This is a genomic window from Bacillus sp. AY18-3, assembly GCF_008042305.1.
In the GTDB taxonomy this organism is placed as follows: domain Bacteria; phylum Bacillota; class Bacilli; order Bacillales; family Bacillaceae_G; genus Bacillus_A; species Bacillus_A wiedmannii.
In genome coordinates this window covers 57,290-114,270 of sequence record NZ_QKQR01000008.1, presented here as the reverse complement: position 1 = coordinate 114,270, position 56,981 = coordinate 57,290, and the positions used below count along the sequence as shown (strand labels likewise).

The following is a 56,981-nucleotide window of genomic DNA, read 5'->3' as shown; positions in this document are numbered from 1 at the left end:
GATTTAAAAATAATTGACAGTCATTTAAATTTAATGTTAACTTTATTTATAAATTAGTTAACATTAGGGGTGACAATTGTGACTGTTAATAGTAATACGACTGAAAAATCGTCTTATACATATGAAGAATTATCGGAGAAAAATAAAGCTTATGTATGGCATCCGTTTACACAAATGAAAGATTATTTAGAAGAAGACCCTGTCATTATTGAACGTGGAGAGGGAAGAAAGCTATACGATGTAAATGGAAATGAATATTGGGATGGTGTTTCATCTATTTGGTTAAATGTTCACGGACATCAAGTACCAGAATTAGATGAAGCAATTCGTGAGCAATTAAATAAAATTGCCCATTCTACTATGTTAGGACTTGCTAACGTTCCATCTATTTTATTAGCAGAAAAAATAATTGAAGTTGTGCCAGAAGGTTTGAAGAAAGTATTCTATTCAGACTCCGGTTCTAGCGCCGTTGAAATTGCAATTAAGATGGCCTTTCAATATTGGCAGCATAAAGGAAAACCGAAGAAACAAAGATTTGTTACATTAAAAGAAGCGTATCACGGTGATACAATTGGAGCTGTTTCAGTAGGAGCGATAGACTTGTTTCACCAAGTGTATAGTTCACTTTTATTTGAGGCAATTAAAATGCCGTATCCATATACATATCGTTCTCCTTATGGAAATAATAAGGAGGAAATTGTGAAAAAACATTTAGAAGAAATGGAAGAGCTGCTGAAAGAAAAGCATGAAGAAATTGCGGCGATTATTGTAGAGCCTTTAATGCAAGGTGCTGGCGGTATGATTACAATGCCAAAAGGATACTTAAGAGGGCTCCGTAATTTATGTACAAAATATAATGTTTTATTTATTACAGATGAGGTAGCGACTGGATTTGGGCGTACCGGGAAAATGTTTGCATGTGAACATGAAAATGTAACGCCGGACATTTTAACAGCCGGAAAAGGTTTAACAGGTGGATATTTACCAGTTGCAATCACCGTAACGACAGATGAAATTTATAATGCCTTTTTAGGAGACTATGAAGAACAAAAAACATTTTTCCACGGTCATAGTTATACAGGGAATCCGTTAGGGTGTGCGGTAGCCATTGCGAATCTAGAGCTATACGAGAAAACAAATTTAATAGAAGAAGTGGCAAGTAAGACAGAATATGTAGCGACGCAATTAGAATCGCTCTTTGCGTATAAACATGTAGGGGATATTCGTCAGTGCGGGTTAATGGTTGGAATTGAACTTGTGAAGAATAAAGTAACGAAAGAAGCGTTTGAATGGACAGAGAGAGTCGGTGTTCAAGTATGTAAACGTTCAAGAGAGCTGGGCATGATTTTGCGACCACTCGGTAATACGATTGTATTTATGCCTCCTCTTGCTTCTACAATTGATGAGATTGATGATATGTTACGTATTTTGTATAAAGCAATCTCGGATGTTACGGAGGGAGAATAATGGGCGGTTTTTTTGTTACAGCAACGGATACTGAAGTGGGGAAAACTGTAGTTGCGGGTGCATTAGCAGGTGTATTTAGAGAATTGGGATATAACATCGGGGTATATAAACCGTTGCAAAGTGGACATGTTGCATCAAATCCAGAGGGAGATGCAGCAAGGTTAAAAGCATTATCGGGTGTACCAACAAAAGAAGATGAAATTTGCCCTTATTCTATTGAAGAACCTCTTGCTCCGAGACTTGCCATGAAAAGAGCTGGAAGAGTAGTACATTTAAAAGACATTATGGATCATTATAATGAACGATTGAAAGAGTTTAATAGCCTATTTGTAGAAGGAGCAGGTGGACTGGCTGTTCCATATACAGAAGACGCTTTAGTAATTGATTTCGCAAAGGAATTACAGCTTCCTCTTATTATAGTCGCACGCCCTACATTAGGAACAGTAAATCATACAGTTTTAACAATTGCTTATGCAAAGGCACAGGGCTTAACAGTAGCAGGTGTAATTTTATCCGGCTGCAAAGAATGTGAAATGGAAAGAGTACAAGAAAATAAAGAAATGATTGAAGAGCTAAGTGGGGTACCGGTTTTAGGTTTATTACCATTCTTTGAAGGTGCGTTTACAAAAGAAGAAGTCTTGGAATCTGCAAAAGAGTATATAATGATTTCAAAATTAGAGGAGTTCATCCGAAATGAATCAAACGTGGCGCACACATTTTCAATCTAAATTGCAACAATTAAATGAACAAGGACAGTATCGCAATTTGCATGTAACAGAACAAGCAGAAGAGACATGGCTTATTCGAGATGAAAAAAGGATGCTAAATTTAGCGTCAAATAATTATTTAGGGTTAGCTGGAGATGAGAGGTTAAAAGAAGCTGCTATTGCATGCACAAGAAAATATGGAACTGGAGCGACAGCATCAAGGCTCGTTGTAGGAAATTATTCACTGTATGAAGAGGTTGAGAGAAGTATATGCGAATGGAAAGGCACTGAAAAAGCCTTAGTTGTAAATAGTGGATATACCGCAAATGTTGGAGTGATTTCTTCATTAGCCTGTCGTCACGATATTGTGTTTAGTGACAAATTAAATCACGCAAGCATCGTTGATGGGATTATATTAAGCGGAGCAGAGCATAAAAGGTATCGTCATAATGATTTAGATCATTTAGAGAAGCTGTTGCAAGCAGCGCCGCCCAAAAAGAAGAAATTAATCGTAACGGATACTGTTTTTAGTATGGATGGTGATACTGCGTATTTGAGAGAGTTAGTGGAGCTGAAAGAGAAATACGGGACAATCATTATAGTCGATGAAGCACATGCGAGTGGAATATATGGAATTGATGGAGCAGGGTTGTCTCATATAGAAAAAGATATTGCTCAAAAAATTGATATACATATGGGGACGTTTAGCAAAGCTCTAGGGTGTTATGGCGCGTATTTGACAGGTGATGCAATGTATATAGAGTATTTACAAAATATGATGAGAAGCTTTATTTTTACAACAGCTTTACCACCAGGAACGTTAGGAGCAGTGCAAAAAGCAATTGAAATTGTGAAAGAAGATAATGAAAGAAGAGAGAGGCTTATAGAGAATGGAGCATATTTTAGGACACATTTGCAAGAAGCTGGTTTTGATATTGGGAATAGCTCAACTCATATTGTACCAATTGTAGTCGGTTCAAATGAAGCAGCTTTACGGTTTAGTAGAAGGCTGCAAGAGGTAGGTATTGCAGCAATTGCAATTCGTCCACCAACGGTTCCAGTTAATAGTTCACGGGTCCGTTTTGCAGTTACGTCCCAACATACAATAGCTGATTTGAAATGGGCTATTCAGCATATTATACGCATTGGTAAAGAAGAGGGGTTTTTCGTATGAAAGAGCTAAAGGTTATTTTTATTCCTGGATGGGGAATGGAAGAAGGTGTTTGGACTTTAGTTCTGCCGTATTTTAAAGGATATTCTGTTCAATGTATCAATTGGCGTAATGTGAAAGAACAAAGTGAATTTGCGGGGCGAATAATAGATGTAGCAAAAGATGAAAATGTAATTTTAGTTGGATGGTCACTAGGAGCGTTAGCAGCAGTTCAAGCTCATAAAAAGGTTAAGGCAAAAGGTATCGTACTAATTGGTGGTACTGCCAAATTTACAAATACGAGCGATTATACGAGTGGATGGAATACTCTGCATGTAGAACGGCTGAAAAAGAATTTAGCGAGAAAGAAAGAAGATACGCTCAAGCGGTTTTATGAAAATATGTTTACAAAAGATGAGCTGAAAGAGAATAAAAGGTTTGAAGATATGATAAAACGCTTTAAAGGTGATTCTATTCAGTCTTTGCAATTAGGTTTGGAGTATTTAATAGAAGCAGATATGAGAGAAGAACTGAAAGAAATTAAAGTCCCTATACTACTTATTCACGGAGAGCAGGATGTAATTTGTCCATTGTCTGCAGCGCGTAGTATGGCTGAGAATGAGACTGCCACGCTCAAGGTAGTAAGTGAGGCTGGACACGCATTATGCGTAACGAATTTCGAATATTGCGGAAATGAGATAATTCAATTTGTAGAGGGGATACGACATGATCAACAAAACGTTACTTCAAAAACGGTTTAACGCGGCATCTGTATCCTACGATCAATATGCAAATGTACAAAAAAAGATGGCACATTCATTACTTTCTACATTGAATCGGCGATATAGTGCAAATTCATCGATACGTATTTTAGAACTTGGATGCGGAACAGGATATGTTACAGAGCAATTATCAAACTTATTTCCGAAAGCGCATATTACAGCCATTGATTTTGCTGAAAGTATGATTGCAGTTGCGAAAACTAGACAAAATGTGAAAAATGTAACGTTTTACTGTGAGGATATCGAAAGATTACGACTAGAAGAAACATATGATGTCATTATTTCAAATGCCACATTTCAATGGCTAAATGATTTAAAACAAGTGATAAGAAATTTATTTCATCATTTGTCTATAGATGGGATATTACTCTTTTCAACGTTTGGACATGAAACATTTCAAGAATTGCATGCTTCGTTCCAGCGGGCGAAAGAAGAAAAAAATATACAAAATGAAACATCGATTGGGCAACTTTTTTATTCGAAAAATCAGTTGCGCCATATGTGTGAAATAGAAACAGGGGATGTGCATGTTTCTGAAACATGTTACATAGAGAGATTTACAGAAGTTAGGGAGTTTCTACACTCTATTCGAAAAGTAGGAGCGACCAATAGTAATGAAGAATCATATTGTCAAAGTCCCTCACTCTTTCGTGCGATGCTTCGCATATACGAAAGAGACTTCACGGAAAATGAAGGGATAATGGCGACGTATCATGCTTTATTTATGCATATAACAAAAGAGGGGAAGAGATGAAATGAAACAAGTACAAACAAAAAGGGATTGGAAAAAACTTGCACATGACGTAGTAGAAGAGAAAATGATTACGAAAGAGGATGCAATTGCAATATTAGAAGCTGATGATACAGAAGTGTTAGAAATTATGAATGCAGCTTACATCATTCGCCATCATCACTTTGGTAAGAAAGTAAAATTGAATATGATTATTAATACGAAATCTGGATTATGTCCTGAAGATTGCGGATATTGTTCACAGTCTATTATTTCAGAGGCGCCGATTGATAAATATGCATGGCTAACGCAGGAAAAGATTGTAGAAGGAGCACACGAAGCAATTCGCCGTAAAGCGGGTACATATTGTATTGTAGCATCTGGTCGTCGCCCGACGGATAAAGAGGTGAATCACGTAATTGGAGCAGTTAAGGAGATTCGTGAAACGACAGATTTGAAGATTTGTTGTTGTTTAGGTTTCTTAAACGAAGATCAAGCAGGACGTTTAGCAGAAGCGGGTGTACATCGTTATAACCACAACTTAAATACACATGCAAATAATTACGAAAGTATTTGCTCCACTCATACGTATGACGATCGTGTTGATACAGTTCAAAAAGCGAAACAAGCAGGCATTTCACCATGCTCTGGGGCAATTTTTGGAATGGGGGAGACAATAGAAGAACGTGCTGAAATTGCATTTGAATTACAACGTATAGATGCAGATTCAATTCCATGTAATTTCCTTGTTGCTGTAAAGGGTACGCCGCTTGAAGGACAAAAAGAATTAACGCCGATAGAATGTTTAAAAGTACTGGCGATGATGCGTTTTGTAAACCCAACGAAAGAAATTCGTATTTCAGGAGGACGTGAAATCAATTTACGCTCTGTGCAGCCAATCGGTTTATTTGCAGCAAATTCTATTTTTGTTGGAGATTACTTAACGACAGCTGGACAAGAACCGACTGCAGACTGGGGTATGATTGAAGATTTAGGGTTTGAGATTGAAGAATGTGCATTATAAGATAGATAAAAAGCAAACTTGTAAAAGAGTTTGCTTTTTTTGTAAATAAAATGTAATAAATAGTTGTGAAAGCTTGATACTATTGGTTTTTGAGCGGAAAAAAGAATTTTGGTGGACGAATTTTCCAAGCCCCAATTGTACATAGTAAATATGTAATTTATATTGGGTTGGAGGATTTTACATGCACAAATATATATTAGCGATTATGACTTGTCTAATTTTACTAAAAGCAATAAGTGCTGATCCAGTTAAGGCTGCCGAAAATCCTGAACAAAAAGAAATGCAACAACGAATTGAACAACATTTTCGAACGAAAGCTGAACATTTTGGATTGAAAACAGAAGGGAAAGATTTAAAGGAAGTGCGAAAAGAAATTACTATTATAGAAGAAGCGAAGAAAAGAGAGAATGTATGGAGAACAGCACAAACGCTTCGTATACAAACAGAAGGAAAAACAATGGATGAATTAATAAAAGATGTACGGAAAAAAGTAAAAAAATAAAAAAGAGGCCGCAGCCTCTTTTTTATTTTTTATGCCCATTGTTTTGATAAATGAGCCATTTCAATCGCAGCAACGGCGGATTCATAGCCTTTATTACCTGCTTTCGTGCCCGCGCGTTCAATCGCTTGCTCGATCGTTTCAGTCGTTAATACACCGAAAATAACTGGGATGTCTGTTTGTAGTGATAAAGATGCAACTCCTTTTGCTACTTCATTACAAACGTAATCGTAATGTGTTGTAGCACCACGAATTACAGTACCTAACGTAATTACAGCATCATACTTTCCGCTATTAGCCATCTTTTTAGCGATTAAAGGAATTTCGAATGCGCCAGGAACCCAAGCAACATCGATATCAGTTTCTTCTACACCGTGACGCTTTAATCCATCTAAAGCTCCGCCGAGTAACTTACTTGTAATAAATTCATTAAAACGTCCAACAACAACCCCAACTTTTAATCCTGTACCAACTAAATGACCTTCGAATACCATAATAAACCTCTCCCTTAATTATAAGTTTAGTAAATGTCCTAATTTGTTTACTTTCGTTTGTAAATACGTTTTATTCTCTTCTTTTGTTGGCATTTGCAATGGTACACGCTCGATTACTTCTAAATCGTAACCTTGTAAGCCAGCAATTTTTCGTGGATTATTCGTTAATAATCGTAAATGTTGTAAACCTAAATCTTTTAAAATTTGAGCGCCAATACCGTAATCACGCAAATCAGCTGGGAACCCAAGTTTTTCGTTTGCTTCTACAGTATCGAATCCTTCTTCTTGTAACTTATAAGCGCGAAGCTTATTAAGAAGGCCAATGCCTCGTCCTTCTTGTCTCATATAGAGAAGAACGCCTTTTCCTTCACGCTCAATTTGAGCAAGTGCAGCATGGAGTTGTGGTCCGCAATCACAGCGGCACGAGCCAAATACATCTCCTGTTAAGCACTCTGAATGAACGCGTACAAGTACAGGCTTTCCTGTTGAAATATCACCTTTTACGAGTGCGATATGTTCTTTCGTATCTAATGAATTAGAATAGCCAATTGCATGGAAAGTACCGAAATCTGTAGGTAATGTAATTTCCACTTCTCGCGTCACTAGTGTTTCATGGTGGCGGCGGTAAGCAATTAAATCTTCTATTGTAATCATTTTTATATCAAATTGTTTTGCACACTGTAGTAAATCAGGTACGCGTGCCATCGTACCGTCCTCATTAATAATCTCGCAAATGACTCCAGCTGGTTCTGCTCCGCAAAGTCTGGCTAAATCGACAGCAGCTTCTGTATGACCAGCTCGGCGTAGGACACCGCCTTCTTTCGCGATTAATGGAAAGATATGTCCAGGACGATTGAAATCAGTACCTTTTGATGCAGGGTTTAATAATTCTTGTATCGTAGTTGCCCGTTCGTGAGCGCTAATCCCTGTTGTTGTAGAAACATGATCAATACTCACTGTAAATGCAGTATGATGCGAATCTGTATTATGAGCTACCATTGGTTCTAATTGTAGACGTTCTGCGTATTCTTCCGTAATCGGTACACAAACGAGACCACGCCCATGTGTAATCATAAAGTTAATCGTTTCTGGCGTAATATACTCTGCTAAAGCGATAAAGTCGCCTTCATTTTCACGGTTTTCATCATCGCATACGATAACGACTTTTCCTTGTTTTAAATCTTCTAGAGCTTCTTCAATACGATGAAACATAATGCTTCCCCCTTATAGAAATCCGTTGTCTTGTAAAAAGCTTTCGCTCATTGAACCTGTTCGTTTTACAGGTTTAGAAATAAAGCGTTCGATATATTTACCGATCATGTCACACTCAATGTTTACGATGTCACCGGCATTCTTTGCTCCGATAACAGATTCACTTACTGTGTGCGGGATGAGTGAGATTGTGATGGAAGATTTGTCTATATCAAATATTGTTAAACTCGTTCCATCAACAGCAACGGATCCTTTATGCAAACAATAGCGCAGCAATTCATCAGCAATAGCTATTTTGTAATAGACGGCATTATAGTGTTGTTTTTTGTTTAATATCGTTCCGATGCCATCAATATGTCCTGAAACGAAATGTCCACCGAATCGTCCGTTTGCAGCTATCGCCCGCTCTAAATTTACTTTAGAGTGTTGTGTAAGCATGCGAAGTGATGTTGATTGCATCGTTTCAGGCATTGCGTCCACTGTGAATGAAGTTGTTGTGAAACTCGTTACAGTTAAGCAAATACCGTTAACCGCGATACTATCACCTAAGTGAACATCTGATAAAATATTATTTGCATGGATCGTTAACTTCATCGCTTCTCCGCTTTGTTGCATGTTTGCAATCGTTCCTAATTCTTCTACAATTCCTGTAAACATTCCGTCACCTCACTTCGGGCATTCGCAACGATTTTTATATCATCACCAACTTGTTTCATCTCTTGAATTTCCAAGGAAAGTGCATCATGTAATGCTGCGAAACCATTTCCACCAAATAAAGTAGGGGCATCTTTCCCGCCAATTAATTTGGGGCTTATATAAGTTACAATTTCATTGAGATGCTTTGTTTGTAAGAAGCTTGCGTGAACTGTTTGACCACCTTCAACGAATAGAGAAAGAATTTGCTTCTCTCCAAGAAAGAAAAGGAGGTCCTTGATTTCTATATGTTTTGTTTTCATTTGGAATATAGCTATATTTTCAGATTCATAAGAAGCTATTTTCTCTTTATTTACATCCTTACCGACAATAATCCATGTCGGTGCTAAACCATCTGTTATGACATGAGAAGATGGTGGCGTTCGTAAATGGGTATCTAAAATAACACGAATAGGATTTTTACCCCCGTTAGGAATTCTTGTCGTTAAATGCGGATTATCAGCTATAACTGTATTCACTCCAACGAGAATCGCATCATGTGTATGACGATATTGGTGAACATCAGCTCGTGCTTCTTCACCTGTAATCCACTTACTTTCACCCGTGACAGTTGCTGTTTTTCCATCTAAGCTCATCGCTGTTTTTATTGTTACAAATGGACGCTTCGTTTTCATGTAGTGAAAAAAGAAACGATTTAATAAGGTGGCTTCTGTTTCAAGAACACCGGTAGCTACTTTGATGCCAGCTTCTTCTAATCTCCTTTTTCCAGTACCAGAAACGAGAGGATTGCAATCAAGAGTAGCAATTACAACCCGTTTGACTCCTTTTTTGATGAGCAATTCACAGCAAGGTGGTGTTTTTCCAAAATGGTTACACGGTTCAAGTGTTACATAAACGGTAGCTCCTTTTGCTTTTTCACCAGCCATATGAAGCGCGTGAACTTCTGCGTGTTCTTCACCAGCACGTAAATGAGCGCCAATACCGACGATGTTTCCTTCTTTTACAACAACAGCACCAACCATAGGGTTTGGACTTGTTTGTCCAGATGTCCCTTCGGCTAACTGTAGGGCAATCCTCATATATTCTTGATCTGTCATTCTCTTCACCTCTCCTGAAAAAATCAAAAAACCCCAAGGATTTTATATCCTTGGGGTTTGGGAGACGTGATTTCTAGAAATATAGTTCGAATACGAAAGTACAGGAAAGAAACCTAACGATGATTGGTATTTTTGCATAAGGAAAAAACCTAGCAAAAATATCGAATTTTTCAAACGCTAGTCGTATCTTTTTATTTCAGTATAGAAACATAAGTATACAAAATAAAACATATATAAAGATTCAAAGCGAAACTTTAAAAATATGCATACTGAAATAAAAGTGTATTCGCTATATAAAATTACTAGAAAACATATCCTTCTCCCATCCAGACTATACTGTCGGCCCTAGAGTTTCACTAGATCCACCGTTTTCGAGTTGAAAACGGGTCACGGACTTAGAAGTTTGCACTTCATCACCGCCGGTTGGGAATTTCACCCGACCCCGAAGGATGTTGTTTGCTCAAATTATAGCACAAAAAAAATAAAAGGCTAGAAAAAAATATTCGAATGTGAAGAATTGTGTGAAAATATATGTAAGTTGGAATGAGGACAAAAGTACGAGGAATGTTGTAAGGAAAAGGGGGACGAGAGTTAATGAAAAGAAAAAACATGCACAAAAAAATGTGCATGTCACATGTAAAATTATTCTGCCTCTGGTGCTCTAACGACAGACTCGAATTTCCCTTTATGCGAAGCATCGCAATAAGGCATATTTTTTGATAAACCACAACGGCATAAAGAAAATGCCGGTTTTGCTGGGAATACATTCCCTTGTGAATCGACTAATTCCACGTCCCCTGTAACGCGAAAAGAGCCATTATCATTTACTTTAATTTGTACTTTCGCCAACGCTATCCCTCCTTCCCAAACGCTTAATTTCATCATATAATTAAGAGAAGTACTTGACAATATAAAATGAGCACTTTCTTTGGGAGAGAAGAGAGTGTTATAATGTTTTTTATAACTGACTAGAGTAAGGTGACGAGAGATGGATAAACAATTACATACATTACGAAACATTGCAAATGAGCGCACGTGGGCATCATTTTTGAATGATAATCATCCATATAGTTTGTTACATTGGTCCATTGCAGGTGTAGGGCAAGAGGCAAAGGATGTTTGGTTACTTCAAGATGAAGTAACATTTCAAACGACAGAATTTCCAACGTTAGATGATGCAATGCAATGGATTTCTGTAAATATGGAACAAGTTACAGACGTTTTAGCGCAATAAAAAAACAGGCTTATGCAAGCCTGTTTTTTGTTTCTTTTACATATGAGTTTAAAAATTGATCAACGGCTGCTTCATACTCTTCTTTATTTTCGTTATAAGAGCAAGCGTGTGCACCGCGTTCTGCAATATAAAGTTGTTTATTGTTTTCTTTTGCTTCATATAGTGATTTCGTCATATCAGCTAAAATATAATCATCATCTTTACTATGAATAAAGAGGACGGGATTATTAATATTTTTTATACAATCGATTGGTGAAACTTCGCGAATCGTATAACCGTCACGTACTTTTAAAAAAGCATTTGCTAAAGGTAATAAAGGCCATTTAGGTAAATGGAATTCAACCTTTAAACGGTGTTGTAATTGCCCGTAGAAATCAGAAAAAGGACAATCTGCAATATAGAAATCAGCACCATCTTCTACAAGTCCTGCGTATTGAAGAAGTGTTGCAGCTCCCATAGATTCACCATGAATACCGAGTGTTATATTTGTTCCAAAGCGACTTTTTAGCCAGTCAACTACAGATTTTAAATCATGTTTTTCATAGTATCCATAGCTTGTTGTTTTTCCGCCAGTTTTACCATGACGACGATGATCATAAATAACGACATTATACCCTCTGTTTAAAAATAACCTTGCATATTTTACAGAGTTCATTTTATTTACAGTTACGCCGTGACAAAAAATCATAAACTTATTGGAATGACCAGCAGGAATGTAATATCCGTGAAGATCATATCCGAATTGCGAAGGAATATGAATTTCTTCTTTATGAAGAGCATCAAAATCCTCTAAACGAAAATGTTTTTTCGTTTCTCTTTCGAGTACTTCTTCCTCTGTTTTTTTCTTTAAGTACATCACTTTATTTGTAAAGAAAATCCCAAGGGCAGTTATCGCACCTAGTATAGTAAACAATGCTGCAAAAAAACGTTTCATACTTTACCTCATCCTCCAAATACCGTTACATGTGATACACTTACATTGTATCACAATGATAGAAAAGGGGAGAAATAGGAAATGGTGTATATACAAAAAATTACGCCAGCGATGAAAGAAACAATCCGAATGTTCATGTGTGAGAACTGGGGAAGTTCATTGATGGTTTCACGTGGTAAGGGGCATCAGTTAGAAGAGTTGCCAGGATTTGTTGCGCTCTTGGATGACAGAATAATCGGAATTATAACGTATGAAGTGACCGGAAATATGTGTGAAATTGTATCGTTAGACAGCTTTGAAGAAAGAAAAGGAATAGGGACGAAACTTGTAGATTGTGTATTACAATTTGCAGAAGAAGAACGGTGCGGGCGGGTTTGGCTCATAACAACAAATGATAATATGAATGCGTTACGTTTTTACCAAAAACGTAATTTTATGATGACTAATTTATATGTGAATGCAGTGGAAGAGGCACGAAAAATAAAGAAAGAAATTCCGCGTATCGGATATGATAACATCCCAATTTTACATGAAATACAGTTGGAGTATCGTTTAATAAATTGATGTAACAATTTTCAGAAATATAAGTTATTAATCTTGACGAATATTGTAATTTAGGTTACCGTAAAATTGTAATCTATTACCATATTAAGGGGTGACGATGTGGCAACTATACGTGATGTTGCAAAATTGGCAGGTGTTTCAGTCGCAACCGTTTCACGAGTTATTAATGAAAAAGGATACGTTCATGAGGACACAGTAAAACAAGTAAAGGAAGCAATTGAGGAATTACATTATAGGCCGAATAGTACAGCAAAGCCATTGTTTAAAGAGAATTCAACGATAATTGCATTACTTGTAGATAATTTATATAACCCATCAAACATCACTTTGCTACATTGTATTGAGGAAATAGCATATAAAGAAGGATATCAAATCATTGTTTGTAATATAGAGAATAAAGATAGATACATACATATGTTGAAGGAAAATAACGTTGCAGGTGTTATTTTGACAAAATCAGTTTTTAAAAGTATAGGAGAAATTCCACTTCCGTTTGTTGTGATTGATGAAAAAAAATCACATGCAAATGATTATGAAAGTGGACAAAGAGCGGTTTCTTTATTAAAAGAGAAGGGTTGTCACTTTCTTGCTTATTTCGATGAGGGAGAAGATAGTGAAGAAATGGAAGAGCACATATCAGGATTTTTAGACGCTGCTTGGGAGGAAAGCATCTCTTATCGAGAAGTATGTGTACAAGGGTATACGAATAAACAGTTTATTACATTCTTGCAAACTTACCCGTATATAGATGGAATTGTAACTTCAAGTGAAAAGGTTACTTTTGAGTTAATTCAAGCAGCGAAAAATTTAAATATCAGTATACCGGATAAGTTGAAAATTATTGGACCGAACGGGAGCATAGACAGCGAATGGATAGGCCCGTCACTCATGAAAATTGAAAGTTGTGCCGAAGAAAATGGGAAAATAGCTTTGCAACAATTAAAAGGAAAAATAAAAAAGTAAAAGGTGCGTATAAAACGCACCTTTTATAATGTAATTGCGGCAATAAAGCCGAATATAAGTAACGGTATATTATAATGCAGAAAAGTTGGTACACATGTATCCCATATATGATGGTGTTGACCATCAGCATTTAAACCGGATGTTGGTCCAAGTGTACTATCTGATGCAGGAGATCCTGCATCGCCTAGCGCTCCGGCTGTACCGATAATTGCAATTGTAGCCATTGGACTAAATCCAAGCTGCATGCAAAGAGGTACAAAAATTGTTGTTAAAATAGGGATGGTTGAAAAGGATGAACCAATTCCCATCGTAACGAGAAGTCCAATAACAAGCATAAGAAATGCAGCGAGTGGTTTGTTATTTCCAATTATATGTGCACTCGTTTGCACAAGAGATTCAACATGTCCTGTTTTTCGAAGAACGGCGCCAAATCCAGCGGCAGCGATCATAACAAAACCAATAAAGGACATCATGCGCATTCCGCTGGTTAATATCGCATCTGCTTCTTTAAGAGGTAGACTACCACTTACTGATAAGACGATAATCCCTGCTAAAGCACCGAAAATCATTGATTCTGTTGCTAATTGAACAGTTAATGTAGCTAGGATAGATAATAATCCGAAAGTAATGCTCCGTTTTGTATAGGGAACGATTTCATTTGCGGTAGTATGAACTTGTTCTGTTTCATACGTACGAGGTTTCCGGTACGTAATGAATACTGCTACACATAATCCAATAATCATACCGATTGCTGGAATAGTCATTGCTTTTGGAATAAGTGCGACATCAAATGTAAGACCGCTTTGCGCGGCATTTGTTTGCAGTACGTCATGATAAATTTTTCCGAACCCTGCTGGAATCCACATATAAGGAGTAATCAATCCGAATGTAATAATACATGTAATAAGTCTGCGATCCACTTTCAGCTCATTTAATACTTTTAAAAGTGCTGGAATTAAGATGGGGATGAAAGCGATATGAACAGGAATCACATTTTGTGAGAAACAAGCCATCGTTAAAATGATGAATAAAATAAGTATTTTAGAATAAACTTGTTTTTTCGTGTCTTGTTCATTGCCAATCCATTTTAATGCAGTTTGAATCATGGCATCTGGAAGTCCTGTTTTGGAAAGGGAAATAGCGAAACCACCAAGCATTGCATAACTTAAAGCGATTGGAGCACTGTTTCCAAGTCCTGTTGTAAAAGTGTTAATAGTTTCTGAAATACCGAGTCCGCCGATAATTCCGCCTGTTAAAGCTCCGACTATGATGGCGACAATGACCTGGACACGTAATAAACTAAGCAATAGCATAACTGCTACTGCGACGAGTACAGCATTCATAATAAATGTAATCTCCCTAAATTTTTATTGTACTAAGGCAAGTAAATATGAAGCGCTTTGCTATATTTATACATAGTTGCGACATATTATTATAAATTGTTTTCTATGAAATGTAAAAGAGCCCTTTGTTACTAATGCTGAAAAGCTAGCTCTTGTTTAATTGATTGTAAAGAATTAGCGAATAATCCTGGTTCTTCTAAATCAGGAGAATGTGCTGAATTTGGGAACCAAATCATCTTTTTTATGGGTGCTTCTATCAAATCACAATATTCCTGAACGAGTGCATAAGGAGTTTGATAATCATAGCGACCAGAACAAAAATAAACCGGAATAGATAAACTTGAAATAGAAGAAAAGAAATCGATGGTCAGCATCTCTTCCCATAAAACGCCGGATTTTAAATTTCCTGCGAGAAACTTGAGCCAATCTAATAGCGTATATTCAGGAGAAAAGAAGCCTTTTCGTATGAAAGAAAAGGAAGATCCGTTTTGGATTGCTCCGCCGAATGTGCCAAGCCACTTTCTTTGAATAATAAGGCGTCTCGTATCTAAAAATGGTGGTTTTCCTAATTTTAAAAGGGACGCTAATGCTTTTTTATGATCATGTTTTTTTGCAGAACGAATTAAATGCTGATATAGCAATTCTTCGTTTTGTTTCATATGTACAATCTGCCCAATACCGATGTAAGCCTCGATATACTGTGGATATTGATGTGCTATGTTAAGCCCAATAATGCTTCCCCAAGAATGACCAACGAGAAATAGTTTCTGTTTATTGAACTTTTTAAGTACATATTGAATCACTTCTTTTGCATCGGAAACAAATTGTTCGATTGTAAAATTTTCTCCGAAATCTTTCATTGAAAAGGATTTACCTGCCCCGCGCTGATCCCAATTAATAACGATGAAGTGTTTCTCCAATTCTTTTTGAAAGTGACGAATAAATCCAATTTGTGCCATGCCAGGCCCGCCATGACAGCATAATAAAATAGGCTGCTCTACGTTTTGCCCGCGCATAAGGAGAGTTTGTTTTCGATTATGAATCATAACACTTTCCATCGTAGCAATACTATTAGGAATGAGTTGTTTATTTTCATTATAAAACTGTGGGGTATAGCTACGAAAAAGCATATGGAAAACCTCCTTTTCTGAAATCATATGAATCGCACAGGCTATTCGTTTTGCATATACTGTTAGAAAATCATTGTAACATACCATACTAGTGTCATTTCAACACGGGAGGAGGGAAATTGTGACGATTGGAGAAATTATAGATTGCTTAAATAGACGTGAATCCATCGCTATTATAGCAAAACGTCTTGAAATAAGCCCGTATACATTATCAAAGAAATTAAGATTAATTGGATATGAATATGATGGAGAACAGAAGAAACGTATTTTTGTAGGAGATGGAGAAGAACCTCGTCACTTACAACTCCAAGAAGCGACAGCCCTTCAATATGCGAAAACGGATTATCAATTATTAATTTATGAACAATTACAAAGTATTTATGAATTACTAAGCAAGAGAGAAGAAGTAAGTGTACCTATTATGAGTATAAGTACAGAAAAAAAGAAACGTACTTTTTCTATTAATAAAGAAATATTAGCAAAACTAGACGTTATATCAGAAGCGAAAGGAATTCAAAAATCGAAACTTGTAGAAGAGGCGTTACAACAATTTTTACAGCAATATGACTTTAACAAAACAGCACGTTTGGATGACTAAAGAAAAGGATACTAAGTTCATTGTAAGAACGAGTATCCTTTTTAGGTTTTACTAATATTGTGGATTAAGTAAGTATAAGTGCGTACCGATACGATAAACTTAACTAAATCTATACAATTCAATCAAATTTACACAAGTTAGTGCTTCATCATGTTCTCGCAGCCCCAAAGGGACGAGGGGTATAACACTCCACACGAGGCAGTATCGTTACCTCCTATTATCAAGCATTTATTTTACCCATCTTGATAAATTTATCGAAGCATTTATTTTACCCATCTTGATAAATTTATCGAAGCATTTAAATCTCTATCGTGATGGCTATTGCACCCAACACAGTCCCATTCACGAATCTTTAAACTCCACTGTCCTTCTGGTTGAACTGAATGGTCGTATTTTACTCCGCAACATGAACAAATCTTGCTTGAGGCGAACCATTTATCAGCTTTTACATACGCAATGCCATACTTCTCGCACTTGTATGACAAACATTGAAAGAAGAAGTTTAATTTTTGAAATGAAAATGCTTTCGATAGTTTTTTGTTTTTTAACAGGTTTGAGATAAATAAGTCTTCTACAACAATTCTCATTGGTTTGGTTTTCACCAATTTAGCTGTTGCTTGATGGATATGGTTATTTCGGATATTCGTAATTTTCCTAGATAACCGCAGGTGCTCAGTTTTAGCTTTTTCATATCCGGCAGATTGAATTTTTACACCTTTTTTAAATCTCCTAGACATATCTCTTTGTGCTGACTTTTTCCTTTTCAAAAGTTTTTTAACCTTGGCATCTTTATTTATATTTCGTTCTTTCATACCATTAGAAGCTACAAAAAGCTCTTTTAAACCAACATCCACACCAATCGACTCATTCGTTAGTTCTTGTAATTCAAAGTCTTCTTGGAATCCTACACTAATCCACGAGTGACGACCGTCAAATGCAACTCTTGGATTTGATGGTTTTTTATTTCTTGGTAGTTGTTGGCTTGTTTTCACTTCTCCAATGGACTGAATATGAACTACTTTCTTTCCTATAATCAGTCTTTCATAATTGGCATAAAATCCTTGGATTAAATCTTTTTTGGATTTATAAGAAGTGTGAGAACCATTTTTGTACTTTTTGAACGAATTTTTTCTCGCCGTATCAAAATCTTTTGAAGCCTGTTTAGGAACTTGTGCATTAATGTCATGTAACCACTCATATCTCTTTCGCTTCTTGATCTTTGTAAATCGTTTCTGTAAAGCTAACTGTGAAACAGATTTTCCAAATAGCTTATAGTATCTATCACTCATTCTTTTACAATAGTTATAAGCAAATCTCGCAGCACCGGCATGATTTCTAAGCACTTTTTCTTGTTCAGGCGTTGGAATCAATCTAACTTTCTTCGCCAATATCATCAGAATTTAACTCCTTTAATGAAAGATTTGTTCTTCTGACTAGTAGCGTGTTCCACCAGCATTCTCCTGAGACTACTCGGATGCAAACCTGTTAATTCTGATACTTGACTAACTCGTGAAAATTTCATTATTATTCTCACTTCATTGAATCAACCATAACACATACGTTCGATAGATTTAATTAACTTTAGTTATAATTGATTAAATAAATCGTAACAGTTGGTTACCCTTTACAATAAAAATCTGGATCGCATATTAGGGAAATACTTAATTTATTTTTTGGATTCTACCATCAATAACTGGCTGAATTGGTTCTTTTAATTGTTTTACATAATCGACTAGCGCTTCAAAGTCGTTTGGACCAGTTTCTGAATTCTTCCCATTTTTAAATGATACGAATCCGTCACCGCCAGAAGCTAAGAAAGCATTCGCAACTACGCTATACGTTTTAGTTGGAGATAACTCCTCGCCATTTGTTAAGCGTATATTCGTAACCTTTTCACCGTTTGGTTTATTTGCATCCCACGTATATTGAATACCTGAGATTTGAAGCATTCTCGTCGTACCTTTTTGCCATTGCTGATTTAAAATGTCGCGAATATCTTGGCCTGTTAAATCTACTTTAATCAATTGGTTTCCAAAAGGTTGAATGCCATATAATTCGCCCCATGTAATATCGCCAGAATCTAAGTCATTACGAATGCCACCCGGATTCATAAGTGCGATTTGAGCTTGCATTGTTTGACGCTGTGCGTCGGCAATTACATTTCCAAGAGTAGATTCACCGGCATCATTTTGTTTACGGTCAATAGCTGCTGTAGATTTTCCTACAACTTCATTTACAAGTGGTGCGATTTTTTCTTTATATTGATCTAGTTTTTGTTTTACTTGTTTATCAGGTTCCACACCTTCATGATATGTTGTAATCACTTCAGCTTTTTTCTTTACAATATCTTTTGTTTTACGATCAATTGTTACATCTACGTCTGAGAAAGCTGTTCCATAAGAGTTCGCTTGGACGATTAGTTTATTATTTACAGTACCATTTACATACGTGTGACTATGTCCACCGAAAATAACATCAACTTCCGAGTCTGTTTCATTTGCAATTCGAGTAAGGTCTCCATTTGTCACGCCAGACTCATCAGTTGTTCCGCCGACATGGGCAAGGACGACGATGGATTTAACACCGAGACGCTTTAATTGTTGCGTTGACTTATTAATTGCTTCTACTTCGTCAGTGATCTGTACATTTTTAAGCATAGTAGGCATCACGACATTTGGCGTATCAGTTGTAACAACGCCAATGAATCCTACAGGAACACCATCTACCATTTTTACAGTAAATGGTGGTAAAAATAAGCGACCAGTTGATTTGTTATAGAAGTTAGCAGCGACATAAGGGAAGTTAGCACCTTTGAAATTACCTGTTTTCTCGTGATATCCACCGTAAATGAGGCGTTTCATTTCATCGATACCTTCATCAAATTCATGGTTTCCGATTGTACCAACATCGAATTTTAAGTCATTTAAAAATTCAATTGTTGGTTCATCTTGTAACAACGCTGAAACTGGTGGACTAGCTCCGACAATATCGCCAGCATGTACGAGAAGTGTATTAGGGTTTTGTTTTTTACGTTCTTTTAAATAAGTAGCTAAGTACTCAGCGCCACCAGCTTCTTTGTTATTAATTTTTTTAACAGTATCTAGTTGTCCATGGAAATCATTAATACCAAGCATTTGTACGTCTACGTAGCGGTTTTGTTCAGCTGGAGTCTGTGATGGGGGAGCGGCAAATACACTTGAAAAAGTAATGGTGCTTAAAACGGCAACAGCAGGAATGATTTTTTTCCACATAATTTAATTCTCCTTTTTTATAATCTGACATCATACGACATAATTTTAATAGATTCATAGGATTATAGCTATATAAAAATTTAGTTTTTTCGAAAAATTAACATATTTACAAAAAGTTAATAATAGAGTAACGAACCTTTTTTATTGTCGAGTTCATTGTGTATCTACTATAATGGAGAAAAAAGTAAAAGGTGAGTAGCATGAAGAAAAAGAAACAAAGACAAATGCAAAGACAATCGCAAGTGAATAATCCAGAGAAAGAGTTGCTTACATTAGGTGATCAATTAAATGATTCACTCATGCAGAAATTAAAGAATAAGAAGAAAGAATTGCAAGTGAGAGAAGAAGAAAAAGAGGCAGCTGAACTGGAAAGAAAGCGCCGAGAACAAAAAGAACGTGAAAAGAATAAATCATTTGAAGAACTGTTAAGTGAAAGTAGCCTTACTTGGAAAGACTTTAAATAATATAAAAAATGATCAGTGCATACCGCTGATCATTTTTTTGACGAGCTTGTAAGAAAAGGGGAGTTTTAATGAGAAAAATTGTAGTCGTTCCGCATGAAAATCATTGGAATGAAAAATTTCAAATAGAGGCCGAACGATTAAAATCGGCGATGCCAGAAAGGGTGAAAGTCCATCATATTGGAAGTACATCAGTGCCAGGACTGGCAGCTAAACCAATTATAGATATGATTATGGAAGTAGAGTGTATCGACAGAGTAGATCATTGGAATGAACGTTTTGAAGAGCTTGGTTACATTGCAAAAGGGGAAAATGGTATTTCAAGACGTCGTTATTTTATTCATGGAACTGAGGAAAAACGCTCGTATCACTTACACGTTTTTGAAAAAGGAAATCCTGAGATAGTAAGGCATTTAGCGTTTCGTGATTATATGATGGCTCATTGTGAAGAAGCAGAGGCATATGCAACCTTAAAGAAAGAATTAGCCGAAAAATATACATATGATGGCACGTTATATACGGAAGGAAAAAATGAGTTTGTGCGTAGTGTTGATGAAAAAGCGAAAGAATGGAGAGAAGGAAATATGAATAATTGAGTTTGCGTTTTAGTGTATAAAATTATTATGTAAACTGTACATATGTTTTGACTTTTTGGTTGAATCTTGTTGAAATAAAGTGGTAGCTTATAAAAAATGTAAGAATGAAAGGGAGACGACTGTGCACATTCCAACAACTACACTTCATAATGGCGTAAAAATGCCGATGATTGGTCTAGGCGTTTATAAAGCGAAAGAAGGCGATGAAGTAAAACAAGCAGTAAAAACAGCGTTAGAAGTTGGATATCGTTCGATTGATACAGCAACTGTATATGAAAATGAAAGCGGTGTCGGAGAAGCGGTTCGTGAATCAGGGATTCCGAGAGAAGACATATTTATTACAACAAAAGTTTGGAACGACGATCAAGGATACGAGGAAACACTTGAGGCGTTTGAAAAAAGCTTAAAGAAATTACAAATGGACTATGTAGATTTATATTTAATACATTGGCCAATAAGAGGGAAGTATGTCGATACGTACCGAGCGCTAGAAAAACTGTATGAAGAAGGTAAAGTGCGCGCAATTGGTGTTTCAAATTTTCATAAACATCATTTAGAACTGTTATTACCAAATTGTAAAGTGAAGCCGATGGTCAACCAAGTGGAACTTCATCCGATGTTAGCGCAATTTGAATTGCGTAATTTCTGTCAAGGTGAGCAAATTCAAATGGAAGCATGGAGCCCATTAATGAGAGGCGGGGAAGTATTCGAGAACCCGATTATTCAGGCCATTGCTACGAAATATGAAAAAACACCTGCGCAAGTTATATTAAGATGGGATATTCAGAGCGGGGTAGTGACGATTCCTAAATCTGTTACACCATCTCGCATTAAGGAGAATTTTTCTATCTTTGATTTTTCATTAACGGAAGAAGAGATGACTCAAATTAATACGTTAAATCGTAATTTACATGTAGGAACGAATCCGGATAAATATGATACGCTATAAAAAGACGCTACCATACTGGTAGCGTCTTTTTAACGATGTAAAGCGTAAGTATCACATTTAGCAATTTGCTGAAGTTGTATATATTGAGCGGTTGTTAACTGTGTTTGTTTACTAGCCTGGCCATTTTCTTTCAATTGCCCAATAGAGCTTGCACCAGGTATAACAGCTGCAACAGTTTCGTTATGTAAGCAATATTGAATAGCTGTTCCTGTTAAAGAGCTTTCTCCGATTATTTCTTTTACATTCGCAAGTGTCGCATATAATTCATCGTAAGAATAAGAAAGATAATTCTTTTCTTTTACTCTTTCTATCTTTCTTGCATTATTATCAGTTAAAATTCCTTTTGCAAGTGGCCCACGAGCAATAATGCTAATTTGATGTTCACTTAGAAGTGGGAACCATTCTTCAGGGCGACGATTTAAAAGGCTATATTCCATTAGCACACTAACGATATTGGAACGTTTAGCATATTCACGGATAACATTTGGACGTATAGAAGAAATACCGTAATGACGAATAATACCTTCTTTTTTTAATTCTTCAAAGGCTTCAATTGTTTCCTCTATTGGATCTTCAATCGTCCCGCCGTGAAGTTGATAAAGATCAATATAATCAGTTTGAAGTCTACGTAAACTTTCTTTCACTTCAGCCTTTATGTAACTTTTAGAAGGATCCCAAGACCACCCGTTTTTTTCTTCTGTCCATCGATTTCCAACTTTTGTTGTAAGAACAATTTGGTCTCGTTTCCCTTTTAAGGCTTTTCCAACAAATTCTTCGTTTAATCCATAATCATATAAATCCGCTGTATCAAAAAAATTGATTCCTAAGTCGATTGCTTCATCGATAATACGCATAGCTTCTGTTTCAGATGTACCGAGAGACATACAGCCAAGTCCCATTTCTGTCACAAACAAATCTGAGTTTCCTAATTGACGTTTTTTCATAGGTCAACCTCCTTACCTTTATTGTACGCAAGGGAAAAGAGGTTGACAAACGTTTACTTTTTATTTGCTGTAATCCACTCTTGTACAGTTGTATACTCTTTTCCATATTGTTTTAGCTTATGGCGAATTTGCCATGCTTTTCCGACTAAAGTGACGCGATTTGGTAAAATATAAACTTTCATTTCTATCACGCTCCTTTCAATGTGGTAAAATGTATGAGGAAAGAATAGGAAATAGAACAGGGAGATGAAGTAGTATGAGTAATCTTGCAGAGAGAACAGTAAAAACTGAACCGATTTTTGATGGTAGAGTTATAAAAGTTCGTGTTGATGATGTAGTATTACCAAATGGAGCAATGAGTAAACGTGAAATTGTAAATCACCCTGGTGCAGTTGCTATTATTGCTATTACTGATGAGGGGAAAATTGTGCTTGTCGAGCAGTATCGTAAAGCGCTTGAAAAGGCGATTATAGAAATTCCGGCCGGCAAGTTAGAACCTGGTGAAAAACCTGAGGTGACAGCAGTTCGTGAATTAGAAGAGGAAACAGGATATGTATGTGAAAATATGGAGCTTATTACTTCTTTCTATACATCTCCAGGATTTGCAGATGAAATTTTATATGTATATAAAGCGACAGGTTTGACGAAAAAAGAAAATAAAGCCGAGTTAGATGAAGATGAATTCGTAGAATTGATGGAAGTATCGTTAGAAGAAGCGATTATTCTTATGAAAGATCTTCGTATTCATGATGCGAAGACGATGTTTGCAGTACAATATTTACAACTACAAAAATAAACACTCGCCAAAGGCGAGTGTTTTTTAATTGATTTTTGCGTATACGCGTGCATCACGTAAGCTACCATCTGGTGCTATGAAATCATTTTCCATTGTACCTTCTAGAATAAATTCTAAACGTTCTGCTAGGTTACATGCATTTGCATTTGTTGCATCAGTACGAATTTCAATTCTTCTAGCACTTAGCTTATCAAAGGCAAATTGAATGGCACCTTTAATGGCTTCAGTCATATAGCCTTGTTTTGTATAAGCACTATGCAGCCAGAAGTGAAGTGAAAACTTTGGAATATCCCAGTTTTCAGGCTTGAGCGTTATAGCTCCGATGAATGTACCAGATACTTTATCGTATAAGTGAAAATCAAGTGTTTCACGAAGTAAAAACTGCCCGTGAGCGTTACGAACGATTTCTTCAGCACTTTCTTCTGTTTCAGCGTTAATTGGCATCCACGGTACTAAGTCTTCTAGAGAAGCTTGGATTGCTTCATACACTTCTGCACCATCACCTGGAAATGGCTTACGAACTTGTAAGCGTTCAGTTTGAAATAATGTTGGAAAATCTAATAATAATGGTTTCAAGAGAAATCCCTCCTATTCTCTACTTTTTAGTTTAGCAAAGTAGAGCGGAATTTCAATGTTAATTCGTCATACTTTTTTCTTTCTTTCATACATTTTTAGTAAGAGTGTGAACGGAGGGAAGAAAAATGTGGAGAAAAACTTGGCAAGACCGTGTAATGTCTCACATACAGGAAAACTCTTCATTATATATATTTAACGCTGTTTTATTATTGATGGGAGTAATATTTGGGGCCATTCTTGTAAATAGTTTACAATTAAATCAAAAACAAGATTTATCATTTTATTTACAACGTTTTTTTGGACAAGTTTCTAAAGGAGAATTTGCTATTGCAAGCGAAATGTTTCGAGAAAGTTACTTTTCACAATTAAAATACATTGGATTTATTTGGATTTTAGGGATTTCAATTATTGGATTGCCACTTATTTTTATTTTATTATTTGTAAAAGGAGTAGTTGTCGGATTTACAGTAGGTTTTTTAGTAAGTCAGCATGGATGGAATGGATTATTATTAGCATTCGTTTCTGTATTGCCACAAAATCTCATTATTATTCCAGTATTTCTCGTTATGACAACAATTGCCGCAAGCTTTTCCTTACGGATGATTAGACATCAATTTATTCGGAAAATAACCGAACCGCTATTACCATTATTAATTCGTTATACATGCTTCTTTCTTGTAATCGGAGTAGTGTTAGCTCTTGCTTCTAGTGTAGAAGCTTATGCATCACCAGTTTTAATGAAAGAAGTCGTTGAGGCTATTAATAAACAATAAATACTTTTTGAGAATAATTATCAATTTGTTTTTATTGTTTTTCTTTTGACAGAAGCCCTTCTTCTGATATAATGGTGTAAGAGTGGCGAGGAGGGAGTAGTACCGAATGGAAGAAAGAATTGAACGAATTAAGAAGCAATTACATGCAGCGAGCTACAAATTAACACCGCAACGTGAAGCAACAGTTCGTGTGCTGCTAGAAAATGAAGAAGATCATTTAAGCGCAGAAGATGTTTACCTCCTTGTAAAAGAAAAGTCGCCAGAGATCGGATTAGCAACCGTCTATCGAACTTTAGAACTATTATCTGAGTTAAAAGTTGTCGATAAGATTAACTTCGGAGACGGTGTTTCACGCTATGACTTACGCCAAGAAGGTGCGCAGCGTTTCCACCATCATTTGATTTGTACACAATGTGGTGCTGTACAAGAAATACAAGAAGATTTACTTGGTGAAGTGGAAAGGAAAGTAGAACATGACTGGAGCTTTAAGGTGAAGGATCATCGTTTAACATTCCATGGGATTTGTAAAAATTGTCAAGAAAATGAAACGGATGAAAAATAACCTTTTCCTATTTAACTAGGAAGAGGTTTTTTATTTGAATAAGGTATAAATTGGTGAAAGCTTGGCATATGTTGTAATAACTTATATTTTGGAGGAATTTACAATGCGCCGAGCTTTAAAATTAACTTTTGATGGGATAAAAGTATTTTTATTATTTACAAGTTGTACGATTTTGTTTTATTTCGCTATACTATGGATAAATGAAGAATATGAAAGCTATCATCGTTATGAAAAGCCAAAAGAAGAGACTGTAGAAAAAGTATCAGGGAATGAAGAGCCGGCAAAGGATGCTTTCGTAAATAGAATGATGTTTTTCTATGAAAATGGGGAGTAGTGTAGATTGGAAGATCAATTAAAAGATTTTATTCATTATATGGTTGTCGAAAAAGGACTAGCGAAAAATACAGTAGTATCTTATGAACGTGATTTAAAAAGTTATGTAAAGTATTTGCAAAATGTAGAACAGGCGAAAAGCTTTCATGAAGTAACACGCTTGCACATTGTTAATTTTCTGCAGCACTTAAAAGAAAACGGAAAATCTTCGAAAACATTAGCACGTCATATTGCATCGATTCGTTCGTTTCACCAATTTTTACTTCGTGAACGGGCGGTAGAGCACGACCCATCCGTACATATTGAAACGCCGCAAGGAGAACGGAAATTACCGAAAGTACTATCAATCGATGAAGTAGAGGCGTTACTTCAGACACCGAAAATGACGAGTGCTTTTGGGGTTCGTGACAAAGCGATGCTAGAGTTATTGTATGCAACAGGACTTCGTGTTTCGGAATTAATTGCCTTAAATTTAGAAGATGTACATTTAACGATGGGATTTGTTCGTTGCATAGGGAAAGGGAATAAAGAAAGAATTATTCCACTAGGAAGTTTAGCGACGGAAGCGATTCAAAAGTATATTGAAAAGGGAAGAAGAGAATTGATGGGTAAAAAAGTAGTAGATGCACTCTTTTTAAACCATCATGGGAATCGATTATCAAGACAAGGATTTTGGAAAATTTTAAAACGATTGGCGAAAGAAGCAAATATTGAAAAAGAGCTTACACCGCATACGTTGCGCCATTCTTTTGCTACGCATTTATTAGAAAATGGAGCAGACTTGCGTGCTGTGCAAGAAATGCTTGGACATGCAGATATTTCAACGACGCAAATTTATACGCATGTTTCAAAAGCTAGATTAAAAGATGTATATAAACAGTTTCATCCGAGAGCATAGTTACTATGCTCTTTTTTCATAGATTCAAAAGGCTACAGTACTTCACAAAAACTTCACAAACATTTCGTACATTGTTTTCAGCAGAAGACTAGAATATTACAATGTATTTCCTCTATACTAAATAAGGTATGAAGGAGGAAATGATGATGAAAAAACTTATTATGACTTTATTTATCGCGATGCTAGCATTGGCTGGCTGTAATACAAACAAAGAAGAACCGAAAAAAGAACAGAAACTAGAAGCTGTAAAAGTAGCAGTTCAAACAAATCCGAAAGAAATTAAACCTGGTGAAAAAACAGAAGTACAAGCACTTGTTACACAAGGAAAAGAAAAAGTAACAGATGCTGATGATGTAAAGTTTGAAATTTGGAAAGCTGGCGACGAAAAGCACGAGATGTTAGATGGTAAGCATAAAGGAAAAGGTGTTTATGCAGTAGAGAAAACGTTCGAGACGGATGGAGTATACCATATTATCGCTCACACAAATGCACGTGAAATGCATGTTATGCCAGAAGTAAAAGTGGCTGTAGGAAATGCGAAAGTAGAAGATGCGAAAAAAGAAAATAGTCATCACGGTGCAGGGCATGGCGATCATAAAAGCGATACAATGATCCATCTTATGGCTGGTGATATAAAAGCAAATGCTGAATCGACTATGAAAGTTCATTTAAAACAAAAAGAAGAAGCGTTAACTGGTGCTGAAGTACAACTTGAGATTTGGAAAGATGGTGTTGAAAAACACGAATTTATTCCAGCGAAAGAAGGAAATAAAGGAGAGTATGAAACGAAACATACTTTCAAAGAAAATGGTTCTTACAAAGTGAAAGTTCATGTTAAAAAAGGCGAACTACATGAACATAAAGAAGAAACAGTAGAAGTAAAATAAAAAGCAGCTCTTTAGAGCTGCTTTTTATTTTTATTCCGTAAACGTCCAATTGATGAGGGCTTATAATCAGTGGAGAAGAACTAAACTCCTACTAATCAAAGTTTCACTTTATATGAAGAAATAAATCATAAAATAATTAGCACTTATTTGCATAATGGATTACAATAGAAGTGTGAAGAAAATGAGAAATTCTACGAAAATGTATTAAAAAGAAAGCGTAAACATGTTATGATATCTGTATCAGATGTCTGACATCTGACTTAGAAAAAACTAGAAATGTTTTTGAGTCGTTTCGAAGTAAACGAAATAGGTTAGAGAATCAATTAAAGAAGTACTGTTTGACAATGAGAACGAAAGAGAATTCTTATGGAGAACAGTTTCACTTTATAGCGTTTTGAACATACTACAAGAAGTAGAACTGAACTTATAGGAGGTCGCAGTTATGAATAAATATAAACGTATATTCCTAGTCGTAATGGATTCTGTTGGAATCGGTGAAGCACCAGATGCTGAGCAATTTGGTGATTTAGGATCTGACACAATTGGTCACATTGCTGAACATATGAATGGGTTACAAATGCCTAACATGGTGAAATTAGGTCTTGGTAACATTCGTGAAATGAAAGGTATCTCTAAAGTAGAAAAACCACTTGGATATTATACAAAAATGGAAGAGAAATCTACTGGTAAAGATACAATGACAGGTCACTGGGAAATTATGGGTCTGTACATTGATACACCATTCCAAGTTTTCCCTGAAGGCTTCCCGAAAGAATTACTTGATGAATTAGAAGAAAAAACAGGTCGTAAAATCATCGGTAATAAACCAGCTTCTGGAACTGAGATTCTTGATGAGCTTGGTCAAGAGCAAATGGAAACAGGATCTTTAATCGTTTACACTTCTGCTGATAGCGTATTACAAATCGCAGCACACGAAGAAGTAGTGCCGCTTGATGAGTTATATAAAATTTGTAAAATTGCACGTGAATTAACATTAGATGAGAAATACATGGTAGGTCGCGTTATCGCTCGTCCATTCGTTGGTGAGCCTGGAAACTTTACACGTACACCAAACCGTCATGATTATGCATTAAAACCATTCGGCCGTACGGTAATGAATGAATTAAAAGATAGTGACTACGATGTTATTGCTATCGGTAAAATCTCTGACATATATGATGGTGAAGGTGTAACTGAGTCACTTCGTACGAAGTCTAATATGGATGGAATGGATAAGCTTGTAGATACATTAAATATGGACTTTACAGGTCTTAGCTTCTTGAACTTAGTTGACTTTGATGCATTATTTGGACACCGCCGTGATCCACAAGGGTACGGAGAAGCTCTGCAGGAGTATGATGCTCGTCTTCCAGAAGTATTCGAAAAACTAAAAGAAGATGATTTATTATTAATTACAGCAGACCACGGTAATGATCCAGTTCACCACGGTACTGATCATACACGTGAATATGTACCGTTATTAGCATATAGCCCAAGCATGAAAGATGGCGGACAAGAATTATCAATTCGTCAAACATTTGCTGATATTGGTGCAACGGTAGCAGAAAACTTCGGCGTGAAAATGCCAGAACACGGAACAAGCTTCTTAAACGAGCTAAAGAAATAGGGGGATAAACAAATGAATCGTGAACTTATTACAAAATCAGCTTCATACTTAAAAGAGAAATTTCAAGAAACGCCACAAGTAGGACTAATCCTTGGATCTGGACTAGGTGTATTAGCAGATGAAATCGAGAACGCAGTAACAGTACCTTACAGTGAAATCCCTGAATTCCCAGTATCAACTGTAGAAGGTCATGCAGGTCAACTAGTATTCGGTACACTTCAAGGTGTAACAGTAGTAGCAATGCAAGGACGTTTCCACTTCTATGAAGGATACGACATGCAAAAAGTAACATTCCCAGTTCGTGTGATGAAAGAACTAGGTGTAGAAACAGTTGTTGTAACAAATGCAGCTGGTGGTGTAAATACATCATTTGAGCCAGGCGATCTTATGTTAATTTCAGACCACATTAACTTCATGGGTACAAATCCATTAATCGGACCGAATGATTCTGAAATGGGCGTACGTTTCCCTGATATGTCTACATCATATACGACAGAACTTCGTGAAATGGCGAAACAAGTTGCAGCGGACTTAAATATTAAAGTACAAGAAGGTGTATACGTTGGAATGACAGGTCCTGTATATGAAACACCTGCTGAAATTCGTATGCTTCGTACACTTGGCGGAGATGCAGTTGGTATGTCAACAGTACCTGAAGTAATTGTAGCGCGTCATGCTGGTATGAAAGTACTTGGTATTTCTTGTATTTCAAATATGGCAGCTGGTATTTTAGATCAGCCACTTCATCACGATGAAGTAATCGAAACGACAGAACGTGTTAAAGCTAACTTCTTAGCATTAGTAAAAGCAATCGTAAAACAAATGAAGGGGTGACCTCACAATGAGAATGGTGGACCTAATTGCAAAAAAACGTGACGGACATGCATTAACGACAGAAGAAATTAACTTTATTGTTGAAGGATATACGAATGGTGATATTCCTGATTACCAAGTAAGTTCACTTGCAATGGCAATTTTCTTCCAAGATATGAATGATCAAGAACGTGCTGATTTAACTATGGCAATGGTAAATAGCGGTGATACAATCGACTTATCAGCTATTGAAGGGGTAAAAGTAGATAAGCACTCAACAGGTGGTGTTGGTGATACAACAACACTTGTGTTAGGTCCATTAGTAGCCGCTTTAGGTGTACCGGTTGCAAAAATGTCTGGACGTGGGTTAGGACATACAGGTGGTACAATTGATAAATTAGAAGCAGTTCCAGGATTCCATGTTGAAATCGAAAATGATGAATTCATGCGACTTGTAAATGAAAACAAAATCGCAGTTATTGGTCAAAGTGGAAACTTAACACCTGCGGATAAAAAGTTATATGCACTTCGTGATGTAACGGCAACAGTAAACTCAATTCCGCTTATTGCAAGTTCGATTATGAGTAAAAAAATTGCTGCTGGTGCAGATGCAATTGTTCTTGATGTAAAAACTGGAGCAGGTGCATTTATGAAAACAGATGAAGATGCAAAACGTTTAGCAGAAGCAATGGTGCGCATTGGTAATAATGTTGGTCGTAATACGATGGCTGTTATTTCTGATATGAGTCAACCACTTGGTGAGGCGATTGGTAACGCACTTGAAGTACAAGAAGCAATTGATACATTACAAGGTAAGGGGCCGAAAGATTTAGAAGAGTTATGTTTAACACTTGGAAGTCAAATGGTATACCTTGCTGGACAAGCTTCATCTTTAGAAGATGCACGTGAGAAATTAATTGAAGTAATGAACAACGGTAAAGCGCTAGAATCATTTAAAACGTTCTTATCAGCGCAAGGCGGCGATGCTTCTGTTGTTGATGATCCTTCTAAATTACCACAAGCACAGTTTAAAATTGAAGTAGAAGCGAAGGAAGACGGTTATGTATCAGAAATCGTTGCAGATGAAATCGGAACAGCAGCAATGCTTTTAGGAGCAGGACGTGCGACGAAGGAATCTGAAATTGATTTAGCAGTTGGCTTAATGCTTCGCAAAAAAGTAGGGGACAGCGTGAAAAAAGGTGAATCCCTTGTTACAATTTACGCAAACCGTGAAAATGTGGACGATGTAAAAGCAAAAATTTATGAGAACATGAAGATTGCTAACGAACATGTAGATGCACCAACATTAGTGCACGGCATCGTTACCGAATAATAAAAAAGGGCCAAGGAGTATTTCTCCTTGGCTTTTTTTGCTATTTTTTGTTTATAATAATAATGGGTGAAATTATGATTAGAATTTGTGCAATAACAAAAACAGATGAAGTATTATATGATGTTTCGCTAGAAGAAACAACGAAAGACCATATTGTATGGTATTGGCTAGATTTATATAAGCCAACGAAAGAAGAGTATACATACATTTTGCAAGATCATTTTAAGTTCCATCCCCTTGCAATTGAAGACTGTATAGAATATGTACAGAGACCAAAAGTTGATTTTTATGATGGATATAACTTTTTAGTTCTTCATGCATTTGGTGAGGATGGATTAGAACCGCACGAGATTGATTTATTTATTAGTGATCGTTTTATTGTTTCTTTCCACTTTTCTCATAACAATGCAATCGAAAGAGTATGGAAAACACTTGGGGAAAAGAAGCGTATTAAAAATAGTCCTTTACACGTAGCGCATACAATTATCGACCAAATTGTAGATGACTATTTTGCGCCTGTATATTACATTGAGGATCATTTAAATGCAATTGATGATAATTTAACGGGTGAGACAGCAGGAAGTGTATTAGAAGAAGTATTTGATATACGTACAGATTTATCGAAGCTAAGGCGCACAATCATTCCGATGCGTGATTTATTGTATCGTATTTTAAATTCGACTCGTTTTTACGGTATAAGTGATCATGAGATTTATTTTAAAGATATACATGACCATTTGCTTAAACTGACAGAAATGATTGAAGCAAGCCGCGAGTTAACGGCAGATATTCGGGATAGCTATTTTTCATTAAACTCACATCATATGAATAACATTATGAAAACATTAACTGTATTCTCGACTATTTTCATGCCATTAACATTTATTGCGGGAGTATACGGAATGAACTTTACGCATATGCCAGAGCTTGGTGGACAATATAGTTATTTTATTTGTCTACTTCTAATGGCGCTAATTGGCGGTGGGATGATGGCTTGGTTTTATAAAAAAGGATGGTTTAAGTAAAAAAACACCGAGGAAAATTCCTCGGTGTTTTTACTTAACCAATAGCATGTAATACGAACATGGCTAAGAATAAGCATGTAACGATATACATAGACGGTGCGACTTCTTTACGCTTTCCAAGAGCAACTTTTAAGATAGGATAAGCAATAAATCCGAACGCAATGCCATCAGCGATACTATATGTGAGCGGGATCATGACGATAATTAAGAACGCTGGAAATCCTTCTGAAAAATCGTTCAGAGGAATTTGCTGAATGCTTGTAATCATCAGGCCGCCAATAATAATTAAGATTGGTGCAATGGCACTATCAGGAATTAGTTTCACAAACGGAAGTGCAAACAGTGATGCGAAGAATAACAACCCTGTAACGATAGACGTCAGACCTGTCTTTCCGCCTGCAGTAATACCTGCAGCACTCTCTACTGTTGATACGGTAGGGCTTGTGCCAAATAGACCACATGTCATTGCTGAAATTGCATTGGCTTGGTAAGCACGTGGGAATTTACGGTCATCTTCTAATAAACCGTGCAGAAGTCCCATGTTCTCAAAAATAAGCACCATGCTTAAGGAGAATGTTGCAATCCAAAACGGTAAGGAAGAAAGTTTGCCAAATGACATAGCTCCAAACACATCGCCGTAATTAGCGAATGAGAATGAACTATTTCCGATTTGACTTGTATCAACAAGACCAAATAGCCATGCAATACCAGTTCCTATTGCAATCGTCCATAAAAAGCTTCCACGTACGTTACGAATAAATAGTACAAGTGCAACGATAAGAGTAAGTAGTGTCGCAAGAACGACAGGGTTACTTAATTTACCCATTGCAACAGCAGTATTTGGATTCGAAACGACTAAACCACCTTTTTGCAATCCGATAAATGCTAAAAATAATCCGATGCCGACAGTAATAGCTTCCTTTAATGACTTTGGAATCGATACTGAAAGCAAGCGAGCGATTGGTGTAAACGCAGCAATTGCAAAAATAATACCAGAGATGAAGACAGCTGCTAATGCTTCCTGCCAAGCTAATCCGAGCGTATGCACAGCAGTGTACGTGAAGAATGCATTTACGCCCATACCAGGGACAAGAATAGCAGGTGCATTTGCCCAAAATGCCATGAGCAGACATCCGACAAATGAACTGAAAACAGTTGCTAAAATTCCAGCTTCAAGAGGAATGCCAGCATCCGATAAAATTGATGCATTTACAATCATAATATATACGATTGTGAAAAATGACGTAACTCCAGCTAAAACTTCTTGTTTTGGTGATGTTTCGTGTAAACCTAATTTAAATGTTCTTTCAAGTATTCCTTTCATGTTAAACCTTCTTTTTCATATCCCTCTCCCACCCGTGATATCTCTTTTGTAAGAGCTCACCGTCCTTTATTATATCAGAACATCATGTTTTTACAACAAGGAAAATGATAACGTTTACTTATAAAAGAAATTATTTATAAATACGTAAAAATGGCTCGTATTGTTGAAATGATTTCTAATTCTCCTGATTGAATGGGCGGAGCTGCTTGCGCATGTAAAGTAGCATAGGACGTCACTTCCCGTGGTAATTGGGCGGATTCTTCAACGAATGAGAGTGGAACTGGATTAATGTTTAAATTGTATGTACTCGCAATAGCACGAGCTTTTTCTACCGCTTGTTGCAGAGCTTGAATAAGAGCTTGCTCATAATATTTATTTGGATGAGATATTCGAAAACGTAACCCTTTTGCTAAGTTTGCTCCATTTGAAACGGCTATATCATATACTTCCCCTGCTTTTTGTACATTTAAAACGGTAATTTCATACAAATGTTCCACACGATATCCTTGTAGTAATGCTTTATCATTTACATATTCGTACTGGGGTGTAATCGTATATGAAATGGTTTCTATATTTTTTTCGGCAATACCTAGTTGTTTTAGTGCATCCAATAATTGTTTTGATTGCACTGCATTCTCTTCTTGTGCCTGTTTTACATTTTTATGATCTGTACGAATACCAATCGTTAATATAACAACATTTGGTTTTGCTTTTACAACGCCTTCACCTTGCACCGTAATGGTAGCTTCTTTACCAGTATTAGCTGTACGTACGTTGTGTAAATAAGGATTCATTCCACCTTGCATCTTCCATCACCATCCTTATTTATATGTATATGTGTGAACAAAAAAGAAATTTGTATGAAAAAGTTACATAAATGAGAATGTTAAAGAAAGAAAGCATATACAATAAGGGTATTTATAGATTATAATATGTGTAAATATGATAAAAAAGGGACGAGGCTAGTGAACGAAAAAAGAGAAACACTGATTTTAGAGTTATCCGGATCATTTCGAAAGATGATACGTTTATTACAAAATGATATTAATACACGTTTTGCAGAACATATGCCATACAATGAATTTTCTGTATTACGCGCGTTATTTTTAAAGAGTCCACAGATGGCTTCGCAAATTGCGAGTGAAGTAAACGTAACCTCTAGTCATATTACAGCTGTTACTGATCGTCTCGTACGAAAAGGGTTTGTAGAAAGAAAGCGTTCAAATTCAGACCGTCGTATCGTGTACCTAGAAATTACAGAACACGGAAGAGAAGTAACTGAAAAACTTGAAGCTGTGCGTAAAGAATATTATAAAGAGAAATTTAAAGGTTGGAGCGACCAAGAAATCGAAATGGTGTTAGAGCTATTTGGCCGCGTATTATAATAAATGAGGATAGGAAGCGAAAGCTTTCCTATCCTTTTTCTTTTGAATAAAAACATTTTGAAACTCCAATACTTTAATTAAAAAGAATCGGAGTGAAAGATTATGAAACGTATTTGTATGCTTTTCATTATGATTGGAAGTTTTTTCTGCTTTAATCAATTCGTGGACGCTGCAACGCCTCTTCAAGTCGTTCAGAAAGAATTACAACATATTTCAAATAAGCAACCTGTTTTATATTCAAAACTATGGATTCGTTCTATGCAGAATGCTATTTTATTTCATCATAGTGATAACATTCGGCATGAAGATACGATAAGCAATGTGACAAAGTCTTCTCTTATAAAAGTAAAACAACTTCCACTTCAGAAAGCATCACAGTACATCCCGAGATTATCGCAATATATTTCTAAGTTTCAAGCTGAGAATGTGCAAGTGTATTATGTTGCAGCTCGTTATGAAGTGAAAAAAGAAAATCCGTATCAGTTAAATGGCATAAATTATTTTATGCAAGTGTTTATTCAACAAGGAGGAGAATGGAGAATTGCTGAAAGCATAGTTGCTCCAACAGATCAAATCGTCGCAAATGGTGACGGGTTTGGAACGAAGCAAGAAAAAGAGTATGGGAAAAGAAGAGAGAATGTGAAATAACCTCCTCATGAAGAGGAGGTTATTTTATTTAAAATTCCAAGAGACTTTCCATTTTAATATTTTTGGCAGGAAGAAATACATAATTAAACTAGTAACTAAAAATCCGATGTAAAAGCTAGGCAATGAATGCGCGCGACTTAGCATTAAGCCTCCAACGATTCCACCAAAGAAAATCGCACAAGCCATAACTACTTTTTGTAGTTTCGGATACAATAAGTAGTTACCATTTCGCTCATTGACTGAACGGGCATATAAATATATACCGAGTGATAATAAAATAATAATATGTGCAATAGGTGCAATCAATGTTTTTGCCGGCGGGATTGTTGTAAAGTTTGGTTCATTATGACGTACTCCATCCTTATCAGTATAAGCGTTTTGAGGATCGTAATTAAAGCTAATAGTAAACTCTTCTGCTGGACCAGAAATACGTATGTTTTCCATAATATCATGTATACTGCCATTGTTCTCATGAAAGTCGGCATTCGAGTGAACAGCAATGACTCCTGATATTAGAGATGGAAGTAACACTGGGAAGATTAATATAGCTGCAGTAAGAAATCCTTGCGATATAATATTCCCTGCGATTGTACCTACACATAAGGTAAGTGTATAAATAGCGATTAATACAATTAACATGTATATAAAGTAACTATGAAAAGGGGAAAATACTTGATATTTATTATGAAAAGTTAACTTTTTCATAATAGCAAATAGCCCCCAGTTTAAAACGACAACAGCGGCGATATTACAGATTCCAAACAACCACTTTGTTATATAAAGGTGTGAACGTTTAAATGGCATAGACCATAACAAGTCGCTAGCGTTATTTTGTCTTTCCCATCCAATTAACGTACAAGCTAGAACGATTAGCACACTACCTAACAGCATGATAGAATCTAGAAGTGTTAAATCAAAACTGTAATGATATATAACTTTCCATTTTTTATTCATATTTAGAAAATATTGCTGTTGAATAGAAGTCATATAGTATTTATATGACAAAGTATAGAAGCTGACGAGCCAAAATAACCATACAACATATTTACTTTGTTGATATGTTCTTAGCCATAGTGCTTTTTGAAACATAGGATCTCTCCTTTAAAAAACTTTATAATTTGTTAGGCGTGATAATACAACATAAGTAATGATTCCAGCGAGAAACAAACTGATATAGTAGTTAGGTAAGAAATAAAATTGATTTATTTTATAGCCACCTAGTAATGCAAAGTAAATGGTTGTCCCCCATATCCATATTTTTAAATGTTTTTGGAAAATAAATATCTTTTGAGTGTTTTCATTTGGTGATCTTGTATATAAATATGCGCCAAGTAGTAAGTAAAATATTGTATAAAAAATCGGGACTAATATGGATTTAGCTGAATAATATCTATAAGATGCTGGATCTCTTAAAGTGTTTGGATCGTTTTCTTTTTTACGTGATTTTGGATCATAATCGTAATAAATAGAAAAATTATATATTGGTGCAACAATATTTGTTTTATTATTTATTTCAGAAAGACTTTCATATAAGTGAGAGTTTCTATTATTTTGAACATTTAAATGATTTATTGTAAAATTGTACAGCAATGAAATAAATGTAAGACCCATTAGTAACCAAGGAATACAAAAAACAACTTGTGAAACAACGCTTCCAGTAAAGGCACCGATACATAATGCAGCTGTATATACTGCAACATATGAAACAATTGCATAAAGAAAGTATCGATGAAATGGCCCGAATGATTGATAATCAAAATGAATCGTTGTTCTATAAATAAAGTACATAAGAATCCAGTTTACAAGGAGAGACCCAATAATCCAAAATGAACCGAAAGCCCATTTAGATAAGAAAACATCTTTTCTTTTAAATGGCATTGTTAAAAGTAGTGCATTAGACTGGCTGCTACGTTCCCACCCTATTAATAGACAAGCAATAGAAATAATAAGGATAGTTATCCAAAAACTATTACCTGTATTTGACCAAAAAGCATAATCATAATAGAACGTTCCCTTTTCATGTAATTTATAATAATTAGCAAGTTGTTGCTGAGCTGCTTTATAGTATCCGAAAGATAGAAGATAAAGTGTATAAAAGAAGAACAGTAGTACAGCATATTTCCCGCGTTTCCAATTCCACGTCCACAACGCCTTATGAAACATAACCATCCTCCTCTAGTGTCGTAACGAAGACATCTTCAAGTGACATTGTTAATTCTTCAATGAGTATAGGTTGTTCTTTATAAAACTTCTCCAATGTTGCAGCCACATTTCCCTCAATTAAGATTGTATATACTTTTCCTGTTTGATTTAATATTTTAATATTGCTTAAGTTTTCTAGTTTTTGAGGTAATGAACGTTCGTAAGCTACTTGTATTTTTGCAAATCGTGATTTGGCATCGTCTAGTGATGTAATAGACGAGATAGTATGGCCTTTTAATATAATAATTGTATCTGCAATTTGTTCCACTTCATCTAAATGGTGAGTTGAGATGAAAATGGTAATCTCTTTTTCTGCCACTTCTCCAACGAGAAACTGTAAAATCTGCCTTTTAACGATAGGATCAAGTCCGTTTGTCGGTTCATCCAAAATGATATATTCTGCTTTTGTAGAAACGGCTAAAATGATGGCAAGCAATGCTTTCATCCCTTTTGAATAACTACGAATTCGTTTGTTTGGTAAGTTAAAACGTTCTAACAGTTCATAGAAATATGCTTCATCAAATGCGTTATAAACTTCTTTATAAAACTTTACAATTTCTTTTACCGTATATCCGTTCAATATGTTAGTAGAATCCGGAACATATACGATTTTTTGCTTTATTTCAGGACAATGATGAATGTTTGTATCCTCATATGTAACAGTCCCTGCATCAGGGTCTAAAATGCCGACCATCGTTCGTAATAAAGTTGTTTTGCCCGCACCGTTTCTTCCAAGTAATCCGATGATACTTCCTTTTTGTAATGTGAAAGAAACATCGTCTAAAATTGTTTGATTATCAATTGTTTTCTTGAGGCTTGTCACTTTCAGCATCCGTATTTCCTCCAATCTCTTTATAGTATGAATCTATCCAATCATGAATTTTATCTTTCGTAATACCAAGATAAGAGGCTTCTAATAGTAATTGATGAAATTGCTTTTCAACCATAGCGATTTTCCTTTCGTCTAATGTTGGGGTAATCGATTGGGATACAAATGTTCCTTTTCCTCGTAATGTTTCAATAATCCCTTGTCGCTCTAACTCTTGATACGCTTTACTTACTGTATTTGGATTTATAACGAGTAAAGAAGCGAGTTCGCGTACAGAAGGAAGTTTATCACTTGGAGCTAACATGTTTTTCAATACGAGTTCTTTTATATTTTGAACAATTTGTTCCCATATCGGAGTGTTGCTTCTTGGATCAAGTTGAATATGCAAGAGCAATGTCTCCTTTCTGACTTGTATTAAGTGTACTGCTGTATGTAATACACTTAATACAATATAGGTGATGAATATATTTGTCAACTGAAAATATTAGAAAAATATGGTATTAAAAAATAATAAATTGGAAAAAATAGGTTTGATATAGAATGGAGGGTTAGTCATGAAGCGAGTTTTTGGAATACTTGTTTGTTTCATGTTATTGCTTTCTGGTACTTCAGTTAGTTTCGCACAATCTGAGAAGACGAAGCAGGAAAAAACAGAAGAAACAACGCCGAAGTTAGCGGAACAAGCGTCATCAGCAATTGTAATTGAACAAGATACAGGTAAAGTTTTGTTTGATAAAAATCCAAATGAGAAGTTACCACCTGCTAGTATGACGAAGATTATGACAATGCTATTAATTATGGAACAAGTTGAAAAAGGAAAACTAAAACTGACCGATAAAGTTAGAGCAAGTGAGCATGCAGCTTCAATGGGTGGATCACAAATCTTTTTAGAGCCTGGAGAAGAGATGACTGTAAATGAAATGCTAAAAGGTATTGCTATTGCATCTGGAAATGATGCGTCTGTTGCAGTAGCGGAGCATATCGCGGGTTCAGAAGAAGGTTTTGTAAATATGATGAACAAAAAAGCGAAAGATTTAGGACTGAAAAATACTCATTTTCAAAATCCAACAGGTCTTCCGGCTAAAGACCATTATTCCACAGCAAATGATATGGCTATAATGGCAAAAGAATTGATGAAGTACCCACTTATTCGCAAATATACAGGTAAATACGAAGACTATTTACGAGAAGATACGGATAAGAAGTTTTGGCTCGTGAATACGAATAAGTTAGTACGTTTTTATCCTGGAGTAGATGGTGTGAAAACGGGCTTTACGACAGAAGCAAAATATTGTTTAACAGCATCGGCTGAAAAGAATGGGATGCGTGTTATTTCAGTTGTTATGGGAGCACCTACATCAAAAGAACGGAACAATCAAGTAACGAAGCTTCTTGACTACGCATTTGGTCAATATATGACCAAGAAATTGTATACACGAGGCGAAAAAATTAAGACTGTACAAGTAGGAAAAGGTAAAAAAGAAAAAGTAGATTTAGTTGCGTCAGACAATGTGTCTCTTCTTATGAAGAAAGGCGAAAATATGGATAAAGTAAAGCAAGAAGTAATTGCTGAAAAGAAAGTGAAAGCGCCGATTAAAAAAGGTGACGCACTTGGTACACTTGTTATTAAAAAAGATAAAGATGTTTTATTAAAGCAAACAATTGTAGCAAAAGAAGATGTTGCTGCAGCGAGCTGGTGGGAGTTATTTAAAAGAAGTTTTGGGATGTTTTCAACATCAAAATAGCGGCAAACATTTTGCCGCTTTTCTATTCGTATGAAAGTAAATAATTGCCGAATATTTTCACTTTATGGCGAAATAGTTCTTCTTTTGTCAGCAGGAAGGATTCTTATGTTGTATCACGAAAATCTTTATGTATGTAAATGAGTAAAGTTTGAGCATAAGGAGGAAATCGTGTGAGTCTTTCCATGCAATTAGAAGTAAAGCGTGACGTCCTATGTGTGAGACTAGCGGGTGAATTAGATCATCATACTGCTGAAGAGTTGCGAACGAAAGTAACAGATATGATTGAGACACATGGTGTTCATCATATTGTTTTGAGCCTAGAGAACTTATCGTTTATGGATAGTTCTGGTTTAGGTGTTATATTAGGCCGATATAAGCATGTAAAGGGATTAGGTGGAGAAATGGTTGTTTGTGCAATTTCACCGCCTGTTAAACGTTTATTTGAAATGTCGGGCTTATTTAAAATTGTTCGTTTAGAAGAAAGTGAAGCGCATGCGCTCGCGACGTTGGGGGTGGCATAAATGAGAAATGAAATGAACCTTCAATTTTCGGCATTAAGTCAAAATGAATCATTCGCTCGCGTTACAGTAGCTGCTTTCATTGCGCAACTAGACCCAACGATGGAAGAACTTACGGAGATTAAAACAGTTGTGTCAGAAGCAGTTACAAATGCAATTATTCATGGGTACGAAGGAAATGCGGAAGGTGTTGTTTATATTTCTGTAATTTTGGAAGAAGCAATGGTGAAACTCACGATTCGAGATGAAGGGATTGGCATCTTTGATTTAGATGAAGCAAGACAACCCCTGTTTACAACTAAACCTGAATTAGAGCGTTCCGGAATGGGATTTACTATCATGGAAAATTTTATGGATGAAGTAGAAGTTATTTCAAACGAATCTTTCGGGACAACAATCCATTTGACAAAATACTTATCAAATAGTAACGCTCTATGCAATTAAGGAGAATAGCCTATGGACATAGAGGTCAAAAATGAGAAGAAGAAACCTCAGTTAAAGGACCACGAGCTAAAAGCGTTAATTCAACAAAGTCAAGATGGAGATCAACAAGCGAGAGATACAATCGTTCAAAGTAATATGCGTCTCGTATGGTCGGTTGTGCAGCGTTTTCTTAATCGCGGATACGAACCAGACGATTTATTTCAAATTGGATGTATTGGGCTCTTAAAATCGGTAGATAAATTTGATTTATCTTTCGACGTGAAATTTTCAACATATGCAGTTCCAATGATTATTGGAGAAATACAACGATTTTTACGTGATGATGGATCAGTGAAAGTAAGTAGATCTTTAAAAGAAACAGGAAATAAAATTCGAAAGATGAGAGACGAGCTTTCGAAAGAATTTGGAAGAGCCCCAACGATTAATGAAGTAGCCGAAGCGTTAGAGCTAACGCCAGAGGAAGTGGTTCTGGCGCAAGAAGCGAGTCGTGCTCCATCATCCATACATGAAACCGTGTATGAAAACGACGGAGATCCAATCACTATTTTAGATCAAATTGCCGATCAATCTGAAACGAAATGGTTCGATAAAATTGCTTTAAAAGAAGCAATTAGAGAATTAGATGATCGAGAACGTTTAATTGTATATTTACGCTACTATAAAGACCAAACCCAATCAGAAGTAGCGGAGCGAATAGGCATTTCGCAAGTACAAGTTTCAAGACTTGAAAAGAAAATATTAAAACAGATGAAAGATCGAATAGATGAATAGCTATCTATTCGATTTTTTTTTGATTTTAAATAGGAGGAGATTGTAAACTTTCGTAAAAATTAACAGAATTTATTGATAATTTAGTAAATTTAAAATATAATCCAAGTATGAACTTGTCACAAAGGGGGAAGAAAATATGGAAACGAGGCAACAATGGGGAACGAGGGCTGGATTTATTTTCGCAGCGGTCGGCTCTGCCGTTGGATTAGGAAACATATGGCGTTTTCCTTATACAGCGTATGAAAATGGGGGAGGCGCATTCTTTTTACCGTACTTATTCGCATTATTAACGACTGGTATTTCATTATTGGCGTTTGAATTTGCTCTTGGGCATCGTCACCGTGGTTCCGCGCCACTTACGTTCTTCCGTATTAGTCCGCGTGCTGAATTTATCGGATGGTGGCAAATGTGTGTAACGTTTATCGTTTCAACATATTATGCAGTAATTATTGCTTGGTCTATTTCGTATACGTACTTTGCAATTACTGGAGCATGGGGGAAAGATACGCAATCATTTTTATTTAAAGAGTATTTGCATGTTGCAGATAAGCCTGGACAGTTTGGAGGGCTCGTACCGGAAGTATTAATTCCATTAGCTCTCGTTTGGATTATTGTGCTTGGTGTTGCATTCAAAGGAGTTAAAAAAGGAATTGAAGTGGTTAACCGCATTTTCATCCCTTTACTAGTTGTTATGTTCCTTATTATCGTAGTTCGTGCAGTGACGATGGAAGGTGCGATGCAAGGATTAGATGCATTCTTCAAACCAGATTGGAGTCGTATTTTTGATGGAAAGGTATGGCTTGCAGCTTATGGTCAAATTTTCTTTAGCTTATCTTTAGCATTTGGAATTATGATTACGTATTCTAGTTATTTACCGAAAAAATCAGATACAACAAATAATGCCTTTATTACTGGGTTTGCAAACTCAGGATTTGAATTATTAGCAGGGATTGGGGTCTTTGCAGCTCTTGGATTTATGGCAAACAATATGGGAGTGCCAGTTGATAAAGTAGCAAGTGCTGGTGTAGGACTTGCATTCGTAGTATTCCCGCAAATTATTAATGAATTACCGATGTCACCGTTATTTGGCGTATTATTTTTCTTATCATTAACGGTTGCCGGAATTACATCTCTCATCTCGCTTGCGGAAGTATGTTTTGCTGCCGTATCTGAAAAGTTCAGCTTAAGCCGCCAAAAAACAATTGGAATTATGGGGACGCTTCTCGTACTAGTTTCTCTTGTTTTTGCAACGCGTGGCGGGCTTATGTTCCTAGATGTTGTTGATTATTTCGCTAATAACTTCGGATTAATTTCAATTGCATTAGCGGAAGTAGTTACGATAGGGCTCATTCTACGACGTTTACCAGTTTATCAAAATCACGCAAACTTCGTATCTGATATTAAATTGGGGACGTTTTGGAGAGTGAGTTTACTCGTTATTACCCCGCTTATGTTAGGGTACATGTTAATTGATGGGACAATCCAAAATATTAAAAAGAACTACGGAGATTATCCAACGGAGTTTGTCGTAACGTATGGTTGGTCAATTGCAGCAGCTTTCCTTATCGTTGCATTAATCATTAGTATAAAGAAATGGAATGCACAAATACATTCAGATTCTGCTAAGCTTGAAAAAGAATGGAAAGATCGGGGTGTTTCATAATGAGCGGATCAGCGATTATGATGATGGTGATTGGTATGGTAGTCATTTGGGGAGGACTCGCATTAAGTATTGCAAATTTATTTAAGAAAAAGGCATAAACTAAAAAACATCTGTACCGAAACGGTACAGATGTTTTTTTATGAAAAAATTGTATTAGAAAAAAATTCAATAACCATACTACAACTACGAGGAAGAGTGAAGAGGTGAATAGAAATTGGAAAAAACAATTTATATTAAAATGCGTAATCGATTAAAAGTTTCTCCTACGTATGAAGTGAAACTACGTGATGTCGCTCAACTTGCCGGAGATACTGTGGTAGTTGAGTCGTTACAGGATGAGGTAGTTTACAAAATAACAGCGCATGATAAGACGCATGTTGTAATTGATGTTATGAAAATTATTGAGATTATTAGGCGAAAAGCGGCTCATATACAAATTAATTTACTCGGTTCTGGACAAACTCTTGTTGAAATTATATATGAAAAAAAGAAAGTACATCCGGTTTTCTTCGGACTTGTATGGTTGTTACTTTTTATTGGAGCGGCTCTTGCGATCATTTATTTCCATGAAGATGTAAGCATGCAACAAGTGCACCAGCGGTTATATTACATGATTACGGGAGAATTTAAGGCACAGCCACTGCTATTTCAAATTCCTTATTCAGTAGGTCTTGGGTTAGGTATGGTCTTATTTTTTAATCATGTATTTCAAAAGCGAATTAATGAAGAGCCGAGTCCGTTAGAAGTGGAGATGTTCCAATATCAGCAGTCACTTGACCAATATGTAATTGTTCATGAAAACAAGGACAATATGAAACAACTTGCCGATGATTGAGTCTGGGCTTGTTATTTTAATTGGTTTAGCGGGAGGAATTGCAGTGGGTAGCGGATATGTCGCATTTTTAGCTGTACTTGGTATAATCCCCCGTCTAGCTCAATTAACGAGAAGTGGAAAACACATTCAATATTTTGAGTGGGCAGTTATTGCAGGTACGTTAACAGGAGCTTGGTGTAGTTTGAAAAACATTACATTTCAAACGTCGCAATATTGGCTTGTTATATTAGGAATATTTTGTGGCACATTCATTGGAATGCTTGCAGCCGCATTAACAGAAGTGTTAAATGTTTTACCTATTTTAGCGAAACGAGTAGGGGTAGAAGGGAAAATCGTTGTTTTACTCGTTGCTCTTGTACTTGGCAAAGTAATAGGCTCATTGTTTCACTGGATTTATTTCGTAAAGTAGGAGGCAGTATATAAATGACAGGGCGAAAACTAAAGGATGATTACATAAATAAAGTGAAGGAGTACCATCCAAAACCAAACTATTTCCTAAATTGTGTCAAGGCATTTCTTGTAGGTGGATTCATTTGTACTGTCGGAGAAGTATTGATGAAATTTTATATACATTATTTTCATTTCAGTGAACAAGAGGCAGGAAATCCGACAGTTGCAACGCTTGTATTATTATCGGCGATTTTAACAGGTTGTGGTGTATATGATAAAATCGGTCAATTTGCTGGAGCGGGATCGGCCGTACCTGTTACGGGATTTGCGAATTCTATGGCGAGCGCTGCGCTAGAACATAAGAGTGAAGGAATTGTGCTTGGGGTTGCTACAAATATGTTTAAGCTAGCGGGAAGTGTTATCGTTTTTGGGGTCGTTGGTGCATACGTTATTGGATTAATAAGATATACTTTTAACATTTTTATGTCTTAAAGGAGGGGCTAGTATGAGGTTGACCGGAAAACAAACGTGGGTATTTCAAAATGATATTTATGTGAATGCAACCGGTACTGCTGTCGGTCCAAAAGAAGCTGAGGGCCCTCTTGGGAAGGATTTTGATATTTCATATGATGATTTACATTGCGGAGAGGAAAACTGGGAACTTGCTGAACGAAGATTAATGTCAGATTCAATTCAACAAGTCTTGCAAAAAGGAAATGTAAAAACATCACAAATTGATTTCTTTTTAGCGGGTGATTTATTAAATCAGACAGTGACAGCAAATTATGTTGCGCGTAAGTGGGGGATTCCCTTTTTAGGGATGTTTAGCGCTTGTGCAACCTCGATGGAGACTTTAGCGGTTGGATCAGCCTTTATAGATGGTGGATTCGCAAATCGTGTTTTAGCGACGGTAAGTAGTCATAATGCAACGGCTGAAAGACAGTTCCGTTATCCAACAGAGTATGGGGGACAAAAACCAGGAACAGCAAATTCCACTGTTACAGGTGCGGGATCCATATTAATTAGTAAAGAAAAAAGTTCTATTAAAATTACGGCAGCTACGATTGGAAAAGTGCAAGATTTAGGGATTGCGAATCCTTTAGATATGGGGTCGGCGATGGCACCTGCTGCTGCTCATACAATTCAACAACACTTTGAAGATTTGAAGAGAAGTGCAGCAGATTATGATTTGATTGTTACCGGTGATTTATCAGCTATTGGGACACCAATAGCAAAACAACTGTTACTGGAAGAAGGTTATGATCTTGGGCATATATATAATGATTGCGGATTAATGATTTATGATCCCGGTCAAGAAGAAGTATTTGCCGGTGGTAGTGGTTGTGCTTGTTCAGCTGTTGTCACATATGGTCATTTATTAAGCGAGATGCAAAAAGGGAATTTACAACGAATTTTTGTCGTTGCTACTGGTGCATTATTAAGTCCGATGATGATGCAGCAGAAAGAAACCATTCCAACAATTGCACATGGTGTCGTATTTGAGAGAGTGAAGGGAGAGTGAATTGTGGATTTTATATATGCATTTCTTGTAGGAGGCGCCATTTGTGTAATTGGACAGGTATTGTTAGATTTCGCAAAGCTAACACCAGCCCATTTAATGGCTACCTTTGTAGTTATAGGAGCAGTTTTAGATGGATTCGGATTGTACGATAAGCTTATAAAGTTTGCTGGTGCTGGGGCGACAGTTCCTATTACAAGTTTTGGACATTCACTATTACATGGGGCAATGCATGCGGCAGAAAAACACGGATATATTGGGATTGGTATGGGTATGTTTAGTTTAACGTCTGCAGGCATTTCTGCAGCGATATTATTTTCATTTTTTGTAGCACTTATATGTAAACCGAAAGGATAAATCAAATGAGACGAAGGGTTGTTTTGGTCACAGATGGAGATGAATATGCAAAGCGAACAATTGAGCTTTTAACGAAGGAATTTGGGGGAAGGTGTATTTCAGCATCACAAAGTAATCCAACCAAATTGACAGGGAAGAAAGTTGTTGAGCTTATTATGCAAACGCCATATGACCCTGTATTTGTCATGTTTGATGACAGTGGATTTATTGGAGAAGGATCTGGTGAAAAGGCTTTAAAATATGTAGCCACACATAAACAAATTGATGTACTGGGGATTTTGGCAGTAGCGTCTAATACACATCATTGGGAATGGGCACGTGTAGATGTCAGTGTAGATCGAAACGGGAATTTAACCGAATACGGTGTTGATAAATTTGGACTTCCAGATGGTGAAATTGGCAGAATTAGCGGAGATACAATTTATTGTTTAGATGATCTGAATGTTCCTGTCATTGTGGGAGTTGGTGATATTGGTAAGATGTGTGGAAACGATGAATGGGAGAGAGGATCACCTATTACTAGAAAAGCGATTCAATTAATTTTGGAAAGGAGTGGTTTTTATGACGAAGCCTAAAAAAGTGGATATCCCTATTTCATCTTTCATAAGTGATAATGAAAATTACTTAAAGCAAACAGCTGGACTGGGTGTTACATACGACGTTGGCATTCGTAAATTTCAAATTTTAAATAAAGAAATTGGTGTGTTATTTGTAAACGGACTTTGTGATACAAATTATATTATCCCTATTTTAGAAGAAGCGGTCGATACAAATGAGATAAGGGATGTAGAAGAAGATACAGTGAAGCTTTTAGAGAATCGTTTAATCCATCAACAAGTAAGCAAAGTGAAAACGATGGATGAGGTAATGCTCCAAGTATTATCAGGACTTATTGTTATATTTGTGGAAGGTGAAACGGAAGCGTTCGCAATAGATGTTCGCAGCTATCCAGGACGAACACCGACAGAACCTGATACTGAAAAAGTAGTACGCGGTGCGAGGGATGGATTTGTTGAAAATATCGTTGTAAATACAGCGTTAATTCGTAGGAGAATTCGAGATCCACGTCTTCGAAATGAAATGATTCGAGTAGGAGATAGATCCCAAACTGATATTTGTATTACATATGTTCAAGATGTTGCAAATCCAGATTTAGTAAAGATTATAAAGCAAGAATTAAATAACATTGATGTCGATGGAATTACGATGGCGGATAAAACAGTGGAAGAATTTGTTGTAAAGCAAAGCTATAATCCATTCCCGCTTATTCGATATACAGAAAGACCGGATGTAGCGGCGAATCATTTATTAGAAGGACATGTGTTAGTACTAGTTGATACATCACCGAGTGCTATGATTACTCCAACAACATATTTCCACCATTTACAGCATGCGGAAGAGTTTAGACAAAATCCAGCTGTCGGTACATTTTTACGTTGGGTACGCTTTTTAGGTGTCTTATTCTCCTTATTTTTACTACCATTTTGGTTAGTGTTTGTATTTGATCCAACTCTTTTACCAGAAAACCTTGCTTTCATTGGACCGACTAAGATGACACATTTACCAATTCTATTACAGGTGTTGATGGCCGAAATCGGACTTGAGTTTTTAAGGATGGCAGCCATTCATACGCCAACGCCGTTATCTTCTGCTGCAGGGTTAATTTCCGCCATATTAATTGGTCAAATAGCAATCGATGTAGGTTTGTTTGTACCAGAAGTTATTTTGTATGTAGCAGTTTCTATGATCGGTGCATATGCAACACCGAGTTATGAATTAGGATTAGGAAATAAAGTTGGAAAATTGTTTGTTATTATTTTAACAGGTCTCTTCCATGAGATGGGATTTGTAATTGGTATGACGATATTGATTTTATTTTTAACGTCTATAAAAAGTTTACAAACGCCTTATTTATGGCCGTTTTTACCATTTGATTGGGGTGCATTAACAAAAATTTTACTTCGCCCGACGATGTCTAGTTTAAAAGTACGACCAAGTATTGTAAGACCTCAAAATGTAAACAGACAAAAATAAACGGGATTATACACCCGTTTATTTTTTTAGCAAAAATTTATTGTTTTTTAACAAAAATCAAACATTTTTTGTGTACACTTAGAGTAGATATTGTGTATGGAAGGGGAAGAGGACATGATTAAATTATTTGTAAGTGATTTAGATGATACGCTCGTTTACAATGTGAATCATATGCAAAAAGAAGATGAACGTGCACTTTGTTGGTTAGCTGAAAAAGGGACAAATATTTGTTTTGCCTCTGGCCGCTTTACTCATCGAATTGATGAAGTCGTAAATAGGTTTGCATTCCCGTATTACACAACTAGTTTAAATGGAGCAACGATGTTACTGCCGGATGGAAAAATATTTCATGAATCAAGTTTTGAAGATGGGATTGCCCAGGAAATATATCGATATATCCATAAAAAGGGACTAGCAGATATTGTTTGTGCAAATGAGCAACGGTATACAAAAAGAAAGAATGAACATCATCATACTTTTGAAACGTATATGGGCGTGTATATTGCTGAGATAGAAGCATTAGAAGAGGAATTTGGTAAGACTGTACATCCTGCGAAATTGTTTGTTTTTGGGGAAGAAGAGACAATTGCAGCATTAGATCAAGAGTTACGAGATACATTTCAGAGCGAAGCGGAAGTTTTTATGTCTGGTAAACGCTATGTTGACATTATGCCAAGGGGAGTAAGTAAAGGGAGTGCTTTAAGGCGACTAATGGAACATTTACAAATTGAAGCAAATGAAGTTGCATGCATTGGAGATTCTTTCAATGATATTTCTATGTTTGAAGTAACTCCGCATTCATTTACTCTACATCATGCTCATCCATATGTGAAGAATAAGGCAAATCATATTGTTCGTTCGGTCGAAGAAGCTGTTATGAAATTGCCATTACTTGTATAAAAAAAGAAGCTCGTCACTGACGAGCTTCTTTTTACTTGAATAACGATTTAACAAAATCAATGATACTTGAGAAGAAATCTTTAACTTTATCTAGGAAACCTTGCCCTTCTTCAGATCCTAAAAAGGCAGAAACGTGTTCTTTTGCTTTATTTAACTGACTGCCAACTTGATTCCAATCGATATTAAGATTTTTCATTTTATCAAATAGCGCAACTAAGTTATCTAACTGTTCATCCGTTAATGTAATACCAAGTTGATCCGCAATTTTTTTAATTAATGAACGTAAATCTTCAGTCGTTTTTGGCTGTTCTTTGGCAATTTCTTCTTTAATTTTTGCAACAAGTTGAACTGCTTTTTCTTCACCAATTTTATCGCCGAGCTGGGCTGTTTGCACCATTTCTTCATTGGCTACTTTTTTTACTTCCTCAGGAATTGCTTTGTTCGATGTTGTTTCATAGGCTTTCATTAAACCGGTTAAAGCAGCAGTTCCTGAAACTTTAAATGGTGCAGTAATTTGAATTTCTGCATCTTTCACACCTGCTGTAATAAGTGCGTTTGTGTACATTGCATCTGTTATCGAATTAATGTTTTTTGAACGTACAATGAGACCAGAACCTGGCTTTGTGTATGTAATCATAGAAGAGGAAATTGCTCTCGTACCAATTTGGGCTTTTGGAACAATCCCTTCTAGAAATTTATGTTCTTCCGCATTAGACACAGTAATGATTGTAGCATCTTTTGGTGCTTTCATTTCTTTTAACAGATCTTGTTTTTGTTGTTCAGACAAGTTTTCTCCTAGTGTAACAATTGATTCTCCTTCGATGATGTCTGCAAACGAAGCTGTTGGCATCATAAATACCGTTACAGCCAATAGCAGAGCTAGTAATTTCGTTTTCACGAAAAATCGCTCCCTTTCTCTTTCTAAAATTTTCGGGCAACACAGTTATTATAGTATATATTTCTTATTTGTCACCTAGCTTTTTCCACATTTCGAAAAAGAAGTATCTAGATTGTCGGATTCTTTTTGTTTCTAGTCATGAATGTGGTAATATAGTGCTGAGATAGTTGAAAGGAGACATATACGTATGAAAACTTTAGGATACATATTAATGGAAAATGGTGAAAAAATCGAGTTAGAATTTTTCCCAGAAGAGGCACCAAAAACAGTAGAAAACTTTAAAAAACTAGCAGAGCAAGGATTTTATGATGGTGTGACATTCCACCGCGTTATTCCTGGCTTCGTAAGCCAAGGTGGAGATCCAACAGGAACAGGTGCAGGTGGCCCAGGTTACTCTATCCCATGTGAAACTGATGGAAATCCTCATAGACACCTTGTAGGTTCACTTTCTATGGCTCATGCTGGCCGTAATACAGGCGGTAGCCAATTCTTTGTTGTTCATGAGCCACAACCGCATTTAGATGGTGTACATACTGTATTCGGTAAAGCAACAAGCGGTATTGAAACAGTATTAAACATGCGTCAAGGTGATGTAATGAAAGAAGTTAAAGTTTGGGAAGAATAAGTTAATGGGAAAAGAGAGCTATGGCTCTCTTTTTTGTTTTTTAATAGGAATGGGTATTTCGTTTGCAGTACATGATACAAGTAGTACTGTTATTGTAGCGAAAATATGGCGCTTATAAGAACAAAATTTTAACAAATTACATAGAATACATTAGATTTCATGTTTCAATAAATATTTTTATTACATTAATTTTGCTAGAATTCATTTGCTCTCAGGTGATGAATATTGGAGTGGTAATGAGCGGTGGATGTTTCTTTTTACTTTCATATAACAGCGTTTCTTTGTTAATCTACTTAGAAAAAATAGTACTGAAACATATATTTGACTTTCTTCTTTTCGCTTTGTATGATTATCAAGTTGTTTTAGGCCCTTCTCACTCTGTTGAAAATATTGTAAAATGAATGTGATATGAAAAGAGTGGTTGAGGGGATTAATAGTTTGTAACTTTTGTAAGAAGGGATAAGGGTTATGTTAATTCGTTTTAAAAAAAGTTATGAAAAGATTGCAATGGGGCTTCTTTCATTTATGCCAACTGAAAAAGATGTGAAAACATTACAATTGACTATGAAAGATTATGAAGCAAAGGATGATTGGCAATTGTATTTGTGGAAACAAAACGAAGATTTTGTTGGGATAATGGGGATTGTAAAAAAAGAGAATCAAGTGTTGGAAATTCAGCATTTGAGTGTGAACCCGTCTCATCGTCATATGGGTATTGGAACGAAGATGGTTCAAGAGTTAAAGAGTAAATTTCTTGAGTTTACAATTTGCGGAAATGAGCAAACAGCAAGTTTTTGCAAAAAGTGTAAAGGGCTAGAACAAAATATACATTCGTAAAAGCAGAGATAAGTGGTTTATTATCTCTGCTTTCTTTTTTGTAATTGTTCGTTTCGTTCAGCGATGACCTCTGTTCGATCACGTAATGTGTGCTTATGTATTATATATTCATTAGAAGTAGCATTCACGTCTTTCCAAGGAAGGTTTTGTTTCTGACATAATTCCATGCAGTGCTTTTCTAATGCTGTATCCGATAACGGTAAAAATAACGGTGTAAAACTCTCTTCTTTCTGTATAGATTGCAATCTATCCTGGAGTAAGCATAGAAGTTGTGTCTGATTTATTCCTAAACGTAGTAAAGGTGCACTGTTTTTTTCTAAAATCGTTATGGCGCTTTTCATCATCTTTTCTGAGCCATTCCAGTTAGAGCGTCTTTGATGGTATAAAGAAACTGCAATTTGAATAAGACCGACTAAATAATTATCACGATTTCCTCTCGGTTTTGTTTTCCAATATTCTTCCAGTGTTTCGTGGCATTCAAAATAATCATAATCTCCGTGAAAATGAATTAAAAATTGTATGTATTCGGTAGGATACATTTTCTTCACCCCTGTTTAACGGTTATAAATACAAGTGTATCATAGAAATATAAACAATAAACGACTAGGGAATTGTCCCTAGTCGTTATTGTTCATATTAGCAGAAGCAAGCTGCCCCTACAATAATTAGTAAAATAAACAATACAACAAGTAATGCGAACCCACCGCTAAAACCGCAATCAACGTGACCCATAGTTTTTTGACCTCCTACATTGTTCTTACTACACTGTTATCATATGAAGCGGTGGGCATGATGATATAGGCATAGGTCTATTTTTAATTAAATTTCTTAAAAAGGTTGGATAGAACATGAGTATGCTCTATACTTATGTTGTTATAGAAAAAATGTGGTGGGATGCTTTGTGCAGTATAATTTTAAAGTAGAGGCTTTTGAAGGGCCTTTAGATTTATTGTTACATTTAATACATCGTTATGAAATTGACATATATAATATTCCTGTAGCGGAAATTACAGAGCAATATTTATCTTATGTTCATACGATGAAAGAACTACAATTAGATGTTGCAAGTGAGTATTTAGTAATGGCTGCGACTTTATTACAAATTAAAAGTAAAATGTTGTTGCCGAAACATGAAGAAGATGTACTTGATAACGGTGATGACTTTATAGATGATCCTCGTCAAGAATTGATGGAGAGGTTAATTGAATATAAGAAATATAAGCAAGTTGCTACTGAGCTAAAAGAAAGAGAACAAGAAAGAGCACAGCTATATACACGTCCGCCAATTGATTTTACATCGTTACAACAAGAAGAGGAGACAAACTTGCCTCTTGATGTTACGTTATATGATATGCTAGCGGCATTTCAAAAATTAATGCGCCGTAAAAAAGCAAAGAAACCTGTAACAACACGTATTACTCGTCAAGAAATACCAATTGAAAAGCGCATGATTGATATTTTAAAACAGTTAGAAATACAAGGTGGTCGTCAAAGTTTTTATGATTTGTTTGTTGATGATGAACGGGAAATAATGGTTGTAACATTTTTAGCGGTTCTTGAGCTTATGAAAAATCAACAAATCATAATTGAACAAGAACATAATTTTGATGAAATTTTCGTATCAAGCTCTACTAAATCTGCATAGATTTAGTATGGAAAATGGGATGGGAATAATATATCTCATGCTAGGTTTGAATGTATCGTTTGGAACAAGAGAAAAAATATTGAACCGAACGCATTGATTGTGATTCGGTTTTTTGATGTGTATTTTTATGGAGAAAATTGGAGGAAGGAGCTCGTAAAATGGATAGAAAAGAACAGAAATCAATCATTGAAGGGCTTTTATTTGTTTCTGGTGATGAAGGGATTTATCCAGAACAAATAGCGAAAGTGCTTGAGATTGAAGGAAATGAAGTAATCGATATTTTAGAAGAAATGCAAAAAGAATGTGAAGGTGCACACCGCGGTTTGCAAATTGTACAGTATGCAAAAGTATATCGTTTTGCTACAAAGAAAGAACATGCTTCGTACTATCAAAAATTAATAGATATCCCAACAGCTGCTTCACTTTCTCAGGCTGCTTTAGAAACGTTAGCGATTGTGGCATATCGTCAACCTATTACAAGGACTGAAATGGAAGAGATTAGAGGGGTGAAAACCGATAAGGCGTTACAAACGTTAGTTTCACACTTACTTATAAAAGAAATGGGAAGAGCAGAAGGGCCAGGGCGTCCTATTTTATATGGAACAACGAAAGAATTTTTGGATACATTTGGATTGAAAACATTAGATGATTTACCGGCACTTTCTGAAGAGAATGAACAAATGAATGAAGCAGATTTATTCTTTGGTTCTTTACAGGAGATATCGAAATAAAAGCTTAGCATTTTGCTAAGCTTTTTTTGTATATCAATTATATACCGTGCCATACTAATTGAAAAAAGGAGACGAGTTATGAGAAGTATGCGAGGTATTTTATTGTTAGTTTCTGTTTTGTTATGCTTTTCTTTAAATAGTGCATCGGCTAAAAGATATATGATGTCTATTCATACCGCGTCTCCTTTACATATGCAGCGGCAACATTTTGGTAAAATGAAAGTGAGTTTTTTAAAAGTTGGACAAGGTGATGCGACACTTATTACATTGCCAAATGGACAAACGATGTTAATTGACGGGGGACCTTATGAAGCCGGAGAGGTTATCATTCAAAAACTAATCGAAAAAGGGATTAACCATTTAGATGCTATCGTCAGTACGCATCCTGATATGGATCACATTGGAGGACTTATTCCGATTGTAGAGCAAATGCCGGTATCGCTTATATTAGATAGTGGAAAAACATATAGTTCTTTTACGTATCACACATACCGGAATCATATTAAAAAAAGAGGAATTCCTTTCGTTTCAGTAAAAGAGGGACAATACATACCGCTAGATCCGCATGTTTCCATACAAGTATTAAACAATGGGAAATCAAAAGATGAAAATAATGAATCTTCGATTGTGTTGAAGGTACGATACGGAAAAGCGGATTTTTTACTAATGGGTGATGCTGATGTGCGGACGGAAACTGAAATATTAAAGCAATTTGATGTACATGCAGATGTGTTAAAGGTGGGACATCATGGCTCTTATACTTCAACAAGTGAAATGTTTATAAAAAAAGTAGAACCACAGTTTGCGATTCTTTCATATGGAAGCAGAAATCCATATGGACATCCGCATCAAAGTGTAGTGAGACGCTTAAAACAGCATGGTATAATGATATATGGAACAAATAAACGTACAGTAGAAATGGAAACAGACGGCGAGCATATTACAATAGGCTCTAGTGGATTAATGCCATTACTTAAGTGAGTAATATGATAGGGGATATTCTCCCTTTTTGGAAAACTGAATAACATATATTATAATTGCAAGAGACGTACTAAGTTTCCTTTTTGTTAAACAAAGAGGAAATTTCATTCGAATGTCTAGACAACTACTCGTGCATATATTAAGATGGAATTAGGCGAATAAGGTAATAATAACAAGTAGGTATTTCATGGGAAAGGATCGATGAAAATGAAAACGCAAGTTGTCATCAATGCCAAAATTTATACAGGTCAAGAAGTAGTGGAAAACGGATTTATTCGTTACGCAGAAACAATTAAAGAAATTGGTTTGATGGCTCAATATGTATCACAAGAAAATGAAGCGGTTTTAGATGCAGCAGGGAAGATTGTGATTCCAGGTATGATTGATGTTCATATTCATGGTGGATACGATATTGATGCGATGGATGCAAATAGCGATGGATTAGTAACTCTAGGTAAAGAAATGTTAAAAGAAGGAGTTACAACTTACTTTCCAACAACAATGACACAAGCTCCAGAAGCAATCGAAGCGGCACTACATGCTGCGAAGGAAGCGAAAGAAAAAGGAGCACATTTCGAATATATTCACTTAGAAGGACCGTATGTTTCAAAAAAACGTGCAGGTGCACAACCACTTGAACATATTGTTCCTGCGAATATTGAACAATTTAAACAATGGCAGGAAGCAAGCGGGAATCTAATTAAATTAGTAACATATGCACCTGAAGAAGAAGGTGCATTAGAGTTTGAGCAGTATCTTGCTGAAACTGGTGTTGTTGGCACAATGGGGCATACAGATGCAATTGATGCGCAACTAAAAAATAGAAACATTACACATGCAACGCATTTATACAATCAAATGCGTGGATTACATCACCGAGAACCAGGAGTTGTTGGTCATGTGTTATTAAATCCAGATGTAATGGTTGAAGTAATTACAGATGGTATTCATATTCACCCTGATATGGTGAAATTAGCATATAAATTAAAAGGACCGAAAAAAGTAAGTGTTATTACTGACGCAATGCGTGCAAAAGGTCTTGAAGATGGATTATATGAGCTTGGCGGACAGCCAGTACATGTAAAAGATGGTAGTGCTCGATTAGAAGATGGAACGTTAGCTGGTAGTATTCTAAAAATGGATCAAGCTTTCCGAAATGTAATTGAATTTACAGGTTGTTCAATCGAAGATGCAGTACTGATGACATCAGTTAACCAAGCAGAAGAGTTTGGATTAAATCATAAAGGTGCATTAGCGGTAGGAAAAGATGCAGACTTTGTTGTGATGAATGAAG

At 36.1% G+C, this 56,981-nt stretch carries 68 protein-coding genes and 1 riboswitch (1 of these 69 cut by a window edge); of the genes, 46 read left to right on the top strand and 22 right to left on the bottom strand.

Features of this window, described 5'->3' with window-relative positions; translation table 11 throughout:
* The first annotated feature begins 78 nt into the window (after positions 1-78).
* The 7 genes from bioA (at position 79) to DM800_RS08075 (ending at position 6,362) form a co-directional block, all read left to right on the top strand.
* Positions 79-1,467 carry an adenosylmethionine--8-amino-7-oxononanoate transaminase gene (bioA, locus tag DM800_RS08105; protein WP_088064365.1) on the top strand — a complete coding sequence of 463 codons (1,389 nt, stop codon included), beginning with the start codon at positions 79-81 and terminating at the stop codon, positions 1,465-1,467.
* Complete coding sequence (gene bioD, locus DM800_RS08100) at positions 1,467-2,195, top strand: dethiobiotin synthase (RefSeq protein ID WP_147786698.1); 729 nt, start codon at positions 1,467-1,469, stop codon at positions 2,193-2,195. Before bioA ends, bioD begins: the two co-directional genes overlap by 1 nt.
* Positions 2,161-3,348, top strand: coding sequence for an 8-amino-7-oxononanoate synthase (gene bioF, locus DM800_RS08095; RefSeq protein ID WP_147786697.1), 1,188 nt, complete (start codon positions 2,161-2,163; stop codon positions 3,346-3,348). Before bioD ends, bioF begins: the two co-directional genes overlap by 35 nt.
* Positions 3,345-4,085: an alpha/beta fold hydrolase gene (locus tag DM800_RS08090; RefSeq protein ID WP_087985143.1), complete on the top strand. Its 741-nt coding sequence runs from the start codon at positions 3,345-3,347 to the stop codon at positions 4,083-4,085. Before bioF ends, DM800_RS08090 begins: the two co-directional genes overlap by 4 nt.
* Positions 4,051-4,860, top strand: a complete 810-nt coding sequence (bioC, locus tag DM800_RS08085; RefSeq protein ID WP_087985142.1) for a malonyl-ACP O-methyltransferase BioC — start codon at positions 4,051-4,053, stop codon at positions 4,858-4,860. The genes DM800_RS08090 and bioC overlap by 35 nt, the downstream gene beginning before the upstream one ends.
* A 1-nt stretch (position 4,861) precedes the next feature.
* Positions 4,862-5,860: a biotin synthase gene (bioB, locus tag DM800_RS08080; protein WP_000815838.1), complete on the top strand. Its 999-nt coding sequence runs from the start codon at positions 4,862-4,864 to the stop codon at positions 5,858-5,860.
* Positions 5,861-6,041: 181 nt separating this feature from the next.
* Positions 6,042-6,362, top strand: coding sequence for a hypothetical protein (locus DM800_RS08075; RefSeq protein WP_000549778.1), 321 nt, complete (start codon positions 6,042-6,044; stop codon positions 6,360-6,362).
* 29 nt (positions 6,363-6,391) lie between these two features.
* Here DM800_RS08075 and ribH read toward each other — a convergent pair whose 3' ends face one another.
* The 5 genes from ribH to DM800_RS08050 form a co-directional block, all read right to left on the bottom strand.
* The gene (gene ribH, locus DM800_RS08070) at positions 6,392-6,853 is read right to left on the bottom strand and encodes a 6,7-dimethyl-8-ribityllumazine synthase (protein ID WP_000230900.1); all 462 of its coding nucleotides are present in this window, start codon (positions 6,851-6,853) and stop codon (positions 6,392-6,394) included.
* Positions 6,854-6,871: 18 nt separating this feature from the next.
* Positions 6,872-8,065, bottom strand: coding sequence for a bifunctional 3,4-dihydroxy-2-butanone 4-phosphate synthase/GTP cyclohydrolase II (gene ribBA, locus DM800_RS08065; RefSeq protein WP_147786696.1), 1,194 nt, complete (start codon positions 8,063-8,065; stop codon positions 6,872-6,874).
* Between the two features lie 12 nt (positions 8,066-8,077).
* Positions 8,078-8,722 (bottom strand): riboflavin synthase, encoded by a 645-nt coding sequence (gene ribE, locus DM800_RS08060; protein ID WP_147786695.1) that lies wholly within the window; start codon positions 8,720-8,722, stop codon positions 8,078-8,080.
* Entirely contained in the window at positions 8,704-9,816 is a 1,113-nt protein-coding gene (gene ribD / locus DM800_RS08055; RefSeq protein ID WP_147786694.1) for a bifunctional diaminohydroxyphosphoribosylaminopyrimidine deaminase/5-amino-6-(5-phosphoribosylamino)uracil reductase RibD, read from the bottom strand. The genes ribE and ribD overlap by 19 nt, the downstream gene beginning before the upstream one ends.
* A gap of 310 nt (positions 9,817-10,126) precedes the next feature.
* Positions 10,127-10,270: riboswitch (FMN riboswitch) on the bottom strand.
* A 188-nt stretch (positions 10,271-10,458) separates the two neighbouring features.
* Positions 10,459-10,665: a CDGSH iron-sulfur domain-containing protein gene (locus DM800_RS08050; RefSeq protein ID WP_001151582.1), complete on the bottom strand. Its 207-nt coding sequence runs from the start codon at positions 10,663-10,665 to the stop codon at positions 10,459-10,461.
* Positions 10,666-10,804: 139 nt separating this feature from the next.
* Between DM800_RS08050 and DM800_RS08045 the strand changes: the two genes are divergently transcribed.
* Positions 10,805-11,050, top strand: coding sequence for a DUF2552 family protein (locus DM800_RS08045; protein WP_000360794.1), 246 nt, complete (start codon positions 10,805-10,807; stop codon positions 11,048-11,050).
* Between the two features lie 10 nt (positions 11,051-11,060).
* Here DM800_RS08045 and DM800_RS08040 read toward each other — a convergent pair whose 3' ends face one another.
* A complete protein-coding gene (locus DM800_RS08040; protein ID WP_000819238.1) occupies positions 11,061-11,984 on the bottom strand; it encodes an alpha/beta hydrolase in 924 nt (307 codons plus the stop codon).
* Between the two features lie 81 nt (positions 11,985-12,065).
* Here DM800_RS08040 and DM800_RS08035 point away from each other — a divergent pair, with 81 nt between their 5' ends.
* The gene (locus tag DM800_RS08035; RefSeq protein WP_147786693.1) at positions 12,066-12,548 is read left to right on the top strand and encodes a GNAT family N-acetyltransferase; all 483 of its coding nucleotides are present in this window, start codon (positions 12,066-12,068) and stop codon (positions 12,546-12,548) included.
* A 99-nt stretch (positions 12,549-12,647) separates the two neighbouring features.
* Positions 12,648-13,511, top strand: coding sequence for a LacI family DNA-binding transcriptional regulator (locus tag DM800_RS08030; protein ID WP_147786692.1), 864 nt, complete (start codon positions 12,648-12,650; stop codon positions 13,509-13,511).
* A 23-nt stretch (positions 13,512-13,534) separates the two neighbouring features.
* On the opposite strand, the gene DM800_RS08025 is transcribed toward DM800_RS08030, so the two are convergent.
* Together DM800_RS08025 and DM800_RS08020 are read right to left on the bottom strand one after the other, a co-directional pair.
* Entirely contained in the window at positions 13,535-14,854 is a 1,320-nt protein-coding gene (locus DM800_RS08025) for a Na+/H+ antiporter family protein (protein ID WP_147786691.1), read from the bottom strand.
* A 131-nt stretch (positions 14,855-14,985) separates the two neighbouring features.
* Complete coding sequence (locus DM800_RS08020) at positions 14,986-15,984, bottom strand: alpha/beta fold hydrolase (RefSeq protein ID WP_147786690.1); 999 nt, start codon at positions 15,982-15,984, stop codon at positions 14,986-14,988.
* 121 nt (positions 15,985-16,105) lie between these two features.
* Between DM800_RS08020 and DM800_RS08015 the strand changes: the two genes are divergently transcribed.
* A complete protein-coding gene (locus tag DM800_RS08015) occupies positions 16,106-16,582 on the top strand; it encodes a ribbon-helix-helix domain-containing protein (RefSeq protein ID WP_073516408.1) in 477 nt (158 codons plus the stop codon).
* Between the two features lie 263 nt (positions 16,583-16,845).
* On the opposite strand, the gene DM800_RS08010 is transcribed toward DM800_RS08015, so the two are convergent.
* Positions 16,846-17,976: an RNA-guided endonuclease InsQ/TnpB family protein gene (locus DM800_RS08010; protein WP_147786689.1), complete on the bottom strand. Its 1,131-nt coding sequence runs from the start codon at positions 17,974-17,976 to the stop codon at positions 16,846-16,848.
* Positions 17,977-18,243: 267 nt separating this feature from the next.
* Complete coding sequence (locus DM800_RS08005; RefSeq protein ID WP_147786688.1) at positions 18,244-19,833, bottom strand: bifunctional metallophosphatase/5'-nucleotidase; 1,590 nt, start codon at positions 19,831-19,833, stop codon at positions 18,244-18,246.
* Between the two features lie 200 nt (positions 19,834-20,033).
* Here DM800_RS08005 and DM800_RS08000 point away from each other — a divergent pair, with 200 nt between their 5' ends.
* The 3 genes from DM800_RS08000 (at position 20,034) to DM800_RS07990 (ending at position 21,839) form a co-directional block, all read left to right on the top strand.
* The gene (locus tag DM800_RS08000; protein WP_147786687.1) at positions 20,034-20,297 is read left to right on the top strand and encodes a YqkE family protein; all 264 of its coding nucleotides are present in this window, start codon (positions 20,034-20,036) and stop codon (positions 20,295-20,297) included.
* Positions 20,298-20,365: 68 nt separating this feature from the next.
* Positions 20,366-20,890: a GrpB family protein gene (locus DM800_RS07995; RefSeq protein WP_147786686.1), complete on the top strand. Its 525-nt coding sequence runs from the start codon at positions 20,366-20,368 to the stop codon at positions 20,888-20,890.
* Positions 20,891-21,011: 121 nt separating this feature from the next.
* Entirely contained in the window at positions 21,012-21,839 is an 828-nt protein-coding gene (locus DM800_RS07990; protein WP_048546278.1) for an aldo/keto reductase, read from the top strand.
* A gap of 29 nt (positions 21,840-21,868) precedes the next feature.
* Here DM800_RS07990 and lolS read toward each other — a convergent pair whose 3' ends face one another.
* Entirely contained in the window at positions 21,869-22,783 is a 915-nt protein-coding gene (gene lolS / locus DM800_RS07985) for an aldo/keto reductase (RefSeq protein ID WP_147786685.1), read from the bottom strand.
* A gap of 53 nt (positions 22,784-22,836) precedes the next feature.
* Positions 22,837-22,965 (bottom strand): Z-ring formation inhibitor MciZ, encoded by a 129-nt coding sequence (gene mciZ, locus DM800_RS07980; protein ID WP_000870295.1) that lies wholly within the window; start codon positions 22,963-22,965, stop codon positions 22,837-22,839.
* Positions 22,966-23,039: 74 nt separating this feature from the next.
* Here mciZ and DM800_RS07975 point away from each other — a divergent pair, with 74 nt between their 5' ends.
* Entirely contained in the window at positions 23,040-23,579 is a 540-nt protein-coding gene (locus tag DM800_RS07975; RefSeq protein ID WP_000067040.1) for an NUDIX domain-containing protein, read from the top strand.
* 24 nt (positions 23,580-23,603) lie between these two features.
* Here the strand turns inward: DM800_RS07975 and DM800_RS07970 are convergent, their stop codons facing one another.
* A complete protein-coding gene (locus tag DM800_RS07970) occupies positions 23,604-24,155 on the bottom strand; it encodes a GNAT family N-acetyltransferase (RefSeq protein ID WP_000803489.1) in 552 nt (183 codons plus the stop codon).
* 155 nt (positions 24,156-24,310) lie between these two features.
* On the opposite strand from DM800_RS07970, the gene spoIIM reads away from it, so the two are divergent.
* The 9 genes from spoIIM to corA all read left to right on the top strand — a co-directional run bounded on the left by spoIIM (position 24,311) and on the right by corA (position 32,406).
* On the top strand, positions 24,311-24,928 hold the full coding sequence (gene spoIIM, locus DM800_RS07965; RefSeq protein ID WP_255446953.1) for a stage II sporulation protein M: 618 nt from the start codon (positions 24,311-24,313) through the stop codon (positions 24,926-24,928).
* A 106-nt stretch (positions 24,929-25,034) separates the two neighbouring features.
* Complete coding sequence (gene fur / locus DM800_RS07960; RefSeq protein WP_000392655.1) at positions 25,035-25,490, top strand: ferric iron uptake transcriptional regulator; 456 nt, start codon at positions 25,035-25,037, stop codon at positions 25,488-25,490.
* Between the two features lie 103 nt (positions 25,491-25,593).
* Entirely contained in the window at positions 25,594-25,824 is a 231-nt protein-coding gene (locus DM800_RS07955; protein WP_001250432.1) for a YqzK family protein, read from the top strand.
* A 6-nt stretch (positions 25,825-25,830) separates the two neighbouring features.
* Positions 25,831-26,721 (top strand): site-specific tyrosine recombinase XerD, encoded by an 891-nt coding sequence (xerD, locus tag DM800_RS07950; RefSeq protein WP_000390083.1) that lies wholly within the window; start codon positions 25,831-25,833, stop codon positions 26,719-26,721.
* 143 nt (positions 26,722-26,864) lie between these two features.
* Positions 26,865-27,608 (top strand): FixH family protein, encoded by a 744-nt coding sequence (locus DM800_RS07945; protein ID WP_137013664.1) that lies wholly within the window; start codon positions 26,865-26,867, stop codon positions 27,606-27,608.
* Between the two features lie 442 nt (positions 27,609-28,050).
* Complete coding sequence (gene deoB, locus DM800_RS07940; protein WP_048546267.1) at positions 28,051-29,235, top strand: phosphopentomutase; 1,185 nt, start codon at positions 28,051-28,053, stop codon at positions 29,233-29,235.
* A gap of 12 nt (positions 29,236-29,247) precedes the next feature.
* A complete protein-coding gene (locus DM800_RS07935; protein WP_001078444.1) occupies positions 29,248-30,069 on the top strand; it encodes a purine-nucleoside phosphorylase in 822 nt (273 codons plus the stop codon).
* A 7-nt stretch (positions 30,070-30,076) separates the two neighbouring features.
* Positions 30,077-31,381 carry a pyrimidine-nucleoside phosphorylase gene (locus DM800_RS07930; RefSeq protein ID WP_087985129.1) on the top strand — a complete coding sequence of 435 codons (1,305 nt, stop codon included), beginning with the start codon at positions 30,077-30,079 and terminating at the stop codon, positions 31,379-31,381.
* A 62-nt stretch (positions 31,382-31,443) separates the two neighbouring features.
* On the top strand, positions 31,444-32,406 hold the full coding sequence (gene corA / locus DM800_RS07925; protein WP_060488448.1) for a magnesium/cobalt transporter CorA: 963 nt from the start codon (positions 31,444-31,446) through the stop codon (positions 32,404-32,406).
* Between the two features lie 34 nt (positions 32,407-32,440).
* Here the strand turns inward: corA and DM800_RS07920 are convergent, their stop codons facing one another.
* Together DM800_RS07920 and DM800_RS07915 are read right to left on the bottom strand one after the other, a co-directional pair.
* A complete protein-coding gene (locus tag DM800_RS07920; protein WP_060488352.1) occupies positions 32,441-33,730 on the bottom strand; it encodes an NCS2 family permease in 1,290 nt (429 codons plus the stop codon).
* A 134-nt stretch (positions 33,731-33,864) separates the two neighbouring features.
* On the bottom strand, positions 33,865-34,536 hold the full coding sequence (locus DM800_RS07915) for an SIMPL domain-containing protein (RefSeq protein ID WP_001161447.1): 672 nt from the start codon (positions 34,534-34,536) through the stop codon (positions 33,865-33,867).
* Between the two features lie 159 nt (positions 34,537-34,695).
* On the opposite strand from DM800_RS07915, the gene DM800_RS07910 reads away from it, so the two are divergent.
* Positions 34,696-35,115, top strand: coding sequence for a MarR family winged helix-turn-helix transcriptional regulator (locus tag DM800_RS07910; protein WP_001003308.1), 420 nt, complete (start codon positions 34,696-34,698; stop codon positions 35,113-35,115).
* A 102-nt stretch (positions 35,116-35,217) separates the two neighbouring features.
* Positions 35,218-35,763 (top strand): hypothetical protein, encoded by a 546-nt coding sequence (locus DM800_RS07905; RefSeq protein WP_147786683.1) that lies wholly within the window; start codon positions 35,218-35,220, stop codon positions 35,761-35,763.
* Between the two features lie 24 nt (positions 35,764-35,787).
* Here the strand turns inward: DM800_RS07905 and DM800_RS07900 are convergent, their stop codons facing one another.
* Genes DM800_RS07900 through DM800_RS07885 form a run of 4 tightly spaced genes read right to left on the bottom strand, consistent with a single transcriptional unit; the run spans position 35,788 to position 39,182 of the window.
* Positions 35,788-36,852: an ABC transporter permease subunit gene (locus DM800_RS07900; RefSeq protein WP_147786682.1), complete on the bottom strand. Its 1,065-nt coding sequence runs from the start codon at positions 36,850-36,852 to the stop codon at positions 35,788-35,790.
* 12 nt (positions 36,853-36,864) lie between these two features.
* A complete protein-coding gene (locus tag DM800_RS07895) occupies positions 36,865-37,926 on the bottom strand; it encodes an ABC transporter permease subunit (RefSeq protein ID WP_088608112.1) in 1,062 nt (353 codons plus the stop codon).
* On the bottom strand, positions 37,916-38,797 hold the full coding sequence (locus tag DM800_RS07890) for an ABC transporter ATP-binding protein (RefSeq protein ID WP_087985125.1): 882 nt from the start codon (positions 38,795-38,797) through the stop codon (positions 37,916-37,918). The genes DM800_RS07895 and DM800_RS07890 overlap by 11 nt, the downstream gene beginning before the upstream one ends.
* A complete protein-coding gene (locus tag DM800_RS07885; RefSeq protein ID WP_046957464.1) occupies positions 38,763-39,182 on the bottom strand; it encodes a GntR family transcriptional regulator in 420 nt (139 codons plus the stop codon). Before DM800_RS07885 ends, DM800_RS07890 begins: the two co-directional genes overlap by 35 nt.
* A 166-nt stretch (positions 39,183-39,348) precedes the next feature.
* On the opposite strand from DM800_RS07885, the gene dacF reads away from it, so the two are divergent.
* The 14 genes from dacF (at position 39,349) to DM800_RS07810 (ending at position 49,970) form a co-directional block, all read left to right on the top strand.
* Positions 39,349-40,539: a serine-type D-Ala-D-Ala carboxypeptidase DacF gene (dacF, locus tag DM800_RS07875; RefSeq protein WP_000831992.1), complete on the top strand. Its 1,191-nt coding sequence runs from the start codon at positions 39,349-39,351 to the stop codon at positions 40,537-40,539.
* Positions 40,540-40,709: 170 nt separating this feature from the next.
* Positions 40,710-41,060 carry an anti-sigma F factor antagonist gene (gene spoIIAA, locus DM800_RS07870; RefSeq protein ID WP_000059133.1) on the top strand — a complete coding sequence of 117 codons (351 nt, stop codon included), beginning with the start codon at positions 40,710-40,712 and terminating at the stop codon, positions 41,058-41,060.
* Positions 41,061-41,501, top strand: a complete 441-nt coding sequence (gene spoIIAB, locus DM800_RS07865; RefSeq protein WP_001243399.1) for an anti-sigma F factor — start codon at positions 41,061-41,063, stop codon at positions 41,499-41,501.
* A 12-nt stretch (positions 41,502-41,513) separates the two neighbouring features.
* Positions 41,514-42,272: an RNA polymerase sporulation sigma factor SigF gene (gene sigF, locus DM800_RS07860; RefSeq protein WP_000350733.1), complete on the top strand. Its 759-nt coding sequence runs from the start codon at positions 41,514-41,516 to the stop codon at positions 42,270-42,272.
* Between the two features lie 136 nt (positions 42,273-42,408).
* Entirely contained in the window at positions 42,409-43,935 is a 1,527-nt protein-coding gene (locus tag DM800_RS07855; RefSeq protein ID WP_147786681.1) for a sodium-dependent transporter, read from the top strand.
* Positions 43,935-44,033 (top strand): methionine/alanine import family NSS transporter small subunit, encoded by a 99-nt coding sequence (locus DM800_RS07850; RefSeq protein WP_000016829.1) that lies wholly within the window; start codon positions 43,935-43,937, stop codon positions 44,031-44,033. Before DM800_RS07855 ends, DM800_RS07850 begins: the two co-directional genes overlap by 1 nt.
* Before the next feature lie 116 nt (positions 44,034-44,149).
* Positions 44,150-44,770 carry a stage V sporulation protein SpoVAA gene (spoVAA, locus tag DM800_RS07845; protein ID WP_098857181.1) on the top strand — a complete coding sequence of 207 codons (621 nt, stop codon included), beginning with the start codon at positions 44,150-44,152 and terminating at the stop codon, positions 44,768-44,770.
* Complete coding sequence (gene spoVAB, locus DM800_RS07840; protein WP_000572948.1) at positions 44,763-45,179, top strand: stage V sporulation protein SpoVAB; 417 nt, start codon at positions 44,763-44,765, stop codon at positions 45,177-45,179. Before spoVAA ends, spoVAB begins: the two co-directional genes overlap by 8 nt.
* Before the next feature lie 14 nt (positions 45,180-45,193).
* Positions 45,194-45,652 carry a stage V sporulation protein AC gene (gene spoVAC, locus DM800_RS07835; protein ID WP_000147730.1) on the top strand — a complete coding sequence of 153 codons (459 nt, stop codon included), beginning with the start codon at positions 45,194-45,196 and terminating at the stop codon, positions 45,650-45,652.
* Positions 45,653-45,665: 13 nt separating this feature from the next.
* Entirely contained in the window at positions 45,666-46,682 is a 1,017-nt protein-coding gene (gene spoVAD, locus DM800_RS07830) for a stage V sporulation protein AD (RefSeq protein ID WP_147786680.1), read from the top strand.
* A 3-nt stretch (positions 46,683-46,685) separates the two neighbouring features.
* A complete protein-coding gene (spoVAE, locus tag DM800_RS07825; RefSeq protein ID WP_000345909.1) occupies positions 46,686-47,036 on the top strand; it encodes a stage V sporulation protein AE in 351 nt (116 codons plus the stop codon).
* Positions 47,037-47,041: 5 nt separating this feature from the next.
* Positions 47,042-47,611 (top strand): stage V sporulation protein SpoVABEA, encoded by a 570-nt coding sequence (spoVAEA, locus tag DM800_RS07820; RefSeq protein ID WP_001254416.1) that lies wholly within the window; start codon positions 47,042-47,044, stop codon positions 47,609-47,611.
* The gene (gene spoVAF / locus DM800_RS07815) at positions 47,598-49,070 is read left to right on the top strand and encodes a spore germination protein SpoVAF (protein WP_147786679.1); all 1,473 of its coding nucleotides are present in this window, start codon (positions 47,598-47,600) and stop codon (positions 49,068-49,070) included. The genes spoVAEA and spoVAF overlap by 14 nt, the downstream gene beginning before the upstream one ends.
* A gap of 96 nt (positions 49,071-49,166) precedes the next feature.
* Positions 49,167-49,970, top strand: a complete 804-nt coding sequence (locus DM800_RS07810; RefSeq protein WP_147786678.1) for a Cof-type HAD-IIB family hydrolase — start codon at positions 49,167-49,169, stop codon at positions 49,968-49,970.
* A gap of 31 nt (positions 49,971-50,001) precedes the next feature.
* Here DM800_RS07810 and DM800_RS07805 read toward each other — a convergent pair whose 3' ends face one another.
* Positions 50,002-50,868 carry a DUF1002 domain-containing protein gene (locus DM800_RS07805; RefSeq protein ID WP_000850509.1) on the bottom strand — a complete coding sequence of 289 codons (867 nt, stop codon included), beginning with the start codon at positions 50,866-50,868 and terminating at the stop codon, positions 50,002-50,004.
* Between the two features lie 187 nt (positions 50,869-51,055).
* Here DM800_RS07805 and DM800_RS07800 point away from each other — a divergent pair, with 187 nt between their 5' ends.
* Positions 51,056-51,493, top strand: coding sequence for a peptidylprolyl isomerase (locus tag DM800_RS07800; protein WP_000853789.1), 438 nt, complete (start codon positions 51,056-51,058; stop codon positions 51,491-51,493).
* A gap of 468 nt (positions 51,494-51,961) precedes the next feature.
* Positions 51,962-52,330 (top strand): GNAT family N-acetyltransferase RibT, encoded by a 369-nt coding sequence (gene ribT, locus DM800_RS07790; protein WP_000908397.1) that lies wholly within the window; start codon positions 51,962-51,964, stop codon positions 52,328-52,330.
* 20 nt (positions 52,331-52,350) lie between these two features.
* Here ribT and DM800_RS07785 read toward each other — a convergent pair whose 3' ends face one another.
* Together DM800_RS07785 and DM800_RS07780 are read right to left on the bottom strand one after the other, a co-directional pair.
* On the bottom strand, positions 52,351-52,869 hold the full coding sequence (locus tag DM800_RS07785; RefSeq protein ID WP_088064344.1) for a DUF309 domain-containing protein: 519 nt from the start codon (positions 52,867-52,869) through the stop codon (positions 52,351-52,353).
* A 97-nt stretch (positions 52,870-52,966) separates the two neighbouring features.
* Positions 52,967-53,062: a YjcZ family sporulation protein gene (locus DM800_RS07780; RefSeq protein ID WP_000510194.1), complete on the bottom strand. Its 96-nt coding sequence runs from the start codon at positions 53,060-53,062 to the stop codon at positions 52,967-52,969.
* Between the two features lie 169 nt (positions 53,063-53,231).
* On the opposite strand from DM800_RS07780, the gene scpA reads away from it, so the two are divergent.
* From scpA to nagA, 4 genes are all read left to right on the top strand, one after another.
* Positions 53,232-53,975 (top strand): segregation/condensation protein A, encoded by a 744-nt coding sequence (scpA, locus tag DM800_RS07775; RefSeq protein WP_001199757.1) that lies wholly within the window; start codon positions 53,232-53,234, stop codon positions 53,973-53,975.
* Between the two features lie 158 nt (positions 53,976-54,133).
* Positions 54,134-54,706: a segregation/condensation protein ScpB gene (gene scpB / locus DM800_RS07765; protein ID WP_000375162.1), complete on the top strand. Its 573-nt coding sequence runs from the start codon at positions 54,134-54,136 to the stop codon at positions 54,704-54,706.
* Between the two features lie 78 nt (positions 54,707-54,784).
* The gene (locus tag DM800_RS07760) at positions 54,785-55,687 is read left to right on the top strand and encodes a ComEC/Rec2 family competence protein (RefSeq protein WP_001257286.1); all 903 of its coding nucleotides are present in this window, start codon (positions 54,785-54,787) and stop codon (positions 55,685-55,687) included.
* 207 nt (positions 55,688-55,894) lie between these two features.
* Positions 55,895-56,981: the 5' portion of an N-acetylglucosamine-6-phosphate deacetylase gene (gene nagA / locus DM800_RS07755; RefSeq protein WP_002107769.1), read on the top strand. The gene runs 56 nt beyond the window's last position; 1,087 of the gene's 1,143 nt are visible here — the first part of the coding sequence; the start codon lies at positions 55,895-55,897; the stop codon falls past the right edge of the window.

Bases quoted from the DNA above. Each gene is read 5' to 3' on its own strand.
- bioD (WP_147786698.1), top strand. From the start codon at position 1,467: ATGGGCGGTTTTTTTGTTACAGCAACGGATACTGAAGTGGGGAAAACT.
- bioF (WP_147786697.1), top strand. From the start codon at position 2,161: ATGAATCAAACGTGGCGCACACATTTTCAATCTAAATTGCAACAATTA.
- DM800_RS08090 (WP_087985143.1), top strand. From the start codon at position 3,345: ATGAAAGAGCTAAAGGTTATTTTTATTCCTGGATGGGGAATGGAAGAA.
- bioC (WP_087985142.1), top strand. From the start codon at position 4,051: ATGATCAACAAAACGTTACTTCAAAAACGGTTTAACGCGGCATCTGTA.
- bioB (WP_000815838.1), top strand. From the start codon at position 4,862: ATGAAACAAGTACAAACAAAAAGGGATTGGAAAAAACTTGCACATGAC.
- DM800_RS08075 (WP_000549778.1), top strand. From the start codon at position 6,042: ATGCACAAATATATATTAGCGATTATGACTTGTCTAATTTTACTAAAA.
- ribH (WP_000230900.1), bottom strand. From the start codon at position 6,853: ATGGTATTCGAAGGTCATTTAGTTGGTACAGGATTAAAAGTTGGGGTT.
- ribBA (WP_147786696.1), bottom strand. From the start codon at position 8,065: ATGTTTCATCGTATTGAAGAAGCTCTAGAAGATTTAAAACAAGGAAAA.
- ribE (WP_147786695.1), bottom strand. From the start codon at position 8,722: ATGTTTACAGGAATTGTAGAAGAATTAGGAACGATTGCAAACATGCAA.
- ribD (WP_147786694.1), bottom strand. From the start codon at position 9,816: ATGACAGATCAAGAATATATGAGGATTGCCCTACAGTTAGCCGAAGGG.
- DM800_RS08045 (WP_000360794.1), top strand. From the start codon at position 10,805: ATGGATAAACAATTACATACATTACGAAACATTGCAAATGAGCGCACG.
- DM800_RS08040 (WP_000819238.1), bottom strand. From the start codon at position 11,984: ATGAAACGTTTTTTTGCAGCATTGTTTACTATACTAGGTGCGATAACT.
- DM800_RS08035 (WP_147786693.1), top strand. From the start codon at position 12,066: ATGGTGTATATACAAAAAATTACGCCAGCGATGAAAGAAACAATCCGA.
- DM800_RS08025 (WP_147786691.1), bottom strand. From the start codon at position 14,854: ATGAATGCTGTACTCGTCGCAGTAGCAGTTATGCTATTGCTTAGTTTA.
- DM800_RS08020 (WP_147786690.1), bottom strand. From the start codon at position 15,984: ATGCTTTTTCGTAGCTATACCCCACAGTTTTATAATGAAAATAAACAA.
- DM800_RS08010 (WP_147786689.1), bottom strand. From the start codon at position 17,976: ATGATATTGGCGAAGAAAGTTAGATTGATTCCAACGCCTGAACAAGAA.
- DM800_RS08005 (WP_147786688.1), bottom strand. From the start codon at position 19,833: ATGTGGAAAAAAATCATTCCTGCTGTTGCCGTTTTAAGCACCATTACT.
- DM800_RS08000 (WP_147786687.1), top strand. From the start codon at position 20,034: ATGAAGAAAAAGAAACAAAGACAAATGCAAAGACAATCGCAAGTGAAT.
- DM800_RS07995 (WP_147786686.1), top strand. From the start codon at position 20,366: ATGAGAAAAATTGTAGTCGTTCCGCATGAAAATCATTGGAATGAAAAA.
- lolS (WP_147786685.1), bottom strand. From the start codon at position 22,783: ATGAAAAAACGTCAATTAGGAAACTCAGATTTGTTTGTGACAGAAATG.
- mciZ (WP_000870295.1), bottom strand. From the start codon at position 22,965: ATGAAAGTTTATATTTTACCAAATCGCGTCACTTTAGTCGGAAAAGCA.
- DM800_RS07975 (WP_000067040.1), top strand. From the start codon at position 23,040: ATGAGTAATCTTGCAGAGAGAACAGTAAAAACTGAACCGATTTTTGAT.
- spoIIM (WP_255446953.1), top strand. From the start codon at position 24,311: ATGTCTCACATACAGGAAAACTCTTCATTATATATATTTAACGCTGTT.
- fur (WP_000392655.1), top strand. From the start codon at position 25,035: ATGGAAGAAAGAATTGAACGAATTAAGAAGCAATTACATGCAGCGAGC.
- DM800_RS07955 (WP_001250432.1), top strand. From the start codon at position 25,594: ATGCGCCGAGCTTTAAAATTAACTTTTGATGGGATAAAAGTATTTTTA.
- DM800_RS07945 (WP_137013664.1), top strand. From the start codon at position 26,865: ATGATGAAAAAACTTATTATGACTTTATTTATCGCGATGCTAGCATTG.
- deoB (WP_048546267.1), top strand. From the start codon at position 28,051: ATGAATAAATATAAACGTATATTCCTAGTCGTAATGGATTCTGTTGGA.
- DM800_RS07935 (WP_001078444.1), top strand. From the start codon at position 29,248: ATGAATCGTGAACTTATTACAAAATCAGCTTCATACTTAAAAGAGAAA.
- DM800_RS07930 (WP_087985129.1), top strand. From the start codon at position 30,077: ATGAGAATGGTGGACCTAATTGCAAAAAAACGTGACGGACATGCATTA.
- corA (WP_060488448.1), top strand. From the start codon at position 31,444: ATGGGTGAAATTATGATTAGAATTTGTGCAATAACAAAAACAGATGAA.
- DM800_RS07920 (WP_060488352.1), bottom strand. From the start codon at position 33,730: ATGAAAGGAATACTTGAAAGAACATTTAAATTAGGTTTACACGAAACA.
- DM800_RS07915 (WP_001161447.1), bottom strand. From the start codon at position 34,536: ATGCAAGGTGGAATGAATCCTTATTTACACAACGTACGTACAGCTAAT.
- DM800_RS07905 (WP_147786683.1), top strand. From the start codon at position 35,218: ATGAAACGTATTTGTATGCTTTTCATTATGATTGGAAGTTTTTTCTGC.
- DM800_RS07900 (WP_147786682.1), bottom strand. From the start codon at position 36,852: ATGTTTCAAAAAGCACTATGGCTAAGAACATATCAACAAAGTAAATAT.
- DM800_RS07895 (WP_088608112.1), bottom strand. From the start codon at position 37,926: ATGTTTCATAAGGCGTTGTGGACGTGGAATTGGAAACGCGGGAAATAT.
- DM800_RS07890 (WP_087985125.1), bottom strand. From the start codon at position 38,797: ATGCTGAAAGTGACAAGCCTCAAGAAAACAATTGATAATCAAACAATT.
- dacF (WP_000831992.1), top strand. From the start codon at position 39,349: ATGAAGCGAGTTTTTGGAATACTTGTTTGTTTCATGTTATTGCTTTCT.
- spoIIAB (WP_001243399.1), top strand. From the start codon at position 41,061: ATGAGAAATGAAATGAACCTTCAATTTTCGGCATTAAGTCAAAATGAA.
- sigF (WP_000350733.1), top strand. From the start codon at position 41,514: ATGGACATAGAGGTCAAAAATGAGAAGAAGAAACCTCAGTTAAAGGAC.
- DM800_RS07855 (WP_147786681.1), top strand. From the start codon at position 42,409: ATGGAAACGAGGCAACAATGGGGAACGAGGGCTGGATTTATTTTCGCA.
- DM800_RS07850 (WP_000016829.1), top strand. From the start codon at position 43,935: ATGAGCGGATCAGCGATTATGATGATGGTGATTGGTATGGTAGTCATT.
- spoVAB (WP_000572948.1), top strand. From the start codon at position 44,763: ATGATTGAGTCTGGGCTTGTTATTTTAATTGGTTTAGCGGGAGGAATT.
- spoVAC (WP_000147730.1), top strand. From the start codon at position 45,194: ATGACAGGGCGAAAACTAAAGGATGATTACATAAATAAAGTGAAGGAG.
- spoVAD (WP_147786680.1), top strand. From the start codon at position 45,666: ATGAGGTTGACCGGAAAACAAACGTGGGTATTTCAAAATGATATTTAT.
- spoVAEA (WP_001254416.1), top strand. From the start codon at position 47,042: ATGAGACGAAGGGTTGTTTTGGTCACAGATGGAGATGAATATGCAAAG.
- spoVAF (WP_147786679.1), top strand. From the start codon at position 47,598: ATGACGAAGCCTAAAAAAGTGGATATCCCTATTTCATCTTTCATAAGT.
- DM800_RS07810 (WP_147786678.1), top strand. From the start codon at position 49,167: ATGGAAGGGGAAGAGGACATGATTAAATTATTTGTAAGTGATTTAGAT.
- DM800_RS07800 (WP_000853789.1), top strand. From the start codon at position 51,056: ATGAAAACTTTAGGATACATATTAATGGAAAATGGTGAAAAAATCGAG.
- ribT (WP_000908397.1), top strand. From the start codon at position 51,962: ATGTTAATTCGTTTTAAAAAAAGTTATGAAAAGATTGCAATGGGGCTT.
- DM800_RS07785 (WP_088064344.1), bottom strand. From the start codon at position 52,869: ATGTATCCTACCGAATACATACAATTTTTAATTCATTTTCACGGAGAT.
- DM800_RS07780 (WP_000510194.1), bottom strand. From the start codon at position 53,062: ATGGGTCACGTTGATTGCGGTTTTAGCGGTGGGTTCGCATTACTTGTT.
- scpB (WP_000375162.1), top strand. From the start codon at position 54,134: ATGGATAGAAAAGAACAGAAATCAATCATTGAAGGGCTTTTATTTGTT.
- DM800_RS07760 (WP_001257286.1), top strand. From the start codon at position 54,785: ATGAGAAGTATGCGAGGTATTTTATTGTTAGTTTCTGTTTTGTTATGC.